Source organism: Sphingomonas sp. IC-56 (assembly GCF_021043375.1).
Taxonomy (GTDB): Bacteria; Pseudomonadota; Alphaproteobacteria; order Sphingomonadales; family Sphingomonadaceae; genus Sphingomonas.
The window spans coordinates 1-55,113 of record NZ_JAJNDV010000003.1 but is presented as its reverse complement, the minus strand read 5'-3'; the positions used below and the strand labels follow the sequence as shown (position 1 = coordinate 55,113).

Sequence of the window (55,113 nt, the reverse complement as noted above, 5' to 3'; positions counted from 1 at the left end):
CGCCTGTGTGCTCCGTCAACAGATGCAGCATCCTGCGACACGTTCTCAGGGTTGGGCGAGAGGTTCGGCACGCCGTCTGTGGCAAGCTCCTGATAACAGGCGCGCCCTTCCGCCGGAGGGCCGCGCCGGGCCGGTAGTTGCTCGATCCGGACCACGCGGATCTTGCCGTAAAGCGGGAAGGCCAGGACCGAACCGATCCGAACCGGCGCGGACGAACGCTCGACACGGCGCCCGTCGAGGCGCAGCGTGCCTTTTTCGGCGATCGCCTGCGCGGCGCTACGCGTCTTTGCCAGGCGCGCGAACCACAGGAAGCGGTCCACCCGCATGGTGCCGGCCTTATCCATTCCGCAGCGATGCCAGCGCCGCAAAGGCATTGTTGCTAGGCGGGGCCTTGGGCTTGGCGACAGGCGTGAGTCCCTGCCAGATCCAGCGCGGGGTTTCGCCTTCCGGCGCCTTGGCCGTGCGGAAGCCGAGCTGGGCCATCAGCCGGGCGAGCGTCTCGGGCTTGACGCCGATCGAGGTGGCGAGTGCCGGATCGGGTGCAAAGGGCTTGCGGCCCTGGCGGCTGTCATGGGCTGCGCGGGCGATACGCTCCACCAGGTCGACCCGAACCGCCTGCGGCCCCAGCGGGCGGAAGCCATGGACCAATTCGGCGCCGGGGGCACCGCGAGCGAGCACCGTGGCGCCGTCTCGGGGCGCTTCGGCCAGACCCATCAACTCGCGGCGCCAGCGTGCGGCCCCGGGTTTGAGCAAGGCCGGGGCGAACAGGTCGAGCGTGCCGATGGCAATGCCGATCTTTCGCAGCCGCTTGCGCGCGTCGCCGTCGAGCGCCTCGACGAGGTGGGCGGCGGCGCGGCGGGGCATCAAGGCGCCGGCCTCAAGCAAGGCATGGGCGAGCGCTCGGAGCGGGGCGCCTGCCTGGGCGTCGCGCAGCATGGCGTCGAGCGCGGCGAACACGGGCAGGTGCCTGGTGAGCTGGGCAGCAAACCATTGTTCGAGGCGCGCCTGCACCGCGATACGGACGGGCGGCTCGAGGACATCGAGTGCACGGTCAAGGACGATCTTGGACCGGGCAATGCTGGCGCCAGGCTTTAGCTCGGCGACCCGAACATTGCCCCAAAACACCGTTCGCCCCGAGCTTGTCGAAGGGCCGTTTTCCCCTTCAGCGCTCTTGGTTGAGGAAGCCGGTGCTTCGACAAGCTCAGCACGAACGGGGGAAAGAGAGAGTTCGGCGTCCGCCGCCTCCGCCAGCGCCGTTCCGCGCTTGCGGAATTCGCCAGCCAGCCGTTTTTCGGCAGCCGCAAGGAGCATGCGCTTGTCGGTGGCTCGGGCGTCGGAGGCTACACTGAACCGGAAGCCGGTGAGCTGGCCGAGCGGATGGTCCTCGACGCTCACTTCGCCTTGCGGGCCGATGGTGACGGGCAGGTCGCTGGCGTCGGCGCCGATCTGGCGGAGCAGCACGGTGGTGCGGCGGTCGACGAAACGCTGCGTCAGGCTGGCGTGCAGCGCGTCGGACAGCTTCTCCTCGACCGCGCGGGTGCGCTCGGCCCAATGGATCGGATCCTGCAGCCAGTCGGGCCGATGGGCGATATAGGCCCAGCTGCGCGCTGCGGCGATACGGCCGGCGAGCACTTCGACATCGCCGCCCATATGGTCGAGCCGCTGGAGCTCATCGGCGAACCATTGGTGCGGCAAATGGCCGTTGCCTTCCGAGATATGACCGAAGACGCGGCCGACGAAGCGGGCATGCGGATCGACCCCCAGCTTGCGGAAGTCCGGCAGGCCGCAGGCGGCCCAGAGGCGAGCGACCATGCGTGGCGAGCGGACGCGGGCACGGACCCAGTCTTCCTCGGCCAGGCGCTTGAGCACGGCCAGATCTACGGCCTGTGGGGCCGCGCGTAGCACCTCGGCCTCGGGCCTGGCCTCCAGGCTGGCGACCAGCGCGTCGATGCTGGAATAGTCGGGCTCGCCCTGACGCCAGAACAGATGTTCGAGCCGGGGCACCTGATGCCCCTCGATCGCGAGCACTTCCTCGGGCGTGAAGGCGCTGGGCCCTTCCTCGCTGAGGGCCCCAAAGGTGCCGTCGCGCTGGTGACGGCCCGCGCGGCCAGCAATCTGCGCCATCTCGGCGACCGTCAGGCGGCGCTGACGGCGACCGTCGAACTTGTTGAGCGAGGCGAAGGCGACATGCGCCACGTCCATGTTGAGGCCCATGCCGATGGCGTCGGTGGCGACAAGATAGTCGACTTCGCCGGCCTGGAACATCGCCACCTGGGCATTGCGGGTCCGCGGGGACAGCGCACCCATGACCACCGCCGCGCCCCCACGCAGGCGGCGGAGCGCTTCGGCGACAGCATAGACTTCCTCGGCACTGAACGCGACAATGGCCGAGCGGCGGGGCAGGCGGGAAAGCTTCTTGGCGCCGGCATAGCTGAGCGTCGAAAAGCGAGGGCGGCCGATCACTTCAGCGTCGGGGACCAGCGCCTTGAGCATCGGCTTCAGGCTTTCGGAACCCAGGATCATCGTTTCAGCAAAGCCGCGCGCGCGCAGCAGGCGATCGGTAAAGACATGCCCGCGCTCGGGATCGGCGCCGAGTTGCGCTTCGTCCAGGGCAACGAACGCCACTTCGCGTTCCAGCGGCATCGACTCAGCGGTGCACAGGAACCAACGCGCCTTGGGCGGCAGGATCTTCTCTTCGCCGGTGATCAGGCCGACATTCTCGACGCCCTTCATCTTGACCACGCGGTCATACACCTCACGCGCGAGCAGCCGCAGCGGGAAGCCGATCATGCCGCTGGCATGGCCACACATCCGCTCCACCGCGAGATGGGTCTTGCCGGTGTTGGTCGGGCCCAGCACCGCCGTGATGGGAGAACGCGCGAACTGGCTCATGTCCTGCACAAGATCGTTCCGAGTCAGCCCTTAAGCAACACCCCCTGATTGTTCATTTTTCTTAACCATCTAGCTTTTACGCAGAATTGTTGTGGTGATTGCCTTTCGTCGCGGGTCCGAAACGGGTCACCGCAGCGGAGAATCGGAGCCCGGCTGCTTAATTTGACTTTAAGCCCGTTGCTCCACAGTGATTCGCCTTGGGCCGGGGGTTGCGGCTACAGCGTAACGAGTGGGGGCGTGACGCCTTGTTCCTACGGAACGACCATGGAATGGATCTGGGTGGCGGCGGCACGTCTGTGCTGGCGCGCCGAAGCGTGCCGGCAAGCCCGAGCACGGCAATCGCGCTGCGGCCGCGGGCCTTCGACTTCGATCTGGCTCCGGACTTGGGCGCGCGCATCGGTTCGCTGACCTGGTTTCGTGGCGCCGCGACGTGCCTGGGGCTATGCACGCTGACCTGGCTGCTGGCGCCGGGACTAGAGAACCCGATCTATGGTACCGTGCCCGCGCCGTTGAAGGGTGCGGAATGGGATGCCGCCCGCGCGCAGGCGATCCGGCCGCTGGGGCAGGGCGCCACCACCGGCTACCGCGTCGCCGCGACCCGGCTGGTTGCGCCGCTGGCCGACACGCCCGAGCGGCCGATTCTGGAATCCACCGCCAAGCTTGCGTCGGGTGACGCGCTGCTCGGCGTGCTGCAGCGCTCGGGCGTCGGCCAGGCCGATGCCGCGCGCGTGGGTGCGCTGGTGACGCAAGCAGTGGCGCTGGGCGAAATTCAGCCGGGTACCTTGCTCGATATGACGCTGGGCCGTCGGCCCGACAAGGCGCAGCCGCGACCGCTGGAGAAGCTCGCTTTTCGTGCCAAGTTCGACCTGAAGCTGGAGGTTGCGCGCAACGGCGGCGGGCTAGCGCTCAAGCAGATCCCGATCGCGATCGATCACACGCCGCTGCGCATCCAGGGTGCAATCGGCTCCAGCCTGTACCGCTCAGCGCGTGCCGCCGGTGCGCCGGCCAAGGCAGTGGAAGCCTATATCAAGACGCTGGCCAGCCGCGTGCCGGTTTCCGGACTCGACTCGGGCTGCAAGTTCGACATGGTCGTCGGCCAGGCGCGCGCCGAAACCGGCGAAGTGCAGCTGGGCAGCCTGATGTTTGCCGGCTTGTCGGGTTGTTCGAAGAAGGTGCAGCTGCTGCCCTGGCAGAGCGGCGGCAAGACCGAGTGGCTAGATGGGCTGGGCCGCGGCACCAGCACCGGCACCATGGCGATGCCGGCGCCCGGCCGCTTCTCCTCGGCCTTCGGGATGCGGCGGCACCCGATCCTGGGCTATGTCCGCATGCACCGCGGCGTCGACATCGCCGCACCCTGGGGCGCCCCGGTGTTCGCCGCGAGCGACGGCACGGTGCAGATCGCCGGGCGCAGCTCGGGCTACGGCAATTTCATCAAGCTCAACCACGGCAACGGCTTCGGCACCGGCTATGGCCATTTGAGCCGCATCCTGGTGCGCAGCGGCCAGCATGTACGCAAGGGGCAGCAGATCGGCGCGGTGGGCAACACCGGATTGTCGACGGGACCGCACCTCCACTACGAGATGTACAAGAATGGCGCGGCGGTGAACCCGCGCTCGGTGTCGTTCAACTCGATGCGCCAATTGAGCGGCGAGGATCTGGGCGCGTTCAAGGCAAAGCTGAACCAGTTGCTCGCGGTGCCGATCGGGCATGGCGCGCAGAGGGACGAGGACTGAGGATCGTTCAGGTTGCTGGCCAGAGGGGCCAGTTGCTGGTGCTTACCAGTCGCTGATTGAGAGTTCGTGGCGCCGAACTTTCGCTCCGCCAGCATCGGGTAAACAGCGCCCCGCGCTGTTTAGAACATGCTGGGAGCATGCTCGACCCGATGCTCCCGTAAACGGGAGAGGGAGTCTCGGCTTACTTTCCTTGCGAGCGCCAGCGGCGGATGGTGCGTTCGAGCATCTGGTCCTCGCCGCCGGTTTCGTGCCATAGCTGCGAGAAGAGCGGGTCTTCGGACGCCGGTCGCTTGGTTTCCTCGAGGGAATCGAACAGCAGGCGGATCGGCGTCGCCACGCCTTCGCCCACCGCGATGCACTCGCGGTTGCGCAGGGCGGGGATGGAGTCGAGGAAACCGCGTGCGCCTTCAGGCATCGCCGCGCGGACAAAGGCCTGGTCACGCTCGTTATTCAGGCGCATCGACAGGATGGTGCCACATTGGGAGAGCACGCCTTCGGCCAGATCGGACGGACGCTGGGTGATCAGGCCGAGCGACACGCCATACTTACGGCCTTCCTTGGCGATGCGGCTTAGAATGCGACCGACCGAGGAGCCATCGGCATTGCGCTCGTTGGGCACATAGCGGTGCGCTTCCTCGCAAACCAGCAGCACCGGCCGCTTGCTTTCGCCGCGCGACCAGATCGCGAAGTCGAACACCATGCGGCTGAGCACCGCGACCACCACCGAGGTGATCTCGCTTGGAACGCCCGAGACGTCGATGATCGAGATCGGCTTGCCGCCTCCAGGCAGGCGGAAGATGCGCGCCAGGAAGGCGGCCATCGAATCCGCCACCAGCATGCCGGAGAACATGAACGCGTATCGCGGATCCGCCTTGATCTCGTCGATCTTGCTGCGCAGGCGCAGATAAGGCGCGGTGTCGGTGGCCTTGTCCATCTTACCCATCTCCAGCTGGAGGATCTGGGTCAGGTCGGACAGGAGATAGGGGATCGGTGCGTCGACGGTCAGCTTGCCGATCTCGCCGGCGAGCCGGTTCTTGCCCTTGGCCAGCAACAGGCACTTGGCAAGGATGTCTGCGTCGACCTGGCGGTCGGCGCCCTGCGTGGTCAGGAAGACCTCGCAATGCTCCTCGAAGTTCATCAGCCAATACGGCATTTGGAGGTTCGACACGTCGAACAGCGCGCCGGTCGTCCTGAATGCGTTGCCATATTCGCCGTGCGGATCGATCATCAGGACGTGGCCCTGGGGCGCAAGTTCGCAGATGCGGTGGAGGATCAGCGCCGCGGCGGTGGACTTGCCAGTGCCGGTCGAGCCGAGAAGCGCGAAATGCTTGCCCAGCATCGAATCGACATACAGGGCCGCGCGAATGTCCTTGGTGGGATAAACATTGCCGACTTCGATATGGGCACGGTCTTCGGCGGCGTAGATCTGCTTCAGATCAAGCGTGGACACCGGGAAGATCGGGCAGCCGGGCGTCGGATAGCGCGTGACGCCGCGGCGAAACTTGTACAGCCTGCCTGTCAGCCGCTCTTCATCGCCCTCGCCAAGGAAATCGATGTCGGCGACGATGCGATCGCCACCGTCCAGCCGCATGGAGCGGATATTGGCGACCAGCCATGCCGAGCCGACCCGCATCTTGACCTGGCTGCCCATCTGGCCGGCATGCGCGACTGCGACGTCGCTGCTGTCGGCAAGCAGGTCCAGCTCGGCAGGGTCGAGTAGGACCCGGCTGGAGGATCCACCCACTTCCAGCACCGCACCGATCGGCTTCAGCGACGTACGCGGAGCCGACGCGTCGCCTGCCGGATGTGCGTTCGCCGGATCAAAGATACGTCCGCCGAATTGGGCGTCCATTGGATACTCCTACACGATTCGAGAGGAATATGCCGCGGCGGAGGTAAATATTGCGTGTGGTCCAGGCGTTAGAAGCGTCGCCACAAGGCGCCGGCACCCCATCCAAGCAGGACCGACAGCAGCACCGCGGCCATGCCGTAAACCAGCGAGTGACGTTCCGCCGAGTAAGCGACGAAACGCTCGAATCCCGATTTGCGTATCTCGATCGGCCGCACCGCCGCGGCCAGCACGCGTCCGTTGCGGATCAGGAAGGTTTCGGCGGTGAACTTGCCGACGGGGACGCGCGCCGGAATCTGGAGCCTGGCTCTGTACAGGACGCCGCCGGTGATCTCCACGGCGCCGGGCGCCTCATAATATAGCCCGCTGCCGCTGCGCAGGTCCACCAGCCCCGCGTCGAAGCGCGCCTGCACGTCGGGAGACGCGCCAGAGGCCGGGGAAAGCTGAAGGCTGTCGACGCCGAGTTCGTAAATGGCGCGGGTGCGGTCGTCGACCAGCTGCTGGATGGGACGCGAGGACGCGACGGCGTAGAAGCTGGGCGCGGAGCGATAGCGCATGCTGCCCGCGTTGACCCAGATGCCGGCCAGCTTCTCCTTTTCGCGGACGAGTACCGACTGTGTGGGGCCTTTCACGACCACGACAATGTCGGCTTTCTGGCCCGCGGCATCGGCGGCGGGGGTGTCGGGATACAGGATTGCGCCGAACAGCAGGAGCTCGGCCCCGGTGAAGCTGTAGGCGATCTCGATGGAGCGCTCGGACACGTCGGGCACGAGGACCGGTTGGGATTGCGCCATCAGCAAAGGCGCCGCGAGCACGAGCCAGGCATGCCTCATGACAGTGCGACCGAGTAGATCTCGTCGGGGCGCCAAACGAGGCCCAGGAACATGCGCAGCGCGATGAGCAGCACCATGACAGCGAGCGCCAGGCGAAGATATTCGGGCCGCATCTTCTGCGCGAAACGCGCGCCGAGTTGGGCGCCGGTAACCGATCCGAGCAGCAGCAAGGCGGCGAGGACGATGTCCACTGCCTTTGTCGTGGTAGCATGCACCAAGGTGGCAGCGGCAGTGACGAACAGGATCTGAAAGAGCGAAGTCCCCACCACCACCTTCGTGCTCATACCCAGCAGGTACAGCATGGCAGGCACAAGGATGAACCCGCCGCCCACGCCGAGCAGCACGGTGAGAATGCCGGTAAAGACGCCGAGGAGCAGCGGCGCGAGGGGCGAGATGTACAGGCCAGAGCGATAGAAGCGCCAGCGCAGCGGCAGCATGGCGACCAGCGGGTGGTGCCGGCGCTTGCGCGGCTTTGCCGGCCGGGCGCCGCGCGCGACGCGCACCGCGCCGACCGACTCATGGAACATCAACCCGCCGATCGATCCCAGCATCAGGACATAAAGGATGCCGATGACGGTATCGATCTGTCCGGTTTCCTGAAGCAGCGCGAACAGCCAGGCGCCGGCGATGCTGCCCAAGACCCCGCCAACGACCAGCACCGCGCCCATGTGCACGTCCACGCCCTCGCGCCGGAAATGGGCGAACACGCCCGACACACTGGCGCCGGTGACCTGACTCGCCGCCGATGCGGCCGCGACCGTGGGGGGAATGCCGTAGAAGATGAGCAGCGGCGTGGTGAGAAAGCCGCCGCCAACGCCGAACATGCCCGACAGCAGCCCCACGCCTAAGCCGAGCGCGACGATGACAAGGGCATTCACCGACAAGTTGGCGATTGGCAGGTAAAGATCCATCGCGGACGGGATACCGCGTTTGCGCCTGCTTGCCAAAGCCGAGCGCGTGAAGTGCCCGTGCTAAAAGTCGGTTCCCAGCGTCAAGGCCACGCCGGAGCCCGGTCTCGCATCGCCGGCCACGCGCTGCCGCCAATCGAGCGCTAGGCGAAGCGGCTGGCGGGCGACCGGCAAGGTGAGCGTGACGGACGGGCCGATATCCAGGCGGCTGGCGTCTCGCTGGATCGCGCCCCAGGCGCCGGCACCGATGGAGAGCCGGATGTCGGTCGCGGAACCCGCAACCTGTCGGGTGATGCGTGCGGCCCCGTCGGCATAGGGTTCAAGCCGTTCGCGGTGGATCGCACCTGCCTGGCCGTAGCTTTCCAGCCGGAAGCCGGGGGCAACCGGTCCGTCGGTGCCACCGACCACGCCTGCGCCAAAGCCGCCGCGCACGCCGTCGATGCCGACGCGGCGCTCCACCAGCAGGCGCACCGGTGCCTTGCCCAGCTGCCACTCGACGCCGGCAGCCGCCTCGGCGCCGCGTCCGCGCAACGGTGTGGTGAGGCGTCCGAACAGTGCGACGCTTGAAGAAGGCGCGAGCAGCCAGGCCAATCGGGCGCCAGCCTGACTTCCGCCGAGCTGGCTGCCGCCCGGCGCCGCGCCGAGACCGGTGCCCGGACGAACGACCAGCCACGCACCGGCTGACCAGCGATCGGGTAAAGGCTGAAAGTTGACCGGCTGTGCCATGCGTATATGGGCTGGAGGGGCTACCGATGGGGAAGTGTATTCGGCGGCGCCTAGCAGCGGCGCGGAATTCATCATCGGCCTGGCTGAAGGAGGCGGGAGGCGGAGCAACGGCACCGACGGCGCATCGGGTGGGTGGTTGATGTTCGCGAAGGCGGTGCGCACGCCGATCAGCAGCCGAGGGGAAGGCGTCCGAGTCGGCGTAGCGGAAGTGGGTTGCTGACTGCTTGCCGCTTGTGCAGCAGCGGGGAGCGGCAACAGCGCCTTCATGGGACCCGGCAGGAGCGTTGCTTCGGGCCAAAGCTGTGCCGTGCGGATCCCGATCCAGCAACTCAGCACCATAGCCAGGAAGCGGAGGGGCCGGCCGCGACCGATCACGAACGCGTCAGCTTTTCATCGTCCGGAAAGTGGTGCGCTGTCTTTTCCCAGCGCGGGGCGCCCCCTGCCAATATGCCGAGGTAAAGAAAGAGGGCGTCTCGCGCTGCGAAGAGCGAGATGTAGTTCGCGACGAATGTGCGTGGCACTGAGAGCGCCGCTTCCTGCCAGCCATGGGCGCGCTGAACGAAGAGGGCGCGAACGGCAGTTCGCCAGACAAGCATGCCTGCGTTCAGGAGCAGGATCCACTCCAAGGCGGGCGGTATGCCGCTCGGGGTGCCGCCGAAGAGCGTGTACCAGGTCCAGGCGGAACCCCAGAACAAAAGCGCGCAATAGGCGACAAATAGGACGGGGATTGCCAGCGTGGCGCGTCGATCGCGTATGCGCATCCAGTGGTCACCGATGCGCAGCGCCGGCGCCCATCCGGTGCGGTCCCACCCAGCCAGGGCGATGCCGGTCATCCACCGTGCCTTTTGCCGCACGGCGGCACGTACCTGGTGCGGGAAATAGGCGCGCACGGCCACCGGTTCGCCCGATACGGGATCCACCGTGCGTGCCAGGATCGTGCGCCCGCCCATCGCACCGATGGTGAGGCCCAGCTCATAATCCTCAGTCAGGCTGGAGGCGTCGAAGGGCACGCCGCCGCGCGATTGAGCGATGGCATCGATGAAGTCGCGCCGGATCGCACAGCCAACGCCCGCAAGCGGCAGCCCGGCGCCGATCGCTTGTCGGACAAGCAGCTGTTTGCCGTGCGATTCTGCGAACTCATCGAGGTAGTGGCCGGACACGAACAGTGAGCCGGGATGCCGCAAGGGGAGCACCGGGATCTGGACCGCGGCATAGCGGTCGAGAAGGCCTGCGACGACCGAGAGTTCGCGCGGATGGACGACGTCCTCGGCATCGTGCAGCATCACCGCGGCGAAGCTTTGCCCTTCGCGAGTTTCGTCCTCCCGCATGGCGTACCAGATCGCGTTCAGGCAATCGGCCTTGGTGGTAGGGCCTGGCGCAGGCCCGATGACCATCCGGACGCGGGAGTCGGTCAGCATGACTCCCTGCACTGCCGCGATGGTGGCAGGGTCATTGGGATAACATCCGACGTACAAGCGGTAGTTGGGATAGTCGAAACGGGCCAGGGTAGCGCGCAGCATACGCTCAATGACTGCGGACTCGTCCCAAGCTGCCACGAAAACGGCGATGCGCGCGCTGCCTGGCTGGTCTTGCCCACACGTCGAAGGCGGGGAGCCTGCCGGCTTGAATACCCTTAACACCAGGATCCTGCTAACGAAGATCAGGTCTACCAGAAGGTCATCAAGACCTCCAATAATGAACCAGATAGCTGCAAACAACGTGGTTTCACGCGCTACCGCGTCGATTACAGAAAGGATCATGACCAGCCCCCTAGTCCATTCATCCGATTCGGAGGCTATTTATCCCGTTATTGCAACGTAATGATCAAGTTGATTCTCAAAGGGCGACCAAGTTGGTCCGTTATGGCGAGGATCGGTGCAGGATTGGGTGCGCAGTACCCGGTTCAGTCAGAGGTGGTAAAAAATTGCGCAGCCGGGACCAAAAGCGTGGCCGCGCGTTAAAAGTCCCGGTCCTTACCCTTTTGGACTGTGTCACACAGGGGCACCGGCCGCGCCGTCCGCATCGGCGCGGCCGAACCTGAGGGTGGCAAGTGCCACCCTCATCACCGAGCGCTTACCAGTAGAAGCCGGGCAACACGTTCACGACGACTCCGCGGCGCGTGTCGACGAGCAGCACGTCGTTATAGTGCCGTACCCAGTTCTGGTAACGGCCAGCGGGCGGCAGACGATAGCGGCCCGGATTGGCGATGACGTAGCGCGTTCCGTAATAAGGCGCTCCGATGCGGAGGCCGGGGCGGAAGCGCGTGTAGCGGAACGGCGCGTTCCACGATCCGCGCGCGAACACCGCGCGGTTGCTGTTGCGGTAGCTACGCCAGTCGTCGCGCCCCCAGGCACGATTGCGGTCGCGCAGATCTTCGCGATACTCGCGGCGAGCTTCCCGTACGTCGCGGCGCTGTTCGCGGATCTCGCGGCGATCGCCTGTGCGATAGGCTTGGCGAAGGTCGCGCTGTTCTTCGCGGATGTCCTGGCGATCGCGACGTAGCTCGCGGCTCGACTGCGCGCTGGCGATTTCAGGCATCGCGATCGCCGGCACCGCAATGGCGGCGAACAGCGCGGCAGTGATCAATTTCCTCATGTCATCCTCCTTGCATGACACCGGCTTGTCGCCGGTACCGCGCCTTTCTGGAGGATTGCCGCTGAACGGCTTGGGAACGGGCCTGTCAGCGGGGAGACAGGAAGCTTACTGGCCGCCGCCGCCACCACCCTGGCCGCCGCCCATGCCGGCGGCGCCAACCGTGCCGATGTTGCCGAACAGGTCCTCGAAGAAGCCGCGCTCGCGGCCGAGCGTCGGCGTCGTCTTGCCATAGGGGCTTACATTGGCGATCAGCTTTTCGTCCATGCGGTCCACGCCCAAGACATTGCCCGCATCATCGAACCGCACGCGCAGCGTCATCTGTGTGCGTGCCTTGGGATCCTGAAAGCCGAAATTGCTGCTGTCGCGCGAGACGTAGTACCATTCGCCCTTATTGAACTGGCTGGTCAGCGTCGGCTGGCCAAGCGTCTGCAGCACCGACTGGCGGTTATCGATGCCGGGCTGGATCGCATCCACCAGTTCCTTGTCGACGACATAACCCTGATGCGAGCGCGTGGGCGTGCAGGCGGAAGCACCCAGGGCGGCAGCGAGCAGCGCGGCGCTGACGGCCAGGCGGGTGGGGTTTGGCATCGAAGTCTCCAGACGATCTACGCGAAGGCACGCGCGTGCGGATTGCATCGCACGCCTTTCCCCTCAATATGCGCCAAAATGCGGCCAAACAAGGTCGCTTCCCGTCTTCAAGTGGACAGACACGACGATGCGTATGTTCCAGCGCCTGTTCGGCAAGCCCGACCGCGGCACCGCTCCGCTGCTCTACAACGAGGTGGTGGCACTCGGCCGGGCGCCGCACTGGTATCGCGAGGGCAAGGTGCCCGACACGATCGATGGGCGATTCGACATGATCGCCGCGGTGCTTGTGCTGGTGCTGCTCCGCCTGGAGGCAGAGCCGGAAGGGGAGTTGCCAAGTACCACGCTGGCGGAATGCTTTATCGACGACATGGACGGCCAGTTGCGGGAAATCGGCATTGGCGACGTCGTTGTCGGCAAGCACATGGGCAAGATGATGGGCATGCTCGGCGGCCGCCTGGGCGCGTTCCGCACCGGACTGGCGGACGGGTCGTTCCGAAATGTGATCGAACGTAACTTGTATCGCGGGCAAGTGCCGGACAGTGCGAGCCTCGACCATGTCGAGGCGCAGTTGCTGGCGCTCCGCGCACGGCTGGATGCCGCCCCTTTAAGTGAACTGCTGGCTGGAGCGTTGCCGCAATGAACCCTGAATTGTCGCGTCCGCTCCGCCTCGACCAGATTGGTGCAGGCGAAAGCAAGGTGGAAGTCCGTGCCGAGCCCGAGGAGCGCGCCGCACTTGCGCGCCGGTTCGGGATCGTGGCGGTCGATCGCCTGGAGGCCGCGTTCACGCTGCATAAGGACGCGTCGGGCGTGATCGCCCGCGGGCATGTGTCGGGAAGCGTGGTGCAGGCCTGCGTCGTTACCGACGAGCCGCTGCCGGTGCGGGTGGAAGAGGATGTTGCCATCCGCTTCGTGCCCGAGCCCGCGGATGGGGCCGCAGGCGAGGATGAACACGAACTCAGCGGCGACGAACTCGACACCATATTCTATACCGGCGGCACCGTAGACCTGGGCGAAGCGGCAGCCGAAACCCTGGCGCTTGGTCTTGATCCCTATCCGCGTAGCCCGAACGCAGCGGCGGTGCTCCGTGAGGCCGGGGTGATCAGCGAGGAGGAGGCCCGCAAGAAGGCAGAGGCAAGCGGCCCCTTTGGCCGCCTCGCCGCGCTGAAGGACAAGCTGGGCAAAAACTGACGCTTAGCGGTACTGTTCCGAAGCGTAATTCCCCCGGGTCGCGTTCACAGCCGCCCTGGTGCATTGGTGTCGGCGTTCCGAGGGCAACGCTCTTCGGGTCGCATCGGAGCCGGGCAGCCGCAAGGATGCCCGGCTTTTTACGCTCACCGCTCGCGCGTCGCGGCGAACTTCACCTTGGAATAGCGGTCCGCGATATAGCCGACCTCCCAGGCCGACTTGGCTAGGAACACCGGATTACCGTCGCGGTCCTTTGCCATCGCCCCGCGGTTGAGATCGGTGAACTCCTTGAGTGCCGCCGGGTCGTCGCTGGAGACCCAGCGTGCGGTCTCGAACGGCGCCATCTCCAGCCCCGCTGCGACCTTGTACTCGGCATCCAGCCGGCTCAGCAGCACGTCGAGCTGAAGCTGCCCCACCACGCCGATCACCCAGTTGGAACCGATCTCGGGGTAGAAGACCTGAGTCACGCCCTCCTCGGCCATGTCGTCCAGTGCCTTGCGGAGCTGCTTGGTCTTGGTCGGGTCCTTGAGCACGACGCGGCGCAGGATTTCCGGCGCGAAATTGGGCAGCCCGGTGAAGCGGACATCGGCCTTTTCGCTCAGCGTGTCGCCGACGCGCAGCACGCCGTGGTTGGGGATGCCGATGATGTCGCCCGGAAAGGCTTCGTCGGCCAGTTCGCGCTCGCGGGCGAAGAACAGGATCGGCGAATGGATGGCGATCGGCTTGCCATGGCCGGTCGGCGTCAGCTTCATGCCGCGCTTGAAGGTGCCTGATACCAGCCGCATGAAGGCGATACGGTCGCGGTGATTAGGGTCCATGTTCGCCTGGACCTTGAACACGAAGCCCGTGACCTGGGGCGCGTCGGGCGGGACCGGCGCAGGTTCGGCTGGCAAGGCATGGGGCGGCGGCGCGAACTGGGCGAGTGCTTCGATGAGCGAGTCCACGCCGAATTCCTTCAACGCCGAGCCAAAATAGACTGGGGTCAGGTCGCCGTTGCGATAGCTGTCGGCGTCAAACTCGGGATAGCCCACCTGCGCCAGCTCGACTTCCTCGCGCAGCTTGGCGAGGTTCTCGGGGCTGACGATCGCGTCCAACTGCGGGTCGTCGAGGCCGCTGGTCTGGATGACCTTGCCCTGGAACTCGCGGCTGTCGCCCTCCGGCAGGAGCAGGCGGTTGGTGGCGAGGTCGAAGATGCCTTCGAAGGTGCCACCCATGCCCACCGGCCAGGTCATCGGCGTGACGTCGAGCTGGAGCAGGTTGGCGACTTCGTCGAGGATGTCGAACACCTCGCGCCCCTCGCGGTCGACCTTGTTGACGAAAGTGATGATCGGCACGTTGCGCAGGCGGCAGACTTCGAACAGCTTTCGCGTCTGACTCTCGATGCCCTTTGCGACGTCGATCACCATCACTGCCGAATCGACGGCGGTGAGCGTGCGGTACGTGTCTTCCGAAAAGTCCTCGTGACCCGGCGTGTCGAGCAGGTTGAAGGTGATGCCGTTGCGCTCGAAGGTCATCACCGACGACGTGACCGAGATGCCGCGCTGCTGTTCGATCTTCATCCAGTCGGAGCGGGCGCGCCGCGCGGCGCCGCGCGCCTTGACCTCGCCGGCCAAGTGGATCGCGCCGCCGAACAGCAGCAGCTTTTCGGTCAGCGTGGTCTTGCCCGCGTCGGGGTGGGAGATGATTGCAAAGGTACGGCGGTCTTGGGAAGGCATGGTGCGCTCTAATCCTCGGCCGCGTTCAGTGCTAGCGCAGAGTATGGCGCAAGCGCCCGGTTCGACAAGCGCTTGGCTGGCGGAGTAGGAGTGCCGGCATGGATCTTCCCGCCTCCGCCAAGCTCTATCTGCGCCCCATCCGCTTCGTCGATTCGCCGGTTGGGCGCGATGGAGACGTTGCCCGGCTGGCGGGTGGGCTGACCTGGTTTGCGGGATATGAGCTGATCGCAGTCGAAGGGGGCAGGCGTGTGCTCCAGCGCGACATCTCGGTTGGCGACATGGACGGGGACGAACGGCTCGCCCGGATCGCCACGCGGATCACGGCGCCGCGTGCGCCGTTGCAGCTTGGCGAGCGGGTGCTGCGGCTGGATCAGCCGCAGGTGATGGGGATCCTCAACGTGACGCCGGACAGCTTTTCTGACGGGGTCCACCATGTCGACGATCCGGCGGGTGCGGCGCAGGTCGGGATCGACATGAGCGTTGCGGGGGCGGCGATCATCGATGTGGGCGGCGAATCAACCCGACCGGGGTCGGACACGGTGTGGGAGGGGGATGAGATTGCCCGCGTGGTGCCTGCCATCGAGCGGCTGGCGCGAAGCGGGACGGCGGTGTCGGTGGACACGCGCAAGGCCGCGGTGATGGAGGCTGCGCTGAGTGCAGGGGCGCATGTCGTTAATGATGTCGCCGCGCTGCTGTATGATGAGCGGGCGCTGGAGGTGGTGGTGCGTGCGGGGTGCCCGGTGGTGCTGATGCATTCGCCCGATCCGGCCAAGGGGCCGCATGGCGGGAATGGCTATGTCGACGTTCTTGTCGACGTCTATAACTGGTTGGAAGCGCGGGTTGAGGCAGTCGCTGCGGCGGGAGTGGACCGGGGCAAGATCCTGATCGATCCGGGCATCGGGTTTGGCAAGGGGTTGCAGGAAAACCTGGCGCTTCTCAATGGCTTGGCCATGTTCCACGGGATCGGTTGCCCCATCGTGCTGGGGGCCAGCCGCAAGCGGATGATCGGCGCCTTGTCCAACGAAGCGAGCGCCGACGCGCGTCTCGGCGGATCGATCGCACTGGCGCTCAAAGGCGCGGAGGCCGGGGCGCAGCTGATCCGCGTCCACGACGTGTTCGAAACCGCCCAGGCACTGCGCGTGTGGCGCGGATGCAAGGACGCCGCGCTGATCGCGCGTTAGGCCGCGCTCTGGTCGATGCCCAGTTCGCCCAGCTTTCGGTAGAGCGTCGAGCGGCCGATCCCCAGGCGGCGGGCAACCTCGGTCATGCGTCCGCGATAATGGCCGATGGCGAGGCGGATCACGTCGGCCTCGATCTCCTCGAGCGCGCGCAGGTTCCCGTCGGACCGGAACAGCGTGACGCCGGCATTGCCCGAGAGCTGCGCGGAAGGCGCAGCGTCGGGACGCCCGGCGGCAAGCTGCGCGATCTGGGGGAAATCGGCGCGGGTGAGGCCGTCGCCGTCGCAGAGCACCGCGGCGCGGAACAGCGCGTTCTGGAGCTGGCGGACATTGCCCGGCCATTCATAGGATTGCAGCAGCTGGAGCGCGTCGTCGGTGATGCCGAGCGGGCGGAGACCGGGCTGCTCGGCGATGCGCGCGAGCAAGTGGCGGGCGAGCGCAGGCACGTCGCCCGCGCGTTCGCGCAAAGGGGGAATCGTCACCTGGACGACGTTGAGGCGGTAATAGAGGTCCTCGCGGAAACGCCCTGCCTCGACCTCGGCGGTCAGGCTCTTGTTGGTGGCGGCCAGCACGCGGACATCGACTTCGCGGGCATGGCGGGCACCGATCGGCTGGATCTCGCCGCCTTGCAGCGCGCGCAGCAGCTTGACCTGGGCGTCGAGCGGCATCTCGCCGACCTCGTCGAGGAACAGCGTGCCGCCATCGGCATCGGCGAAGCGGCCGATTTTGCGCTCGAACGCGCCGGGAAACGCGCCTTTTTCGTGCCCGAACAGCTCCGATTCGACCAGATTGGCCGGAATCGCGCGGCAATTGAGCGTCACCATCGGCTTTTTGTTGCGCGGGGACGCGGCGTGGATCGCCTCTGCCACCACTTCCTTGCCGACGCCGCTTTCGCCCTCGATCAGCACCGGCACGCGCGAGCGGGCGGACTTGGCGGCGATGGCAAGCGCGGCGCGGAACTGCGGCGCGGAGCCGACGATCTCGTCAAAGCCGAGCGTGGCGGTGAGTTTTTCGGTCAACGGGCGCAGCTCGCCATTGCCCAGGCCGCCGACCGCGGCATCGAGCGCAGCGAGCAGGCGTTCGGAGGCGAGCGGCTTGACCAGAAAGTCGGTGGCGCCGGCGCGCATCGCGCTGACTGCGGCGGAAACCGAGCTGTTGGCGGTGAGCACCAGGATCGGCAATTGCGGCCGGCGGGCGCGCAATTCGCCCAGCAGCGCGGCGGCATCGGCGTCGGACGCCGCCGAATCGAGCAGAATGGCGTCGAGCGCCATGCCGTCGGGCGTTCCGAGCGTGGCGATCGCCGTCTCGTCATCCCCCACGCAGATCGTGCGCCAGCCGCGGCGGGCGGCAATGGCGGCGACGAGGCGGCGCTGGGCCGGTTCGTCGTCGATCAGCATCAGGAGGCGCTGGCCGTTGCGCGTCATCGCATGCGTTCCCGTGTCCCGAATGTATCAAATCAGGTCACCTTTGTTATCCACGATGCGTAAAGGGCGGCTTAAGCTCGGAATAGACCAGCGGGGTTGAGGGTGGCCGATGCCCCGGTTAAGCTCCGCTGCAATTGGAGAAGGAGCCTGACATGGCGGATACCGGCGAGATCACCGACATCAACGAACACCAGTCGACCTATGGCGGGTTCACCGCGATGATGAAGTGGGGAACGGTAGCAGCGGTGATCGTGGCCGCGTTCGTCGTTTTCATGATCGCCTGAAGTGAAAATCGCGGTCCTGAAGGAGCTGGCGGCCGGCGAGCGGCGGGTCGCCGCGTCGGCAGAGACCGTGAAGAAGTTCAAGGCGCTGGGCGCCGCGGTCGCGGTGGAAGGCGGGGCGGGCGAAGGGGCGGCGGTGGCCGACCAGGCCTTTGCCGATGCCGGCGCTGCGATCGGAAGCCGGGGCGAGGTTCTGGCCGACGCCGACATCGTGCTGGCGGTGCAGGGGCCGGAGCCCGATTCGCTGAACGGCTTGAAGCAGGGGGCGTGGATCGTCGCGCAGGCCAACCCCTTTGGCGCGCGGGATCGGATCGATCGCTATGCCGCGATGGGCGCCGAGGTGCTGGCGATGGAGTGGATGCCGCGCATCACCCGCGCGCAATCGATGGACATCCTGTCGTCGCAGTCGAACCTGGCAGGGTACAAGGCGGTGCTGGACGCGGCGGCCGAATATGGCCGCGCGTTTCCGATGATGATGACCGCGGCGGGTACGGTCAGTGCCGCGCGGGTGTTCGTGATGGGCGTGGGCGTAGCCGGGCTACAGGCCATTGCGACGGCGCGGCGGCTGGGGGCGCAGGTGTCGGCAACCGACGTTCGCGCCGCGACCAAGGAGCAGATCCTGTCGCTGGGCGCCAAGCCGATCTTTGTCGAAAATGTCGCGGGGATCGAGGGCGAGGGCAGCGGCGGCTATGCCAGCGAGATGTCGGACGAATACAAGGCGGCGCAGGCGGCTTTGGTGTCGAGCCACATCGCCAAGCAGGACATCGTCATCACCACCGCGCTGATCCCCGGGCGCCCAGCGCCGCGGCTGATCAGCGACGCGCAGGTGGCGAGCATGCGTCCGGGCAGCGTCATCGTCGACCTGGCGGTGGAGCAGGGCGGCAATGTTGAGGGTGCCGTAGAGGGTGAGATCGTCGAGCGGCATGGGGTGCGGATCGTCGGGCATCGCAACGTGCCCAGCCGGCTGGCGGCGGACGCTTCGGCGTTGTTCGCGCGGAACTTGTATAATTTTCTCAATGCGTTCTGGGACAAGGATGCCGGGCGGCCGGTGCTTGATGCGGAGATCGGCGATGCCATTCGCGTGACCCAGGGCGGGCGGATGGTGCACCCGCGGTTGCTAGAGGGGGCATGAGCGCCGCTGCGGTTCCCAATCCTCCCCGGCACGGGGAGGGGAACCGCGCGGAGCGGGGTGGAGGGGGCTCGCCGCGGGCGATGCGGCCTGAGACCGTGCTCGCCCGCCAGCAACGGCGCGCCATGGCGTTGCCCGAGATCATCCTGTGGGAACAGCTTCGTGGCAGGAAGCTGAGCGCCAAGTTTCGGCGCCAGCAGGCGATCGGACCTTATGTGGTCGACTTCTACTGTGCTGCGCTGAGGCTGGTCATTGAAGTCGATGGCGAGGTGCATGGCCGTGGGGACCAGCCGGCGCAGGACCTGCGTCGGGACGAGTTTCTTGAACAGAACGGGTATCGGGTGCTGCGGATTGCGGCGGCGGACATCTTGCAGGATCTGGGGGCGGTACTCGCTTCCATCGTCTCGCTTGTGGCGAGCCCCCTCCACCATGCTTCGCATGGTCCCCCTCCCCGTTCCGGGGAGGATTAGGACATGAGCACGCATCTGATTCCGCCTGAGGCTCTTCGGGAGAGCGCGAAGGAAGTTGCGCTGCGGGAGGCGGGGCGGCGGCAGTTGGTTGCTGAGGAGCATGTCGAGTGCGAACTGGCGCTCGACGGCGAGCATTTGGCGGTCACCGATCGGCGGCTGATCATCACCAGGGTCGGCGCGATCCTGGGCGAGCGGTCCGAATCGGTGGCGCTGCACGCGATTACGAGCCTTGCGGTGACGATGAAGAACCAGCGCGTCGCGATGCTGCAATTGTCGGTGCCGGGGCGGAGCTGGGGCGAGTTGACGCTGTCCGGCGACGATCTTGGCCCGATCCATGACGCGCTTATTCGCCGCATGCCCATGACCCGGAGTGACCGCTGATGGACTTTGTTTCGATCCTGTCGATCTTCGTGCTGGCGTGCTTCGTCGGCTATTACGTGGTGTGGTCGGTCACGCCGGCGCTGCACACGCCGTTGATGGCGGTCACCAATGCCATTTCCTCGGTCATCATCGTCGGCGCGCTGATCGCGGCGGCGGCGGTCGGGCTGGGGAGTGGGGGCGCGGTGTCCAAGTGGCTGGGGCTGCTGGCGGTGGTGCTGGCGAGCATCAACATCTTTGGCGGGTTCGCGGTCACCGCGCGGATGCTGGCGATGTACAAGAAGAAGGCGCGCTGATGCGCCGCCGGGGGGAATGCTGAACATGGAACATGTCGCCGCCAATCCATGGGCGTCCTTTGCCTATCTGGTCGCCGGGGTGTGTTTCATCCTGGCGCTGCGCGGGCTGTCGAGCCCGGCGTCGAGCCAGCGGGGCAACCGGTTCGGCATGATCGGGATGACGATCGCAGTGGTCACGACGCTGGCGACGCATGTGCCGATGGTGCCGCCGGCCTGTCCGACCGGCGCGATCTGCGAGAATTTCGGGCGGCCGCAGCTGGATATCGCGACCATTCTCGAACTGCTGGCGGCGATCGGGATCGGCGCGGCGATCGGCATCGTCACGGCGCGCCGCATCGCGATGACGGCGATGCCGCAGCTTGTCGCCGCGTTCCACTCGCTGGTCGGGCTGGCGGCGGTGCTGGTGGCAGCGGCGGCGTTCCTCAATCCCGGCGCATTCGGCATTGCGCAGGACGGCGTGATCTTCCTGCAAAGCCGCGTCGAAATGGGGCTGGGCATCGCCATTGGCGCGATCACCTTTTCCGGCAGCGTCATCGCCTTCCTCAAGCTCAACGGCAATATGGGGGGCAAGCCGATCCTGTTGCCGGGGCGCCACGTCATCAACCTGGGGCTGCTGGCGGGCATATTGGGGCTGATCGCCTATTTCACGCAGGACCAGAGCCCGTGGATCTTCTGGACGATTACGGTGCTGAGCTTCGTGATCGGCTTCCTGCTGATCGTGCCGATCGGCGGGGCGGATATGCCCGTGGTGGTGTCGATGCTCAACAGCTATTCGGGCTGGGCGGCGGCGGCGATGGGGTTCACGCTGCACAATACCGCGATGATCGTCACCGGGGCGCTGGTCGGATCGTCGGGCGCGATCCTCTCCTACATCATGTGCCGGGCGATGAACCGCAGCTTCATCAGCGTGATCGCGGGCGGCTTTGGAGGCGACAGCGGCCCCCCGGCGGGCGCGGTGGCGACCGACCGGCCGTGGAAGCGGGGATCGGCCGAAGACGCCGCTTTCCTGATGAGCCAGGCCGAGCAGGTGGTGATCGTGCCGGGGTACGGCATGGCGGTGGCGCAGGCGCAGCACGCCCTGCGCGAGATGGGCGACAAGCTGAAGGCGCATGGCGTGCGGGTGAAATACGCCATCCACCCGGTTGCCGGGCGCATGCCGGGGCATATGAACGTGCTGCTGGCCGAGGCCAATGTGCCCTATGACGATGTGTTCGAGCTGGAGGACATCAACTCCGAATTCGCGCAGACGGACGTCGCCTTCGTGATCGGCGCCAATGACGTGACCAATCCGGCGGCCAAAACCGACAAGTCTTCGCCCATTTACGGCATGCCGGTGCTCGACGTGGAAAAGGCCAAGACCGTGCTGTTCATCAAGCGATCGATGGGCGGGGTGGGCTATGCCGGCGTCGACAACGAGCTGTTCTATCGCGACAACACCATGATGCTGCTGGCCGACGCGAAGAAGATGGTGGAAGAGATCGTCAAGTCGCTCGACTGATCCGGCTGGGGGCAGCCGGGGCGTGCGCGAAAAGGGGGCGGAATGGCGAATATCGGGGCGATCGTCGGGGGCGGCTTCGGGCTGATCCGGCACAGGCCGGGCGCGGTGCTGGCCTGGGGCGCGATCTACACGGGTGCCAGCGCGGCGCTTGGTTATGGCCAGTTGCGGCTGATCGGGCCGCTGGATCCGACGATCGGCGGAGAGGCGGCGCTGGACGGGCTTTCGCGCGGTGTCGGCGTGCAGTTGCTGTTCGGCTTGGCGTCGCTGGTGGTTTCCAGTGTGCTGTCGGCGGCGGTGTTTCGCGCGGTGCTGTGGCCGCAGGACCGTGGCTTCGCGTCGATCCGGCTGGGCATGGATGAAGTGCGGCTGATCGGGCTGACGCTGATCGTGTATGTGCTGGGCATGATCGCCGGGATTGTCGGCGCGCTGGGCTTTGCCTTTCTCACGACGCTGATCGGCTTGCTGTTCGGCGGCAGTCCGGGGGTGGCGGCCACGTTCGCGACGCTGGTGATGGCCGGCCTGATGGGGCTGATCGTGTTCCTGCTGGTGCGGTTGTCGGTGGTGTATCCGCTGGTGCTGGTGCGCAAGCGGATCAGCCTGGATGCGGGATGGGAGCTGACGCGCGGGCATTTCTGGTCGCTGCTGGGGGCGTATATGCTGGCCGCGCTGGCGATGATGGTGCCGGTGGCGATCGCGCTGTTCGCGTTTGCGGTGATCATCGGCGGTTCGAGCTTCAGCAGCGCGACGTTCTGGCCGTTGCTCTTTCAACGCATGGCGGGCGGGGATGCGCAGATGCTGCTGCAGTTCGTGGCGGTCATGGCGATTGCGTCGCTGCTGACCGGGATGGTGCTGGCTGTGTCGGGCGGAACCGCCGCGGCCGCGGTCAAGGACCTGCTCGCGCGTGGCGAGGCGGCGCCTGCCCCGGATGCAGCGGCGCTCGACTGATCCGGAACGGAGGGATCGTTAACCAGACCAGCGTGGCCAGCCACGGCGAACCTCCGAAACGGAGGTAATCGGACTCAGCCGTTTCGGAGCAATGCGGCATCTGGGAACAGAAGATGAACTTCGACCATGCGATGGGGATTAGCTGGCGATGCGATACGAGGCCGAACCGCAAGACTATGACCTGAGTGCGCCCAGTGCGCTGGTGATTGCCGAAGACGGAGACGCGCACGCGGCGCTGGACGCGCTGGCGCTGGCCGGGTGCCGGGCGCGGGCGCCGATCGGCTTTGGCGAGGCCGCGCAGGCGCTGAGCGGCTATGGCGCGGTGGACTTGATCCTGATCGAGGCGGCGGGGGTGCCCGAGACGCTGCTCGATGTGGTGCTGGCGCGCGCCGACACGGTGGCGCGGGAGCGGTCGCTGGGGATCGTCGCGACTGTCGCGCCTGAGCAGATCGACGCGGCGGCCGCGCTGTTGCTGGCGCCTCGCACGCAGTTGCTCTGTGCCCCGAGCAATAGCGAGCGTGTATCGGCAGTCGCCGCGGCCAAGTGGCTGGCGCGGGGTGAGGTCAACGACGTGTCACGCGAGGGGGAGATCCTGCCGTTGCAGCGGCTGCACGAAGAGGTGGCGCGGCTGGCCGATACGCTGGCGCGGCTGACGCGGGAGGAGGCCAAGCAGCAGCCGGCAGGCGTGCGCGGGCCGGTGCATGGCTATCGCGGGCCGGAAGATGGCGAGACGGCAGCGATCGACGCGCCGCAGGTGCGTGCGGTGATTCGGGCGCGGCGGATGCGGGCGCAGTTCTTTGGGCCCGAGCTGTTCGCCGATCCGGCCTGGGACATGCTGCTGGACCTGTTCGCGGCGGGGATCGAGCGGCGGCGCGTGTCGGTGTCGAGCCTGTGCATCGCGGCGGCGGTGCCGCCCACCACGGCGCTGCGCTGGATCGGGACGCTGAACGAAGCCGGGCTGTTCGAGCGGCAGGCGGACCCGAGCGACCGGCGGCGCGCCTATATCGGGCTGAGCGCGAAGGCGGTGGAAGGCATGAAGAGCTATGCCGGGGCGGTGCAGCGCGCAGGGCTGCCATTGGTGTGATGGGGCTTGCCCCCGGCGCGGTCTTTTGGCATCGGCGGGGCGAGGGCGCTTAGCTCAGTTGGTAGAGCATCTCGTTTACACCGAGAGGGTCGGCGGTTCGAGCCCGTCAGCGCCCACCATTCCTTCCTCGCGAACATGCCTTACAGGGTGCGGACCAGCTTCATCGCGGGTGCGATCCAGGCTGGGTCGGTGACGACCTGTTGCCGGGCGCCGGCGCCCAAGGGGAGCAAGTGGAGCTTGCCCCCGTCGCGGCCGATCAGCCGGGCGAAGAGGAAGCGGCCCGCCGGGCGCGGGACGAGCACGTCGCGATTCATCGCGCGGCCGAACTGGGCGGGATCTAGCGGCTGGCACCAGATCTCGTCGCCCGCGCGATAGTCGCCGACCGCTCCTGTTACGGTGAGCGCGACCATGCCCGGCTCGCCCTGGGGCGGGACCACCGCGGCGGGGCGGCGGGGCGCGTGGGCGCCCGAGGCATCGAGAATGGCGGCGACGGGGATCTCCGGGCGATCGGGCAGGCGGACGAGATCGGCGGCGGCGACGTTCAGCGCGGCGGCGATGCGGTTCAGCCAGGCGACTGAGACGGTGCGGGTGCCGGTTTCGAGCCGGCCGATCGTCTGCGCAGTGGTGGGCGGATCGCAGCGGGCGGCGACATCCTCCAGCGTCAGCCCCTTGGCCCGGCGCACTTCGCGGATGGCGGTGATCATCGCGGTTTCCTTCAACTAACCTATCTGGTTTTTCAACTTTCCTACAAACGATCCGCTGTGGCAAGAGAAAGCGACTCGGAACATATGGAGAACTCAGATGCGGGAGCTGGTCGAACGCGCGTGGCAGGATGGGCGGGTGCAGAGTGGGCCGCCGCGGCCGGGCGGGCGGCGCGTCAGCGTGAACCTGAGCGAGTCGCCGCTTAGCTGGCTGCGGTCGCGCGGGCATGTGGATGCGCGCCAGTTTGAGGCGGGCGAGCGGCTGCGCGCCGATTACGAGATGGCGTCGCTCGGCGCGCGGGTGACGATGCGCTGGGACACCAGCCCGCGCAGCCCGGGGCGGGGACAGGCGCCCGAGGCACTGGACCCTACGCTGGCGCAGATCGCGGCCAAGCGGCGCTTCGATGCGGGCGTGGCGGCGGTGGGTGCCGGGCTGAGTGATGTGCTGTGGCGCGTGGTGTGTGCGGGCGAAGGGCTGGCAGTGGCGGAAAAGGGGCTGGGGTGGCCGGCGCGCGCGGGCAAGCTGGTGCTCGGCCTGGCGCTTGACCGGCTGGCCGATCACTATCGGCTGCCGCAGTGAGGCGCAGCTTAATCGCCAACTAAATTGCTGAATTAAAACAAGGTTAAAGGCCGATTAACCCTCATTTCGAGGAACCGGCACCATGCGTCATGCGATCTTGGCCCACGAGTTTTTGGGGGATGTATGTCTTCGGGTAACGATGAGCGCCGGCGGGCGCCGCGCGCGAAGTTGTTTCAGCCAGCGGAGATGGGTGCGCGTGGCGGCGATGTGCGCGTGCATGTGCTGAACCTGTCGACCTCGGGCGCGCTGGTCTATGGCGACCGCACGCCGAGCGAGGGTGAGCAGGTGCGGCTGACCTGCGGGATTGCGTTGGGCGTGGGCCGGGTGGCGTGGGTGAGCGGGCGGCGCTTTGGCGTCCAGTTCCTGCGGCCGCTGCCGCAGGTGGTGGTGGAGCAGGTGCTGCGTACCCAGGACGCGCTGATCGTCAGCGCCAGCGAGCGGCTGGGCGTGCCGTGCATGAAGATGGTGGTGCCCGCTTAAGCGGAGCGGCGGCCCGAGTGTCGCGGTCCGAACCGTTCTTCACATCCCCCAAGCAAGCTGTATTTCCCCGTTGCGTGGTAGCTTGCTAACACACTTTTGCTGTGCAAGGTTGCTCGTCAGCGGCACCGCCTGGTGCCCTGGGGGGAGATCAAGGTGGCCGGCACCGGAACCAATGGCGCGCCTGCGCTAGAGCTGCGTGGCCTGGGTAAGACCTATGGCCGGCGCAGCGGTGGGAAGCGCGCCGTCGATGACGTGTCGCTGCGCGTCGAGAGCGGCGAGGTCTATGGCTTTCTCGGCGCGAACGGGGCGGGCAAAAGCACCACCATCCGCATGGCGCTGGGCCTGATCCGCCCGAGCGAGGGCGAGGTGTTGCTGTTCGGGAGGCCAGTGTCCGACAAGCAGGCGTTGCGCCGGGTCGGGTCCCTGGTGGACGGTGGCACCTTTTACCCGTTCCTGTCGGGCCGCGACAATCTGAGGGTGCTGGCGCGGACGCAGGGGAGCGATGGCGCGCGGATCGAAGCGGTGCTCGAGCGCGTGGACCTGGCGCGCGACGCCAAGCGCAAGGTTAAAAGCTATTCGATGGGCATGAAGCAGCGCCTCGGCGTGGCCGCTGCGCTGCTCGACGATCCCGATCTGGTGATCCTGGACGAGCCCGCCAATGGGCTGGACGCTGCCGGTATCCAGGACATGCGCACGCTGATCCGCGGATTGGCGGCCGATGGGAAGGCGGTGTTCCTGTCCAGCCACCTGCTGCACGAAGTGGAGCAGATCTGTGACCGGCTGGGCATCGTCCACAAGGGGCAGCTGATCCGCGAGGCCACCGTGCGCGACATGCTGGGGCATGGCGCGGCGCTGCGTATCGAAGCCGAGCCGCTGGAGCGGGCCGCTGCCGCGCTGGAGGGGCGCTGGCGCTGGGAGCGGAGTGGAGACAGCCTGACGATACAGGCGCCGCGTGCGGAAGCGCCGGCCATCGTGCGGCACCTGACGCAGGCGCAAGTCGACATCTTTCGCATCGCGCCCGCCGACCAGAGCCTGGAAGCGATATTCCTGACCATGACGAGGGACGCCGATGCTTGATGCCGTGCGCGCCGAGGCGCTGAAGCTGCGGGGGCACCGGGCCACCTGGATGATGGTGTGGGTCTGTCCGGTGGTCATCGCGGTGGTCGCGATCGGTATCCTGGTCTATCACATGGTAAGCGGGCCCGGCGCCGCGGTGCCGATGAAGCCGGCCGGCGAATGGGTACGCGACAGTGCCGTCTTCTGGCGGTTTCCCGCATCGCCTCCCGGGCGTGTGCTGATCGCCGGTTTCGCCACGCTGGTTTTCGCCGGGGAATATGGCTGGAACACCTGGAAGCTGATCATCCCGGCACGGTCGCGCTGGCAGCTGATTGCCGCCAAGTGGATCGTCGCCTTTGGCTTCGTGCTTGCGGCCTACATCGCCGCCGATCTGATCGGCCTGCTGGCCACTTGGCTGCAATCGTTCCAGGGCGATAAGATCCCGGAAGGCGTGACGCTGGCCGCCGTCGCCCAAGCGCATGTGCGGGCGGCGGGCCACACGCTGGTGCCGATCGCGTTCACCATCGCGCTTGCCGGCATGTTCGCGATCCTTACTCAGTCGATGCTGGCAACCGCGATCCTGTCGATCGTGATCATCATCCTGGAGGGCATGCTGCCGCTGCTCGCGATCCTGGCCTATGCGCGGGCGCCGGGGCTGACGGAGGCGGTGGTCGAGGTGCTGCCATTGTACCACCTGATCAACCTGGGCGCCGGGGCCAAAGGCATCTTGTTCATGCTTCCGCTTGCGCCTCCCCACATGCTGACCTTCTCCTGGGCGGCGTCGATGGCGGTGGTGCTGGGGTGGACCGCCGCGGCTGGGGCGGTGACGCTGCTCCAGTTTCGGCGGCAGGATTTGAACTAGGTTCCGGAATCCCGGGTATGGCGAAGGGGCTTAGTTCCCCACGTGGATGCGGCGGAAGCGGGCTTCCACGAAGCTGAAGATGCCGAACAGGATCAGCCCGGCGGCCACAAGGCTCAGCAGCCAGGGGCCATAGGGCTGGTCGCGTAGCGTGCGCAGCGCCTGGCCGGTGCCGCCGGCTTCGGCAGCGCGGGCGTGCCAGGCGGCGGCGAGCAGGAACCAGCCGGTGATGAGGAAGACGAGTGCGCGGGCGGCATAGCCGACCTGCCCGGCCATGCAGGCATAGCGCGGCAGCGGCACGTCGCCGCTCAGTTCGTCGGCGAAGCGGTTCTGCCATGCCTTCCATGCCTGAGCACCGGCGGCGGCGATCAGGAGCAGGCCGACGGCGCCGAGCAGCCACTGCCCCGCGGGCTGATCGAGCAGCCAGCCCGACCAGCTGCGCGCGCTGGCGTCGCTGCTGGGGTTGCCGGCGCTTGCCTGGTCGAAGGCGAGGCGGCCGGCGTAGACGGCGAGACCGAGATGGACGAGCGCGCTCCAGCCAAAGCCGATGCGCTCGGCCAGTGCTTTGGCCTCGGTGCCGCGGCGCTCGGGATCGAAGATCGCCTCGCTGGCGCGCCACAGCGCGTAGCCGAGCAGGCCGACCGCGACGAGCGCGAGCAGGACGTGACCGAAAGGCTGGTCGGCAAGCGAGCCCATCGCCTGCTGGTTGTCCTTGGGCGCGCTGCCCCGGCGCGCGGCGTCGAGCGCGAACCAGCCGACCAGCAGATACACCAGCCCGCGCGAGGCGAAGCCGAGACGGGCGGCGAGCGTTGCGGCGCGCCTGGAATGGTCGGGCATGGTTCCTCCGCGAAGGCCGCCGGGGTGTCGCGGCGTGCGGATGCGTAACTCGGGAGGCGGGCGCGGGTTGCCTGGCGCCGGGGTTCCTGGCGCCAGGCAGTGCCTTGCGGTCAGCTAGTCGGGACTTGGGTCACTGCGCGATACGCCGTTTGTGCAAGCTCTGCGCGTAGAAAGGGTGCCAGGCTGCTGAAGCGCACGCGGCGGCCCGCCTCTATGCAGCCGGGCGCGTAACCGGCGAGGCGGGACAGGGCGGCGCGCTCCTCTTGCGACCCCAGTTCCGCGCGCAACAGCCCGTCAACGGCCGCAGGCGACTGACGGTACAGACAGGTCGACACCGACTCGACAGTCGCAGGCTGAAGGAGCGGCGCTCCACCGGCACCGGTGGCGGTGGTGGGAGTTGCAGCCGGCGCGCTGCGGTAAAGCGTTTCGGCGAGTGCGCCGCGCAACATAAAGGCTGGCAGCGTACCGGCGTAGGGACGGCACGCCCGATTGGCACTGCGCACCTGGCGCAGCAGCGCGGCGGCTTCAGGCGATTCCGCGTCCAACGCGAGCAGGCGCTGAGATAGCGAAGGCGACACGCTTGTCACGCAATCGGCGAACTGGCTGCTCCAGGCATATTGCTGGCGGGCGGAAGCTGGCCGGGCGGTAGACGCCAGAAAGGTAATTGGCGGGCGGGTCCTCGCCTGCCGACCCAAACCCGGATCGTTCGGGCGGTAGTTGGTGTTGGACGGGGGAGGCGTGGGGCGGGTTTGCGCCGCCGCGCCGCCCGCCGGGAGGGCGAGCGCGACCAGAATAAGGGCAAGCGGGACACGAGCAGGCATTGGGATCCTCCTGTGGATGACGATGCGTCACTCAGCGGATGCTGTGGCGTGATAGGCGACTTCCTCCAGATCGGCGCGAAGGAACGGCGCGACCGCGGTCATGCTTACCCGCCGGCCGGCTTCCATGCAGCGCGGGCCAACTGGGAAAGGCGACCGTTCGCCCCGTGAGCCGGGTACGCAGCAGCGTGTCTATCGCTGTCAGCGACTGGGTGTTTTGTAGCGTCCCCATGCCAGCACCGCGCAAAGTAAGTCGTGCCGAAGCGCCTGGAGTCGGAGCGGGCGTAGTCGACTGTGCCGCTGGGTCGATGGTACCAAACAGCGCGGCGAGATCAGTGATGTCGATAGACAGCGTGGAAGCAAGTCTTTGCACCGATCATCCCCTGATTACCGTGCTGCGAATCCAGTTAGCTAGTGTCAAGCTGAACGGTTGCTGTACGTGACAGATTCCGACACTTGCTGGCAAGTCATTCACTTCGTTTTATTGGCGTAGCGGAAGATGTGTGCCAGGGACGATCCGGTTGCTGCGGAAGCGTTCGGCCACCGCCCATCGTGCGCCATCTTGCAGGTGGGACGGTTCAGGAGGGCGAACGCTGCGTATTGGTGGGGCACGTGGCTCTACCGGTACTTGAGAAAGCCTTCCGTTCACCGGGGCAATCGTTGATTGCATGCGCAAGGCCGCCCACCCGTGCTGCATGAAGTGGAACGGTGGCGACGCAATATATGGAAAAGCTTTGGCTGGAACAGTGGGCCCGACTGGGCGGCTTGCCCGTTGAAGGGGCAGACGCGGGCGGCGGCGGAAGCGGCGCTGCTTGGCACCAGCAAGACGAACAGGAGCAGGCAAGCATGACCGACAGACACACCGGAATGCCGACCGACCATGTCGGCAACAACGACAAGCAGGGCCAGGGCGTGCAGGGCATGGCCGGCGAGCGCACCGAGGATCGCGGCGTGGACCGGCCCGAGATGCAGCGCGACGTGGATACCGGCGAGCGGGTGATCCGAGTCGAGGAAAGCTCCGGCAATGCCTTTGCCGAAGCGCATGGCGCGGCCGAGCAGACGCCGCCCGACCCGGAGGCCGACGGCGGCCAGTCGGACGTCGCGACCCCTGAGAACACGAAGGCCTGATCGCAATGAAAGCAATGGTGTTGCAGGCGCCCATGGGGCTGGACCGGCTGATGCTGGAGGATCGACCCGATCCGGGTACGCCGGGAGCGGGCGAGATTCGCGTGCGGCTGCACGGCAGTACGCTGAACTTCCATGATCTGGGCGTGGCGACCGGGCAGATGCCGGCGCAGGCGCCGCGCGTGCCGCTGGCCGATGGCGGCGGCGTGGTGGAAGCAGTGGGCGAGGGCGTGACCGAGTTCGCGGCTGGCGATGCGGTGGTTTCGTGCTTCTTCCCCGATTGGGAAGACGGCACGGCGCAGATCGGCGATTTCAGCCGGACGCCGGGCGACGGCATCGACGGCTATGCCCGCGAAGTCGCGGTGGTGCCGGCGCGGTTCTTCACGCATGCGCCCAAGGGGTTCAGCGCAGTCGAGGCTGCGGCGATCACCACCGCCGGGCTGACCGCGTGGCGTGCGCTGATCGGTGACGGGCAGCTGAAGGCGGGCGACACGGTGTTGTTGCTGGGCACCGGCGGCGTGTCGATCTGGGCGTTGCAGATCGCCAAGGCGATGGGCGCCACCGTGGCGATCACGTCGTCATCGGGCGAGAAGCTGGAGCGCGCGCGTGACCTGGGCGCGGACTTCACGCTCAACTATCGCGAGACGCAGGACTGGGGCGCCAAGGTGCGCGAGTGGACCGGCGGGCTGGGCGTCGACCATGTGGTCGAGGTTGGCGGGCCGGGCACGCTGGCGCAGTCGATTGAGGCGGTGCGGGTCGGCGGGCATATCTCGCTGATCGGGGTGCTGACGGGCGCGGCGGGCGAAGTGCCGACCGCGGCGCTGATGGGCAAGCAGGCGCGGCTCCAGGGGCTGATCGTCGGCAGCAGGCGCCAGCAGCAGGATTTCGTGCGCGCGCTGGACAGCGGGACGATCCGGCCGGTGATCGACTGCACCTTTGCGCTGGAGGAACTGGGCGACGCGTTCCGGTACGAGATGAGCGCGGCGCATTTCGGCAAGATCGGCGTGGCCTGGTGAGCGCGCGCAAGCAGGGAAGCAGAACATGACGCATTATGCACCCCCGGGGCCGCTGGGGTTTGGCGGCGCGCCGCTGGGCAACATGTTCGAGGCGGTGGACGATGCGAGTGCCGAAGCGGCGCTGGCGGCGGCTTGGGATTGCGGCGTGCGGTATTTCGACACCGCGCCGCATTATGGCAGCGGATTGTCCGAGCATCGCTTCGGCAATGTGCTGCGCGCTTATCCCCGCGAGGACTTCGTGCTCTCGACCAAGGTCGGGCGGTTGCTGGCGCCCGATGCGAGCCGGCCGGAGAACCCGCCCTTCAAGGACGGGCTGCCGTTCCGCGTCGAGGTCGATTACTCCTATGACCGAGTGATGCGCTCCGTGGAGGACAGCCTGCAGCGGCTGGGGCTGGCGAGCATCGACGTGGCGTTCGTGCATGACCTGGCCGAGGATCATCTGGGCGCGGCGTGGGTGGAGGCGTTCGAAGTGGCGCGCGAGGGTGCCTTCCGCGCGCTGAGCGAATTGCGCGAACAGGGCGTGATCAAGGGCTGGGGGCTGGGCGTGAACCGGACCGAGCCGTGCGTGCGGGCGCTGGAGGAAGCCGATCCGGACGTGTTCCTGCTGGCTGGGCGCTACAGCCTGCTGAACCAACCGGCGCTGGAGCAACTGTTCCCGATGTGTGCGGAGCGCGGCGTGCATGTGGTGGTGGGCGGACCGTATAATTCGGGGCTGCTCGCGGGCGGGCGGACGTTCGAATATGCCGATGCACCGTCGGAAATGGTCGAGAAGCGTAACGCAATCGCGGCGGTGTGTGAGCGGCACGGCGCCGACATTCGCGCGGCGGCGCTGCAATTCTGCGCGGCACACCCGGTGGTGGCGGCGATCATCCCGGGCGCAAAGCGGGCCGAAAAAGTGCGCGAGAATGCGCGGTTGATGGCGGAAACGGTGCCGGCGGCGGTGTGGGACGAATTGCACGCCGAAGGGCTGATCCCGGAGGATGCGCCGACGCCGAGTTGAGCGGGGTCGACGCGGCGTGCGGAAGGAGTGGGCGCGCTGTTGGTGGTGACCTTGGCCCTGCCCGAGCACGCCAATCGTATCGCTACCTCTTTTCGTCACCCCGGCCTTGAGCCGGGGTCCCGCTGCCTTGGACCGGTAGAAGAAGAAGCGGGATCCCGGCTCAAGGCCAGGATGACGAGGGTGGTATGTGCGGGTTCTTCCCGCATTACCCACTTGGCTGTTCCCCGGCGGAGGCCGGGGCCCAGCTTCGGCGTCCCCCGAGTCGGGATCGCGCCCTCTCGGCAGCGTGGCAGCTGGGCCCCGGCCTTCGCCGGGGAACTGGATGCTCGACGAAGCGGGCTCAGGCCTCGGCGAACAGCTTGGTGCCGACCACGCCGATGATGATCAGCGCGATGAAGCCGATCTGGAAGCCGTTCAGCTTTTCGCCAAACAGCATCGTGCCAAAGATCGTCACGCCGACCGCGCCCAGACCCGTCCATACCGCATAGGCGGTGCCGGCGGGCAGGCCCTTCATGGCGAGCGCGAGCAGGCCCATGTTCACGAAGCTCAAGGCGATGGGCACGGCCGATGCCGCCCAGCTGCTGTGCATGGCGGCCCATTTCAGGCTGAGCGCCCAGATGATTTCGGTAACGACGGCGACGCCGAGGATGAGCCACGCCATGGGATTGCTCCTGATGCGGGCTCGAAAGGAAGCGCGCCGGCCGGAAACCCGTAAGAGGCCGATGCGAAACCGCGGCGCGAAGCGCGCGGGAAAGCGCGGGCTGATAAGGGGCGAAAACCGGATCGTCCAGCCAAGATCAACGACTTGCCAAGCTGCCTCGGCGGAACGGCCGCTTTCCTTAGGTAGAAGTACGGAGCGCCTGCTTACGAAAGGATTCCGCCCGCGCGCTTAGCGGTCCTTCTTCTTTCTACAATGGAAGATGTTCTGCGCGGATCGGAAGGGTTCGAGCGGGAAAAGGTGGACGGGGCGGAGCCCCGCTCGGGCAAGGAGTGCGTGGGTTTGCTGAACAATATGTCGATATCCCGTAAGCTGGCGGGATCGTTCGCCGCGATCATCGTGGTCTTCGCTGTCGTGGGGTCGCTGGTGTTCCTGAACCTGTCGAGCCTGACCGGCGCGGGGCAGGACAAGGAACGCTCGCTACGCGCGTTGCGATTGAGCGAGACGATGATGAGCCAGGTGCTGGAGCAGCAGAACGCCGCGCGCGGTTATGCCATCCTGGGCAAGGAAGAGTTCCTGAAGACCTATCGCGAGAGCGGCGACAAGTTCTTCGACACGGTGCGCGCGTTCAAGACGGTCTCGACGTCGGGTGAGCAGCAGGCACGGGCCGACGAGCTGGCGGCGCATGTCCGCACGCTGCGCGGTAAGCTGGACGAGATCGTCGGGCTGGCGGCGAACCCGGCAACGCGCATGCAGGCGCAGCAGAAGTCCGGCGTGAAGATGCTGGGCGACATCCGCTCGACCCTGAAGGAGCTGGCAGACGTCCAGGAGCAGCGCGCCATGGACAAGGTGACGGCCGAGGCCGCGGCAGCGGCTTCGGCGCGGCTGGCGATCTGGATCGGCGGCGTGCTGGCGGTCGGATTGGCACTTGCCTTTGCCTGGCTGCTCTCGCGCACCGTGGCGGCACCCATCTCCAAGCTGACCGACGTGATGAAGGCGCTGGCGAGCGGCGACAACAGCGTGCGCGTGAACGGCACCGAGCGTGGCGATGAGCTGGGCGGCATGGCCAAGGCGGTGCTGGTGTTCCGGGACGCGGCGATCGAAAAGCAGAAGGCCGATGTCGCAAAGGCACAGGCCGATGCGGAGCAGCAGCTGGTCGTAACCGCGCTAGAAACCAATCTGGGCAAGCTGGCGAGCGGTGACCTGCGCGCGAACATCACCGAGAGCTTCTCGCCGAGCTATGAATCGGTGAAGACGAATTTCAACGCGGCGCTGGAGAGCCTGCGCGAGCTGATCGGGTCGGTGAGCGAGAGTGCGGCGGCGATCCGGACGGGCTCGGGCGAGATCGCCCAGGCTTCGGAAGACCTGGCGCGGCGTACCGAGGCCAATGCCGCCAGCCTGGAGGAAACCTCCGCCGCGGTGACGCAGATGGACGGGCGCCTGCGCGCCACCGCCGAAGCGGCAAATCGCACGGTGACGCGCGCCGATGGCGCCATCTCGACGGTGGCCGGCGGCCGCACCGTTACCGACGAAGCGGTGCAGGCAATGGCGCGGGTGGCTGAGGGCGCCAAGGGCATCGACAGCGTGATCGAGGGTCTGGACAAGATTGCGTTCCAGACGCGCGTGCTGGCGATGAACGCGGCAGTGGAAGCAGGGCGTGCCGGCGAGGCGGGGCGCGGCTTTGCCGTGGTGGCCGATCTGGTGTCGGCGCTGGCGATGCGTTCCGAAGAGGAAGCGGCACGCGCGCGCGACCAGCTGACCGCGACGCAGACCGACATCGTGTCGGCCGTGGAGATGGTCCAGAAGGTGGACGGCGCGCTCGCCAACATCTCGGGCGATGTGGCCGAGGTGCATAGCCTGCTGGGGCAGATGGCCGCGGACAACCAGGCGCAGTCGACCGCCATCACGCAGATCAGCGTGGCGATCGGCACCATGGACCAGTCGACGCAGCAGAATGCAGCGATGGTGGAGCAGACTTCGGCGGCCGCGCGCAACCTGTCGAGCGAAGTGTCGCAGCTGGCCGAACAGGCGGCGAAGTTCGAAACCGGTGGCGCCGCGAGCGGGCCCAGGTCTTTCAAGCCGATCGCACCCAAGGCGAGCGCCGGCTATGTGTCGCCGGTAAAGCCGCTGCCGGTATCGATCACGCCATCGGGCGCCGATGATTGGACGAGCTTCTAAGCGATCCTCAAGCCGATTGCGAAACGGCGGTGTCGGATTCCGGCGCCGCCGTTTTCGTATGCGTGCCAAGGAACCGGTTATACGCCCAGCCGATGCCGATCAGCGCAATGCCGAGCGCCAGGAACGACAGGATGCGTAGCACGCCGTCCAACGCGGCGGCGTCGACCAGGAAGACCTTGAAGGTGACGGCAGTCAGCAAGGCAAGGCCGGCGATGCGAAGGTCGCGCGCGCCGGTGGTGATGCCGCGCCACAGCCAGAATAGAGCCGTGCCGAGCAGCACGGCCGAATAGCCGCCATTCTCCGCGGTCGAGACCGGGCCGGTCATCAGGCTGCCATGCGCGACCTGGCGCACTGCGGCGAGCAGCGCGACCAGGGTTGCGAGCGCGGCACCGATGCGGATCGGGCGGGTTGGCGCGAGCGTCCACAGCCAGGCGGCGACCGCCGCGGCGTGGAGCACGGCGGCGTTGAGCAGCGGGATGCCGCCCACTTGCTGCGGCACGAACACCGGTGACAGCAGCAACAGGTCGAACCACACGAACCGGGCGAGGCCGAGCGTAAGCAGCACGCCGCCCAAGCTGGGGAACTGGTTCTTGCGCAGCAGCAGCCAGCCAGCGGCTAGGCATGCTTGCGTCAGCAGCGCGCGTTCGAGGAAGCCGGCGGCGGTGAATTGCTCGAGCGTGGCGATGGCGAGCGGCTGTTTGGCGAGCGCGTAGAGGAGCAGCACGGCGACTACGATCGCGATGCTGCCGACCGGGCGGCGGGCTTTGCCCAGCATGCGCGGGTCGAGCAGGCTGCCGACCAGCGCGGCGGTGGGCAGCGCGAGGGTGCGCAGCAACAGGTCAGCTTGCGGCAGCCGCAGATAGGGCAGGCGATCGCCCATCACTGAGGCTGCGACGAGTTCGGTGAGCGCGAGCAGCGGCAGCCCGGCGGCGATTAGCGCTGCGACGAAGGGCAGGGCGGGGAGTTTGAACAGGCTGGGCGCTTCGGCTTTGCGGGCCCAGGCGGCGAGGCCGAGGATCGCCAGCGCGAGCGGGAGGGACAGCCACGCGTCAGGCAGGAACTGGGCGAGGCCGAGCACGCCGAGCAGCGCAGTGGTGAGGCTGGCGAGCGCCAGCACCGGGTCGTTTGCTGCCGTGCGGCGGCGCCAGGCGAGCGAGGCGCAGGCAGCGGCGGCGAGGAGTTCGAGCACGCCCCAGGCGGGGGCTGCAAGCAGCGAGGGCGCGGCGGCGTGGGCGATGAGCAGCGGGCCGGCGGTGCCGCCCAGCGCAAGCCCGGCCCAGCGCGCGTCGCGGGTGGCGAGGTAATGGCCGGGCAGTGCGAAGAGCAGCGTGGCGACGATGGCCGCGACCGGGGTCGCGCTGCGTTCGGGCTGGACCAGCGCGAGGGCTTCGAGGACGAGCAGGAAGCCGAGCGCGGCGAGTGCGCCGGGCAGGTAGAGCGGTTCGCGCCAGGAGAGGAAAATTGCAGCGGCGGCGAGGACGAGATAGAAGCTCCAGGCAAGCGCGCCGAATTCGAGCGAGGGGGCGAGCGCCACCAGCTGGATGAAGCCGGCGACCAGCGGGGCGAGGCGCAGCCACGGGTTGCGGGTGCCGGTGGCGGGCAGCGCGACGCTGGCGCAGGCGGCGAGCAGCATGGTGAAGGCGCCGACCGCCGAGAGTTCCTCAGGCCGGTCCACGAGCGCGGCGATGAGGAAGTTGATCCAGCCAAAGCCGGCAACGGCGGCGGCGAGCGCCAGCCAGCCCCAGCCGCGGCGGATGGCGAGGCCGAACAGCGCGGCGATGAACAAGGCGAGATAGACGAGCAGCGGGCCGATGCCGGCGGCGTCGAACCCGGCGAGGAGCGGCGCGACGAAGCCGCCGACCAGCGCCATCGCGGCGGTGGGTGGACCGTGGCGGAGTGCGAGCGCCATGGCGCCGCCGGTGACGACCACCACCAGCACGAAGGCGGTTAGCGGGCTGAGCAGTTGGTAGAGCGCGGCGGCCATGTAGAGCGTGCCGTAGAGGCTGGCGATGCCGGCGCCGGCCAGCGCCTGGGCAACGCGGGGGTCATCTCTAGTTGCCGAAAAGCCGCGCACGGCTTCGCTGGCGGCGATCAGGATCAGGCCGAACAGCGCCGCCAGCACGGTGCGGGTGCCGGGGCCGAGCAGGCCGCTTTCGATCGAATAGCGCACCAGGAAGAAGCCAGCGAGCACCAGCGCGGCGCCGCCGATCCAGATTGGCAAGCGGCCGCCGATCAGCGATTCGAGGCTGGGGCGTGGCTCTGCGGCGGGTAGAGGTGCGGGCTTGGGCGAGGGGTCCGGGGCGGGCGGCGGGGGCGTTTGCGACGCCAGCGCGCGCGCATCATCCTCAGCGATGCGGGCGGCCAGCGCGGCGCGGGCGGCGGCCGGCTCTGGCGCGGCGATGGGCGCGAGGCCGCGGCTTTCGATCTCGGCAAGGCGGGACTCGACGCGGGCCAAGTCCTGTTCCACATTCCGAAGCCTTCGCAGGATCGAAATAACGGCCGCGAGGGCCCCAAGGGCGATGAGGAGCGTGAGCGCGTTCACTTAACGGCTTGTGGCACAGCGGAATGCCCCTGTCGCGGGGCATGGCGTAGAGGCCGGCTCGATGGGGGCGTCGCGTCGGTCATGCTTGCGAGAGGAATGCCTGATGATCGTATTTGGTTCGACGCTGTCGCCCTATGTGCGCAAGGTAATGGTGTTCGGCGCGGAAAAGGGGCTGACGCTGGAGTTAAAACCGGCGGGGATGGGCCGCGGCGGGGAGGATTTCGCAGCGGCCAGTCCGTTCGGGAAGATGCCGGGGTTTCAGGACGGCGACTTTCGGATTTCGGACTCCACCGCGATCGTCACCTATCTGGAAGCCAAGTTCCCGCAACCGGCGCTGATCCCGGCATCGCCCGAGGATCGGGCGCGCACGATCTGGTTTGACGAGTTTGCCGACACGCTGATGATGACCGCGGGCAGCGCGATCTTTGGCGAGCGCTTCGTGCGGCCGCGGGTGCTGAAGCAGCCGGGGGATGCGCAGGCGGCGGATCGGGCGGAGCAGGAATTGCTGCCGCCCTTGTTCGACTATCTGGAGGGGGTGGTGCCAGAGGACGGGTATCTGGTGGGCGGCGGGCTGACACTGGCCGACATTGCGGTGGCCAGTCCGCTGGCGACGCTGGGGTGCATCGGGGTGGCGGCGTGCGAGGACCGGTATCCGCGCACGGCGGCGTGGCTGAAGCGGATACTGGCGCGGCCGAGCTTTGCGGAGATCGTCGCCAGGGATGCGGCGCTGGTGGCGGCGCTGGGTGGGCCGAGATTGGCGGCCTAGTCTCGCGTCCGCTTTTTCCCCGGTAGAAGAAGAAGCGGGATCCCGGCTCAAGGCCGGGATGACGGGGTGGTAATCAGCAAGGGAATTGGTGGCCAATTGCGGAGGGGCCGCTTACATCGCTCGCATGCAGTTCTCCTTCATCAAGTGCCATGGATCGGGCAACGACTTCCCGCTGATCGACGCGCGCGCGCTGTCGCTAAGTGATGCCGGATGGGCGGGCGTGGCGCGGGCGTTGGCGGATCGCGACGGGCCGGTCGGGGGCGACGGGTTGCTGCTGCTCACGACCGGCGATGAAGACTGTGCGTTCGGGATGCGGATGTTCAATTCCGATGGCTCGGAGGCCGAGACGTGCCTTAACGGGCTGCGCTGCACCGCTCGGCTGGGGTTCGAGGTGCTGGGGCTGGAGCAGGCCACGGTGCGGCTGAAGACCAGCGTGGCGCAGGTCGCGCGCGATGCCGAGCTGGCGCCCGGCGTGGCAACGGTGCGAACGGTGGTGGGACCCAATTCGGTCGCCGCTGCCGATGTGGGGCTGCGCATCGAGGCGGAACAGGTCATCGAGGCGGTGGTGCCCGGACTGCCGAGCGCGCGGGCGTTCACGGCCGTGGCGATGCCCAACCCGCATCTGGTGACCTTTGTCGACGCAGTGGACGAGGAAGAACTGGTGTCGCTGGGTAGCTGGTGCGAGGGCGCGCCGGCGCTGATCCCGGCGCGGGCGAACGTGTCGTTCGTGGAAGTGCGCAGAGACGCGGACCTGTTCGTGCGGACGTTCGAGCGGGGCGTGGGGCTCACCAACAGCTGCGGCAGCGCGATGGCGGCGTCGGTGCTGGCGGCCGGGCTGACCGGGCGCGTGCCGTTCGATGCGCAAGTGCGGGTGTTCAACAAGGGTGGGCTGGTGCGCGGACGGGCAAGCGCTGACCGGGTCGTGACGATCTCGGGCAATGCCACCTTCCTGTACGACGCCAGCGTCCAGGTGGATGTCGCGGCGGGGCGTGCCGAGGTGCCGGTGATGCATGCGCGGCGCGAGGATGAGGCGGCGGCATGGCGTGCAGCGGTGGCGGGGCTGGCTTCCGCCTCCTAGGCGCGAGCATCTGGACGCGCTGTTGCCATCCCGGCCTTGAGCCGGGTTCCCGCTTCTTCCGGCGTTTCGAAGGCAGCGGATTCTGGCTCAAGGCCGGGGACGAAGAATGGAGCCCCGGTGGTCGGCACCAGGCGGTGAGCACGCCGATCTGAGACGATCGCTGCGCCTGATGCCGGGTGCACAACGCAATCGCGGCGGGATCAGTGCTTCGCGGCTTGTTCGACCTGACGCGCGACTTCGCGGCTCATGTCGTCGCGCTGTGCACCAGCCCATTGGGCGTCGTTCTTTTCGCGGTAGAGCCCGCGCAGGATGCCGAGATCCCAGCGGGACAGAGTCGCGCTGGTCGAGGCCGGATCGAGCAAGGTGAGGATCGTCGGCACAGTGGCCGCGGCGATGAGGCGCGACGGATCGGTCGCGGCGAAGGCGCGCATCGCCGCATAATCCGCCAGCTGTGTTGTGGTGCGTCCGTCGATGGCGTCGCCTTCGACCACCACGATCGAGGCGAGAAATTCGCTGCGCGTGGCGGGCTTTATCCGCGAGGCGTAAGTCGTGGTCCGGGTCGCAATGCCGGTGGAGCCATACGTCACAGAGGGGTTGCCATCCAGTGGGATCAGCGAACCGTCCGCACTCATGGTGATGCCTGGAACCTGCCAGGCGGCGACTGGACCTGGCGTCTCGATGAGCTTTCGCGCCTGCAGCTTGGTCATGCCCCAGAAGAAGCTTGGATATTCCTCAAGAACCGCCCGCATGAAGGCGACCTTGTCCGTCGTAACGATCACCATGACATTGGGACGGCAATCGGCGTCGGCCACCAGCATGTCCGCCGCCTTGGCCACGCGACGAAGGCGGGCGACGACCTTTTCCTGCGCTCCTTGCGGAAGCCCCACCACCGCCGGGCACACGCCCTGTTCGAAGCGGCTGAGCTGTCGCGTGTGAGGTTGGGCGGTAACCGCCCCGACAAAGTCTCGGATGTCCTTCTTCAGGTTCTTGCGGCCCTCCACCAGGACCTGCTGCGTGTCGGCATTGCCCGACCGCTCCTGCGCCGCCGCAGGCAAGGCGAGCGCAAGTCCTGCAAAGTAGATAAAAGCACGAAGTTTCTCGACTCGCATGGTCATTACTCCCGCATCATCCTGCTTTTGTTATCAAGCAGAGAGACGAATCGCCAGAGGGTGTAGAACCGAGCTCTGACGTGGAGATCATTCGGCCTTGCGGAAGCTGTTCTGGCGCAGGACGCCGGCTACTCGGTCGACCAGTTCTTCGGGGGTGAAGGGTTTCACCAGGTAATCGTTGGCGCCTGCGCCCATGGCTTCGTCGATCGCGTCCTCGCCGCCGGTGGCGCTGAGCATCAGCACGGGGGTGAGGTAGAGCTGGGGGAGTTGGCGCAGGGCGCGGAGGATCTCCAGGCCCTGCATGCCCGGGAGCTTGCGGTCGAGGATCACCAGGTCGGGTTTCTTGAAGGCGATGGTGTCGTAGCCGAGCGTGCCGTGGGCGATCACGCCGACGAGGTGGCCGGCTTGGGTCAGGATTTTCTGGACGGCGTCGCCCACGATGGTGTCGTCTTCGACATAGATGATGCGGGCCATGTCAGTTTTTGGCCAGCATCTGGTCGACGCGGAAAACGAGTTCGTCGGGATCGAAGGGCTTTTTCATATATTCATTGGCGCCGGCGAAGCGGGCGAGTTCTTCGTCGCGGGGGGAGCGGCGGGCGGTGAGCATCATCACCGGCAGATCGGCCAACTCGTTGATTTTACGTAATTCCTGCACCAGCAGCACGCCAGAGAGCCCGGGCATGTTGCAATCCAGGATTACCAGATCGGGCCGGCGCGCCTTGATCACGGCAAGCGCCTGCGCGCCATCGGTGACGAGGCCCGCCCCGTGGCCGGCGGCAATTAGCGCGTCGCGCGCGACTTCCCCCACGATTTCGTCGTCATCGGCGATGATGATGCGTGCCATTCGTTCTGCAGACCCGTTTTTGTTCTTGTTACGCGTTACCCGCGCTTTGCCGCATTATACGCGGTTTGCGCAGGGACGACGACGCTTCATCCGTGGATTTAGATGCATCGGCCCGGCGCAAACCCGCAGCGCGGCAGGGTTAACCCGCTATAAGGCCTAAAGGTAGAGTGACGGCGAGGGGCCGGGTGAAAGAATTGTCCAAGCGGCGCACGCTGATCCTGTTGATCAACGGGTTGCTGATGCTGTTGTTCTGCGCAGGCTCGGGCCTGTGGCTGGCGGTGCAGAAATATCAGGCCGACACCTGGGTGCGGCACACATCCGAAGTGCGGCACGAGCTGTCACGCGTGCGTATTCTGGCGCTGCGGGTCGAAGTGCTGCGGCGCGGCTATCTGTTGACCGGTGACCCGCAAAGCCGGGTCCAGGCGGAAGCGGTCGCAGGAAGGATGCTGCGCGAGCTTCAGGCGCTGGAAGCGATGGTTGCCGACAATCCGGCGCAGCAGGCGCGTCTGGTCAAGGTCGAGAAGCTGCTGCGCGAGCGGTTGGACGAGACCCGCCAGACGATTGCGCTGAAGGCGGCAGGGCGCGACGCCGAGGCCGTGGCGCTGATCCGATCCGACCTGAGCCGCAAGCGGCTGGAGCAGTGGGTGGCGCTGATCGAGGCTGCGGAGGGGAGCGAGCAGGCGCTGCTGGCCAAGCGGCAGAAGCGGTCCACCGATTACCAGGAACCGGTGCAGGTCGCGTTCGCCCTGAGCGGGCTGCTGGTGCTGGTGCTGGCGCTGGTAATCGCGCGGGAACGGCGCGAGCGGGTGGACGCGCTGGCCGCGGCCAATGCGCGGCTGCAAAACGACATTGCGCGGCGCGAAGTGGTGGAAGCGCAGCTGGCGATGCTGGCGGAGAACGCGACCGACGCGGTGCTGCGCGTCGACCTGGCGGGACTGTGCACCTATGCCTCGCCGTCCAGCGCGCAGGTGCTGGGCGCGCCGTGCGAGGCGCTGATCGGGCTGCCGATGGGCGTGGGCACCGGTGCGCATGTCGAGGATCGCGCCGAGCTGATCGAGTTCCACCATCTGCTGGCGTCGGGCGAGATCGAGCGCGGGGTCCTCACTTATCGCGCGCAGAAGCTGAACGGCGAAGGCGGCGAGATCTGGATCGAGGCGCATAGCGGGCTGGTGCGCGACGAGGCCGGGCAGCCGATGGAGATACTGGCGTCGCTGCGCGACGTGACCGAGCGCAAGCGGATGGAGCTGGAGCTGGAGGCCGCGCGGGTGCGGGCCGAAGCGGCGGCGAGTGCCAAGTCGAGCTTCCTGGCCAATATGAGCCACGAGATCCGCACGCCGATGAACGGGGTGCTGGGCTTTGCCGACCTGCTGCTCCACGACGATCTGCGCCCCGAACAGCAGCGCCACGTCCAGCTGATCGTGGATTCGGGCAAGGCGATGATGCGGCTGCTGAACGACATCCTGGACCTGTCCAAGATCGAGGCGGGGCAGATGCAGATCGCCCCCGAGCGCGTGGATGTGCGCCACGCGCTGCACAATTGCTTCAAGCTGATCCGCCCGGCGGCCGAGCAGAAGAAGCTGGAACTGTGCTTCGACATCGCGCCCGAGCTGCCCCCCTTTGTGCAGATCGACGGATTGCGGCTGCGCCAGATCGTGCTGAACCTGTTGGGCAACGCCGTGAAGTTCACCCAGACCGGCGGCGTGACGCTGCGCGCGCGCCATGCCGCGGGCGTGGAGGGTGTCGATCACGACACGCTGGAGATCCGGGTGACGGACACCGGGGTCGGCATCGCGCCCGAGCGGCTGGCGGCGATCTTCGAACAGTTCGTGCAGGCGGAGAACTCCACGGCCCAGCGCTTTGGCGGCACCGGGCTGGGCCTGGCGATCAGCCGGCAGCTGTCCGAGCTGATGGGCGGCACACTGCGCGTCGAGAGCGAGCTGGGGCGTGGCACAAGCTTTACGCTGCACCTGCCGCTGGTGGCGGCCGCAGGGCCGGGCGATGCGGCGCAGCCGGTAGCGGCGGAGGGTGCGGCGGCGCGGCCGCTGCACGTGCTGCTGGCCGAGGATCATGACGTCAACCAGGCGCTGATGCAGGCGATGCTGGCGCAGCTGGGCCACAAGGTGACGACGGTGGAGGACGGGGCGCAGGCGGTGCGCGCGGTGTGCGGCGCGGCGAATGCCGGTGACGCGTTCGACCTGGTGCTGATGGACATGCAGATGCCGGTGATGGACGGCGTGGAGGCGACGCGGGCGCTGCGCCGCGCGGGCGAGACGCTGCCGATCCTGGCGCTGACCGCCAACGCCTATGCCGACGACATTGCCGCGTGCCTGGACGCGGGGATGCAGGCGCATCTGGCCAAGCCGGTGCAGCTGTCGCAACTGGCGCAGGCGATCGCGCAGTGGACGCCGGTGGCGGCGGGAGCGACCCCGGCAGTGCCGGTGGCGGCCAAGCTGGCGATCGATCCCAAGCTTCAGGCGCGGTACGAGGCGCGCAAGGCCGAGCTGCTGGCATGCGCCGAGCGGATCAGCGCGGCGAGCAGCTTTGGCGATGTGGAGATCGAGGAGCTGCGCGCGCTGCTCCACAAGCTGGCCGGATCGGCGGGGATGTTCCGCCAGATGCAATTGGGCGAGCGCGCCGCCGAGCTGGAGGACGCGCTGGAAGCGGCGCCGGTGGAGGCCCGGCGGGCGCTGGTGCACCAGGTGGAAGAGGCGCTGCGGCGGGCGGCCTAGGCCCATGCCGGTTCAGATGCTGGTGCGAGCGCAGCGAGCCGGCACCGCTTTGAAGAAGGGAAAAGGCCGGGCATCGAGCCCGCCCTTTTCCACACCCGCCCCTAACCCCTCCCTTTCAGGGAGGGGAACGCTGATGTCGATACATCCTAGCCCTTGGGGGCTCAGCGGGTGCGGTAGTCCACCAGGGCGGCGAGTTGCTCGGGATCGGCGAGGCGCACGGTGCCGCTGCGCAGGTCCAGCACGCCGTCGCGGCGCATCGATTGCAGGGTGCGGTTGATGTGGACGCTGGTGAGGCCGAGCGTGTCGGCGAGCACTTCCTGCGTGAGCGGCATGGGGAAGCTGTTGCCGCTGGCGAGACCGGCGGCGGCGAGGCGTTCGCGCATTTCGAGCAGCCAGTCGGCGAGGCGTTCATAGGCGCTCAGCCGGCCGAGGCGGGCGATCTGGCGGTATAGCTGCGCGGACTCCAGCGCGGCGGCGGCGGCATAGGCGCGGGCAAGGCCGGTGCCGGGTGCTGCGGCGGGGGCAGGCACCAATGTGACTTCGCTGACCGCCATCACCGAGGTAGGGGCGGGCGCGTCACCATGGTGCCAGCTGCCGATCAGGTCGCCGGGAAGCACCAGGCCAAGGAGCTGGCGGCGGCCGTCGGAGAAGGTGCGCACGCGCGCGGCCCAGCCCGAAAGGACCAGCAAGGGCGTGCCGGCCGGCTTGCCTTCGCCCTGGATCTCACGATGGGCAGCGAAACGGCGGCGCTCAAGCTCGGCATCGCGCAGCGCGGCGTGATCGGCGTCGGACAGCGGCGCGAGGTTCGACAACCGCGTGATCGCCGCGGCGAACAAGGAAGAGTGCGGCTTGAGAGCGATATTCATAACCCGTGCAACGCCTTACCTGCCAACTTGGTTCTCCGAGTCGGGGGCATCAGTATCCCAGAGCGGGACGTGGATGTCGCATGAAACCGTGCCGGGCAGGATCCGGAACGCGGTTTCGGCGCCGATCTGATAGGGAAGCGCCTGTTCGATGAACTCGCGGCCAAACCCCTGGCGCAGCGGTGCGGCGCCGAGCACGGCCATGCCGCGTTCTTCCCACGAAAAGCAGAAGTTGCCGTCCTTCACGCCCCAACGGATCGCCAGCGTTCCGCGGTCGGGCGGAAGCGAGAGGGTGCCGAACTTGATCGAATTGGTGGCGAGTTCGTGGATCGCGAGGCCGAGCAGCTGGGCGATGTCGCCGGGGACGCGGATCTCGGCGCCCTCGCACGTCACGCGCGGATCGTGCGACGCCTGCACGCTTTGCAGTTCGTCATGCACCATGTTTTCGAAGTCGAGCAGTCCGCGCGGATCCGACCCGCGTGGGACCTGATAGCGGGAGAGGACGTCGAGACGGCCGTTGAAATGATTGGCGGCCTCCTCAAGATCGTCGCTCACCGCGACCGTGCGCGCGAAGATCGAGCGGATGATGGCGAGCATGTTGCGCACCCGGTGCTGCAATTCGGCGCGCAAAAGCTGTTCGCGGGTGTGGTCCGCCTGTGCCCGGTCGGCGGCAGCCGCCAGGGCGCGCTTCGCCGTGGCGAGCTCCGCCTGGAGCTGTGCATCCGCCGAAAGCGGGGCGGAGGCGGAAGCGTCGCCAATGTCCTGGGTCATGCAGACGGCCGTTCTGGGTAGGAGCGCAGCAGTCACAACGTTCCGGAGCCGGGAGCGTGCCGAAGAAAAGCGACGAAGTTAACCCATCTATTTCTACGCACGCGCAATTTCGGTAGGAGTCCCCCTGGCCTAGCGCGCCGCAATCCCAGGCAATCCGCCCCGTTTTCCCCGAGACTGTTCCCCCATGGCCGAGAAAACCGCCCCCGATCCGCAGTTTGAATCGCTGCTGTCCTACATCCAGGAAAGCCGCGGGGTGGATTTCCGGGGCTATAAGCGCACCAGCCTGCGCCGGCGGATCACGCTGCGCATGGAAGCTACGGGCGCTGAGGATTTCGCAGCGTACCGCGCGCAGCTGGAAGTGCAGCCGAGCGAATTCGAGGAACTGCTCAACACGGTGCTGATCAACGTCACATCGTTTTTCCGCGATTCCGACGCATGGGACGTGCTGCGCGAACAGGTGATCCCGGGCATCCTGGAAAAGGCCGACGAGCGCGGCATCCGGGTGTGGAGCGTGGGCTGCGCATCGGGCGAGGAGCCGTTCTCGATCGCCATGCTGCTGGCCGAGGCACTGGGCGCCGCGGAATTCTGCAACCGGGTGAAGATCTATGCGACCGATCTGGACGAAGAAGCGCTCAAGACCGCGCGCCAGGCGATCTATGGCCCGCGCGAGGTGGAGAACGTGCCGCCCGAATTGCTCGAAAAGTATTTCGAGCGGACCAAGAACCATTATGTGTTTTCGCGCGAGCTGCGCAAATGCGTGATCTTTGGCCGGCACAATGTGGTGCATGACGCGCCGATCTCGCGCATCGACCTGCTCACCTGCCGCAACCTGTTGATCTATCTGGAGTCAGAGACCCAGAATGTGGTGCTGCCGCGGCTGCACTACGCGATGAAGCCCGATGGCTATCTGTTCCTGGGCAAGGCCGAGACGCAGCTGGCGCGATCGGCGCTGTTCCGGTCGATCGAGACCAAGCACCGCATCTTTGCCAAGGTGCCGCAGGAATGGCGGCGGCCGATGAGCGGGAGCTTCACCAGCAGCCGGCCGCGCATGGAGCCTTCGGGCGCCGATCCGCGGCTGCTGGAAGCGGTGATCAACGACAGCGGCACTGCGCTGCTGGCGGTCGACGAGAGTGGGGCGGTGGTGTTGGCCAATACGCCGGCACGTCACCTGCTGGGCGTGGGCGAGGCCGATATCGGGCGGCCGTTCCAGGACCTGCCGATCTCGTACCGCCCGATCGAGCTGCGCGGGCCGATCGAGGAAGCGTTCCGCCAGCGCAATCGGGTGCGGCTGGAGGACCAGGAATACCGCTTCAGCCAGAGCGAGGTGCTGCGGCTGAGCGTGGACATCCGCCCGCTCCAGCGGATGGATGGCAGCGTGCACGCGGTGCTGCTGGCGTTCCACGACCAGACCCGGCTGTTCAACCTGCAGCGCGAACTGGAATCGGCGCATCAGAGCCTGGAAACCTCCATCGAGGAACTGCAGTCGGCGAACGAGGAACTGGAGACCACCAACGAGGAGTTGCAGTCGACCAACGAGGAGTTGGAAACCACCAACGAGGAACTCCAGTCGACCAACGAGGAACTGGAAACGCTGAACGAAGAGGCGCGATCGTCCTACGAGGAGATGGAGTCAGTCAACGAGGAGCTGCGCATCCAGGCGGAGCAGGCGTCGAACTATCGGCTGTACCTGGAATCAGTGCTGCGCGCGATGAACGGCGGCGTGGTGGTGATGGACGAGAAGCGGCGCATCCTGAGCTGGAACCGGTGGAGCGAGAATGCCTGGGGGCTGCGCGCCGAGGAAGTGGCGGGCACCAGCTTCGAGGCGCTGGATATCGGCCTGCCGGTGCAGGCGCTGCGCGATACGCTGACCAGCGTGCAATATGGCGGCGAGGAACAGGCCGAGACGGTGGTGGAAGGGCTGGACCGGCGCGGGCGGCGGATCGTGTGCCGGGTGCGGGCGTCCAGCCTGCTGGACGATGCGGGCGGCGCGCAAGGGTTGGTGCTGGTGTTCCAGGACGTGACCGACGAACAGGTGCGCGAGGAATATGCCCAGCATCTGGGCGAAGTGATCAGCAGCGATCGCAACGAGATCTACCTGATCGACCGCAACACGCTGCGCTTCGTGATGACCAACGAGAGCGGCCAGGGGCGGCTGGGCTTTGCGCTGGACCATCTGAGCCGCATGACGCTGCCCGACATGATCGAGGACATGGACGCGGCGCAGGTGCACGACGCGCTGGCGCCGCTGCTGAGCGGGGCCGAGCGGCACGTGGCGTTCGAATGCGCGTTGCGCACCGCCGAAGCGCGCACGTTCCGCGGCATGGTGCGCGTCCAGACACTCGCGGACGGATTGCAGCCGATGCTGGTCCTGAGCGTGCGCGACCTGGATGACCCCGATGCACCCGCCGAGCTGGATGGCTGAACGGCAGGCGAACGGGGTCCTAACGCGCCGTTAACCGAGACCTATCTATTTGAGCGCAATCGGAAAATGCGACTCGAAGGCCGGCGCGTATGACGGACAGCAAGAAGATACTGGAGTCCGTCGCGCAGCGTACGGCGCGACTGAAGGTGCGGCTGGCGGAGACGCAGGCGGCGATCCGGCGCGGGCGCGAGGATGCCGGCGGGAGCGCTGAAGCAGTCCCGACGGAGGATGGCGAGGACGAGCGCGGCGAGGATCGCCCAAGCAATGTGCTGCCGTTCGTGCGGCGGTAGGCCTCCGTTCTTTTGTCACCCCGGCCTTGAGCCGGGGTCCCGCTGCCTTGGCCCGGTAGAAGAAGCGCGGAGCCGTCATGGCTTGGTCGGGCGTCCCGATGCCGCTGGGCTCAATCGGTAGAAGAAGAAGCGGGACCCCGGCTCGAGGCCGGGGTGACGGGGATTTCTGGCAGGCCGAGGGGGGATTCTTTCCGCGGGCATGAAGCGGGATTTCCGCCGGGGGACGGCCGGGGGCTTAGCCTTCGGCCTCGGCTTCGGGGCCGGTCTTGCGCAGGCTGGCCATTGCTTCTTCCAGCACGGCGATCAGATGTTCTGATTCCTCCGACGCATTTTCCCAGCGCTTTTCTGCGTGGCCGAGGCCGCGCAGATGGGCGTTTTCGCTCATTTGCGCGAACAAGCGGATGCGGTCGCGGTGGGTGCGCACGGCGATCCCCAGCGCGCGTTCCAGCTCGTCATTCTGCGCCGCCGCCAGCCCCAGGGGGGTGTAGGCGTGGCCGACCTGACAGCGGAAGCGCAGCTCGTCCTGCACCTTGATCTCGTTCAACACGCCGCCGCAATCGGGGCAGGAGATGCGGCTTGCCTGGCCAGGGGTGATGATATCGGGTTCTGCCACGGCGAACTCCTGTGCGGCGATGCTGTCTTCGGTAGCAAATTCCTTGGGCAGCGGGATGGAAGGCCCGGCCTCTTGCGTGACCAGGCGGGCGAGCAGCGGCGGCAAATCCCCCAGCGGCAGGGCATGGTCGACATGATCGCGCTTCAGGGCGTTGCGCGGCATGGAGGGCCATTCGGCGTCTTCGGGATGCTGAACGACCGACATGCCGCCCGCGGCCTTGATCGCGATCAGCCCCTCGGTCCCGTCGTCGAGCAGGCCGGTCAGCACCACCCCAATTACCCGCGAGCCGTAATGGACGGCGGCCGAGCGGAACAGCGCGTTCACCGCCGGGCGGGTGCGGTTCTCATACGGGCCGCGCCGCATCAGCACGCGGCCGGGGCGGATCAGGATGTGGTGATCGGGCGCGCCGACATAGATGTGCCCGGGTTCGATCTCCTGTTCGTCCACGGGCGAGAGCACCTTGAGCGGGCTGACCTTGTTCAAAAGCTGGGGGAGGACGCTGCGCGCCGAGGGCGAGATGTGCTGCGCGATGAATATGGCGGCGGGGAGATCGGCAGGTAGCGCGGCGCAAAGCCGTTGCAGCGCGTCGACGCCGCCAGCGGATGATCCAACAACAATGATGTCTTTTGTCGCCATTCGGTGCACCTTCCCTGAGCAGCAACGAATGCCCACGGCTTAGGTGCAGACCTATTGAAATAAATCGGCGACGATTCCTTTCAACGTGCGTTACATTCCTCGAAACAATCGAGAAACCTATGGCTCAGTCCGCAGACAACCACGCATCGCACCGGTTGCTCGATGAGAACGAGCAGCTTCGCACCGCGTTGGAATCCGCGCTGGAAGAGAATGCGCGGTTGGCGCAGGAGCGCGAGCGGTTGCTGCACCGCGCCGCGATGTTGTCCAGCGAGTTGCGCACTGCCCATGCCCTGACCGATACAGCCCAGCCACAGGCCGATGAAGGAGAGGCCAGTGCGGCGGTGCTGCGCCCCCAGGCGAAACAGAGTGAGGTCGAGGAAGAGTTGCGCGTGGCGCTGGAGGAATTGCAGGTCCTTACCGAGGAACTGGAAGCCGCCAATGCCAGCCTGCACGAAACCAACCGCCTGCTCGACGCGCGGGTGGAGGAGCGGACTCGACGGCTGAACCAGACCAACGAAGTGCTGCGCACCACCGAGGCTTCGTTCCGCACCATCGCCGACTTGGTCCCGGACCTGTTGTGGCGTACCGACGCGCATGGGCGGGCGACCTGGTTCAACGAACGCTGGAGCCGCTATTCGGGGCAGCTGGACGAGGAGCCGCTGGGTTGGGGCTGGCTGGACGCGGTGCATCCCGACGACCGCGACGTCGCGCGTGCCGAATGGGTGCGCGCGGTAGCCGATTGCAGCACGTTTCAGCAGGAATTCCGCCTCCGCGGTGCCGCAGGCAATTACCACTGGTTCCTGGTGCGGGCCGAACCCACGCGCAACATCGATGGGCGCATCGTCAACTGGTACGTGGCGGGGACCGATATCCATGCCCAGCGCGAGGCGTTGGAGGCGTTGCAGCAGAGCGAACTGCGCTTCCGCACGCTGGTGGAGGGGATGTCGCCGCTGGCATGGCGGTCCCGCAGCGGCGGGCACTGGACCTGGTGCAGCCGGCGATGGACCGCCTATACCGGCCAAAGCGAGCGCGACAGCCTGGACCTGGGCTGGGTGGAGATGTTCCACCCCGATGATCGCGGGGACGCGCTGGCGGCATGGGCGCGCGCCACGCTGACCGGCAGGTTCGAGCTGGAAGCGCGGCTGTTTCACCAGGAGGACGGGCGCTATCGCCATTTCCGCACGCGCGCGCTGCCCGTGCGCGGGGCCGATGGTCGGGCGCAGGAATGGCTGGGCACCTCCATCGATGTCGACGACATGGTCCAGCTGAGCGAGCAGCAGGACGTGCTGGTCACCGAATTGCAGCACCGCACCCGCAACCTGATGGCAGTGGTGCAGGCCGTGACGATGCGCACGCTCAAGGGCAGCGAGACGCTGGACGATTTCCGCCGCTGCATCGACGATCGGCTGCAGGCGCTGGCCCGCGTGCAGGGGCTGTTGTCGCGCCGCGACCTGGGGACGCGGGTGGCGTTCGACGCGCTGCTGCGCGAGGAATTGTCGGCGCATGTCGACCTGGACGGCGACGGCAAGGCCGAACAGGTCACCATCATCGGACCGCCGGGCGTGCCGCTGCGCTCCACCATCGTCCAGACGCTGGCGCTGGCGCTGCACGAGCTGGCGACCAACGCGGTTAAATATGGCGCGCTGTCATGCCCAGACGGGCGATTGCTGGTGCAATGGGACGTGCGCGAGGAAGCCGATGGACGCCGGCTGTGGGTGGATTGGCGCGAGAGCGGCGTGGCGGACATGCCGGCGCCGGGATCGCGCCCGCGCGGCGGCGGCTATGGCCGCGAGCTGATCGAACGCGCGCTACCCTATCAATTGGGCGCGCGGACCAGCTATGCCTTCGAAGCCGATGGCGTGCATTGCACGATCGAAGTAACCGTTCCCGACGAGAGCGAGTGGAGAATGACGCATGGTTGAACGAGCGCTCGACGGAATGCGGATTTTGGTGGTGGAGGACGAGTATCTGCTGGCCGACGACCTGCGCGACGCGTTGACCGAGGCGGGTGCGCAGGTGCTGGGGCCGGTGCCAAGCGTGGACGATGCGCAGGCGCTGATCGCGCGCGAGGCGGAGATCGACGCGGCGGTGCTGGACATCAACCTGCGCGGGGAGATGGTGTTTCCGGTGGCGGACGTGCTGGCGAAGCGGGGCGTGCCGTTCGCCTTTGCCACAGGCTATGACGAATGGGCGCTGCCGGAGCGGTTCGCGGGGGCGCCGCGGGTGGAAAAGCCGCTCAAGGGCGCGCGGGTGATGGCGTTGCTGGGGCCTATGCTGGAAGCTTCCGAGCAGGCTTGAGCGTTTTGGTTTGCTGCTTGCGGAGGTGAGCAGGGTTGGTTCACGCGAAGGCGCGAAGCTCGCGAAGATTTTTAGAAGAAGAGAGTGGTTCGCGCAGAGGCGCGGAGGCGCAGAGGGGGTGGTTGCCGCGTTAGCGGCAGGGATCATCTTGCGCGTGCTGCTTGCTGATCGGTTTTGGGTCTCCCGAACGATGCCGCGGGCCTAGTCGCTCTGCGCCTCTGCGCCTCTGCGCGAACCCCTTCTTCTTTGCGCCTTCGCGCCTTCGCGTGAACGATTCTCTCACCCCGCGCCTAACCAGATCGGTTAAAAGTTCTTGACATCGTCACGCTCGACTGGTACATAACAGGAACGCTGAAGAATTGCGAGTCGGGCCGAGTGGCTCGATCGAGGGTCGGAGCACCGGGGGTGCTGCGGCCCTTTTGCTTTGGGGAGAGGGTGATGGGGGAGCAGGTCGCCGGTCCGCGTAGTGGCGGGGGTGCGCAGTTGCGGGCGGATGCACGTGGGTGGACGCAGGCCAAGCGTGCGGCGTTCCTCGCGGAGCTGGCGCAGACTGCGAATGTCAGCGCGTCCGCGGCGGTGGTGGGGTTGTGTTTTCAGGGCGCCTATCAGCTGCGCAAGCGCGATCCCGGCTTCGCCGATGCTTGGGAGCAGGCGATCTGCGATGCGTATGAGACAGTGGAGATGCTGCTCTTGGAGCGCTCGATTGTCGGGCTGGGCAGTGAGGCGCCCGAGGGCGTGGACACCAGCCGGCTGGAGAAGCTGAGCGAGCGCGGCATGCTGGCGCTGCTGGGGCAGCATCGCCAGACGGTGCGCAACCGGCGCGCCAAGGCGGAGGCCGACGGGATCGGGATCCTGCGCGAGGAGCAGAGCGCGCGCGAGCGGCTGGAAAAGAAGCTGTTGGAAATGGAGCGGCGGCTGAAGGCGGACGACGATGCAGCCCGAGAAGATTGACCCGCGCTGGTCCAGGATCGAGCGGCTGTTCGACAAGCCCGAACAGCGTGAGAAGATCCTCAAGCTGCCCGAGGGGGCGACCGAGCGGCTGGAGCATCTTTGGCCCTATTGGCGACGGCCCGACCAGGCCGAGCCGGAGGGGGATTGGCGAACCTGGCTGGTGATGGCGGGGCGCGGCTTCGGCAAGACGCGGATGGGGGCGGAATGGGTGCGCGCGGCGGCCGAGCGGCATCCCGGCATCCAGATCGCGCTGGTGGGGGCGACCGACAGCGACGTGCGCCGGGTGATGGTGGAGGGGCCAAGCGGGCTGCTGGCGATCGCGCATTGGCGGCTGCGGCCGAAATGGGAGCCTTCGCTGGGGGTGCTGACCTGGCCGGGCGGGGCGCAGGCCTATGTCTATGCCGCCAGCGAACCGGAGCGGTTGCGCGGGCCCCAGCATCACATCGCCTGGGCCGACGAGATCGGGAAATGGGCGCATGCCGACGAGGCGTGGGACAATCTGATGATGACGCTGCGCATGGGGGACGCGAAGGTGATCGCGACCACCACGCCGCGGCCGATCAAGCTGGTGCGGCGGCTGGTGGCGCAGGACAAGGTTCGGAAAACCTATGGGCGCACGCGGGGCAACCGCGCGCATCTGGCCGACGCGTTCCTGGCGGGCGTGGAGGCGGATTATGCCGGCACGCGGCTAGGGCGGCAGGAGCTGGACGGCGAGCTGATCGAGGATGTCGAGGGTGCGCTGTGGACGCGCGACCTGATCGAGCGGTGCCGCGCCAGGCGGGCGCCCGAGCTGGTGCGGGTGGTGGTGGGCGTCGACCCGCCGGCGAGCGCGACCGGCGACGCGTGCGGGATCGTGGCGATGGGGCTGGGGCGCGATGGCTGCGGCTATGTGCTGGAGGATGCGAGCGTTTCGGGGCTGCGGCCCGAGGGCTGGGCGCGGGCGGTGGCGGCGTGCGTGGCGCGGCACGGGGCGGACTGCGTGGTGGCCGAGGCCAACCAAGGCGGCGACATGGTGTTGAGCGTGCTGCACAGTGCCGACGCGGGGCTGGCGGTGCGCAAGGCCCATGCCCAGGACGGGAAGGCGGCGCGGGCCGAGCCGGTGCAGCTGAAATACGAGGCGGGGCGGATCTTTCATGTCGGGGCGTTTCCCGAGCTGGAGGACGAATTGTGCGGGATGCAGATGGGCGGCGGCTATGAAGGGCCGGGGCGCTCGCCGGATCGTGCCGATGCGCTGGTCTGGGCCGCGACCGAGCTGATGCTGGGGAAAGCGCGTGGCGCGCGGATCAGCTTCCTGTAGGGGGATTTGGTCCCCAGGTTATGAGGTTTTCGGATGGTACCGCGCGAATTGCTAGACACTGCCGAGGTGCCCGGGGGCGAACCGCTGCGGCTGTTCCGGCGGGGCGGCGACTTCATGATCGTGCTGGAACGCAACGAGCTGATGAACAGCCGGATGAGCGGATCGGAAGAAGCGCTGGCCGAGATGACGATCGCGCGGCTGGGGGTGAAGGACCCGCATATCCTGATCGGCGGATATGGGATGGGCTTCACGCTCCGGAAAGCGTTGTCGCTGCTGGGACCGGACGCCGTTGTGAGCGTGGCCGAGCTGGTGCCCAAGATCATCGACTGGGCGCGCGGGCCCATGGCGGAACTGACCGCGGGCGGGCTGGACGATCCGCGCACCAATGTCGAGCTGATCGACGTGGCGCGGGCGATCGGGCGCGCGCAGGGGGTGTATGACGCGATCCTGCTCGACGTGGACAATGGCCCGGACGGGCTGACGCGTCCGGGCAATGACGGGCTGTATTCGATGACTGGGCTGAAGGTGGCCAAGGCGGCGCTGAAGCCCGGCGGCGTGCTGGCGGTGTGGTCGGCGGCGCCGGATGCGCGCTTTGCCAAGCGGATGCGCGACGCAGGGTTCGATGTCGATGAGGTTGCGGTGAAGGCGCGGCAGAACGGCAAGGGCCCGCGGCATGTGATCTGGTTTGGGGTGCGGGGGTAGGTTGCCGCTTCCTTTCGGGAAGTGACGCGCAAGGCTGCTTAGCGCCTTCCCGGAGGGGGAGGGGTAGGTGCCGCATGCCATGTCGCCCGTGGAGATTACCCCTCCACCATGCTGCGCATGGTCCCCCTCCCCCTCCGGGGGAGGATCTTTAGCGGGAGACTTGTATGAAATGGTGGGGGCGTAAGTC

52 protein-coding genes and 1 tRNA gene (1 of these 53 only partly in view) are annotated in these 55,113 nt (G+C 67.2%); 31 read left to right on the top strand and 22 right to left on the bottom strand.

What is annotated here, in order from left to right; translation table 11 throughout:
• Nucleotides 1-326 carry the 5' portion of an RNA-binding S4 domain-containing protein gene (locus LQ953_RS05130; RefSeq protein ID WP_231029608.1) on the bottom strand. 7 nt of this gene lie to the left of the window's left edge, so only the first 326 of its 333 coding nucleotides appear in the window; the start codon lies at nt 324-326; its stop codon lies beyond the left edge, outside the window.
• Nucleotides 327-336: 10 nt separating this feature from the next.
• On the bottom strand, nt 337-2,892 hold the full coding sequence (locus tag LQ953_RS05125) for a helicase-related protein (protein WP_231029607.1): 2,556 nt from the start codon (nt 2,890-2,892) through the stop codon (nt 337-339).
• Between the two features lie 269 nt (nt 2,893-3,161).
• Here LQ953_RS05125 and LQ953_RS05120 point away from each other — a divergent pair, with 269 nt between their 5' ends.
• Nucleotides 3,162-4,625, top strand: a complete 1,464-nt coding sequence (locus LQ953_RS05120) for a M23 family metallopeptidase (protein WP_231029606.1) — start codon at nt 3,162-3,164, stop codon at nt 4,623-4,625.
• Nucleotides 4,626-4,806: 181 nt separating this feature from the next.
• Here the strand turns inward: LQ953_RS05120 and LQ953_RS05115 are convergent, their stop codons facing one another.
• From LQ953_RS05115 to LQ953_RS05085, 7 genes are all read right to left on the bottom strand, one after another.
• Nucleotides 4,807-6,477 (bottom strand): ATP-binding protein, encoded by a 1,671-nt coding sequence (locus LQ953_RS05115; protein WP_231029605.1) that lies wholly within the window; start codon nt 6,475-6,477, stop codon nt 4,807-4,809.
• Nucleotides 6,478-6,545: 68 nt separating this feature from the next.
• Nucleotides 6,546-7,307: a TIGR02186 family protein gene (locus LQ953_RS05110; protein ID WP_231029604.1), complete on the bottom strand. Its 762-nt coding sequence runs from the start codon at nt 7,305-7,307 to the stop codon at nt 6,546-6,548.
• A complete protein-coding gene (locus LQ953_RS05105) occupies nt 7,304-8,218 on the bottom strand; it encodes a sulfite exporter TauE/SafE family protein (protein ID WP_231029603.1) in 915 nt (304 codons plus the stop codon). Before LQ953_RS05105 ends, LQ953_RS05110 begins: the two co-directional genes overlap by 4 nt.
• A gap of 60 nt (nt 8,219-8,278) precedes the next feature.
• Nucleotides 8,279-8,941, bottom strand: a complete 663-nt coding sequence (locus LQ953_RS05100; RefSeq protein ID WP_231029602.1) for a hypothetical protein — start codon at nt 8,939-8,941, stop codon at nt 8,279-8,281.
• Between the two features lie 371 nt (nt 8,942-9,312).
• Nucleotides 9,313-10,701, bottom strand: coding sequence for a glycosyl transferase family protein (locus LQ953_RS05095; protein ID WP_231029601.1), 1,389 nt, complete (start codon nt 10,699-10,701; stop codon nt 9,313-9,315).
• A 313-nt stretch (nt 10,702-11,014) separates the two neighbouring features.
• Nucleotides 11,015-11,536 (bottom strand): RcnB family protein, encoded by a 522-nt coding sequence (locus LQ953_RS05090; RefSeq protein ID WP_231029600.1) that lies wholly within the window; start codon nt 11,534-11,536, stop codon nt 11,015-11,017.
• A gap of 105 nt (nt 11,537-11,641) precedes the next feature.
• Entirely contained in the window at nt 11,642-12,124 is a 483-nt protein-coding gene (locus tag LQ953_RS05085; RefSeq protein ID WP_231029599.1) for an outer membrane protein assembly factor BamE, read from the bottom strand.
• A gap of 127 nt (nt 12,125-12,251) precedes the next feature.
• Here LQ953_RS05085 and LQ953_RS05080 point away from each other — a divergent pair, with 127 nt between their 5' ends.
• Together LQ953_RS05080 and LQ953_RS05075 are read left to right on the top strand one after the other, a co-directional pair.
• Entirely contained in the window at nt 12,252-12,764 is a 513-nt protein-coding gene (locus tag LQ953_RS05080; protein ID WP_231029598.1) for a ubiquinol-cytochrome C chaperone family protein, read from the top strand.
• Nucleotides 12,761-13,312 (top strand): YceD family protein, encoded by a 552-nt coding sequence (locus LQ953_RS05075; protein WP_231029597.1) that lies wholly within the window; start codon nt 12,761-12,763, stop codon nt 13,310-13,312. The genes LQ953_RS05080 and LQ953_RS05075 overlap by 4 nt, the downstream gene beginning before the upstream one ends.
• 143 nt (nt 13,313-13,455) lie before the next feature.
• On the opposite strand, the gene LQ953_RS05070 is transcribed toward LQ953_RS05075, so the two are convergent.
• Nucleotides 13,456-15,024, bottom strand: a complete 1,569-nt coding sequence (locus LQ953_RS05070; protein WP_231029596.1) for a peptide chain release factor 3 — start codon at nt 15,022-15,024, stop codon at nt 13,456-13,458.
• A gap of 98 nt (nt 15,025-15,122) precedes the next feature.
• Here LQ953_RS05070 and folP point away from each other — a divergent pair, with 98 nt between their 5' ends.
• On the top strand, nt 15,123-16,205 hold the full coding sequence (gene folP / locus LQ953_RS05065) for a dihydropteroate synthase (protein WP_231029595.1): 1,083 nt from the start codon (nt 15,123-15,125) through the stop codon (nt 16,203-16,205).
• Here the strand turns inward: folP and LQ953_RS05060 are convergent.
• Nucleotides 16,202-17,626, bottom strand: a complete 1,425-nt coding sequence (locus LQ953_RS05060; RefSeq protein ID WP_231029594.1) for a sigma-54-dependent transcriptional regulator — start codon at nt 17,624-17,626, stop codon at nt 16,202-16,204. The two genes, folP and LQ953_RS05060, sit on opposite strands and share 4 nt — an antisense overlap.
• Before the next feature lie 152 nt (nt 17,627-17,778).
• Here LQ953_RS05060 and LQ953_RS05055 point away from each other — a divergent pair, with 152 nt between their 5' ends.
• The 9 genes from LQ953_RS05055 to LQ953_RS05015 all read left to right on the top strand — a co-directional run bounded on the left by LQ953_RS05055 (nt 17,779) and on the right by LQ953_RS05015 (nt 23,826).
• A complete protein-coding gene (locus LQ953_RS05055; RefSeq protein ID WP_231029593.1) occupies nt 17,779-17,910 on the top strand; it encodes an aa3-type cytochrome c oxidase subunit IV in 132 nt (43 codons plus the stop codon).
• Between the two features lies 1 nt (nt 17,911).
• The gene (locus LQ953_RS05050) at nt 17,912-19,039 is read left to right on the top strand and encodes an NAD(P) transhydrogenase subunit alpha (protein WP_231029592.1); all 1,128 of its coding nucleotides are present in this window, start codon (nt 17,912-17,914) and stop codon (nt 19,037-19,039) included.
• Entirely contained in the window at nt 19,036-19,506 is a 471-nt protein-coding gene (locus LQ953_RS05045; RefSeq protein ID WP_330999379.1) for an endonuclease domain-containing protein, read from the top strand. Before LQ953_RS05050 ends, LQ953_RS05045 begins: the two co-directional genes overlap by 4 nt.
• A 3-nt stretch (nt 19,507-19,509) precedes the next feature.
• On the top strand, nt 19,510-19,887 hold the full coding sequence (locus tag LQ953_RS05040) for a hypothetical protein (protein WP_231029591.1): 378 nt from the start codon (nt 19,510-19,512) through the stop codon (nt 19,885-19,887).
• Nucleotides 19,887-20,180, top strand: coding sequence for a proton-translocating transhydrogenase family protein (locus LQ953_RS05035; RefSeq protein WP_231029590.1), 294 nt, complete (start codon nt 19,887-19,889; stop codon nt 20,178-20,180). Before LQ953_RS05040 ends, LQ953_RS05035 begins: the two co-directional genes overlap by 1 nt.
• Before the next feature lie 25 nt (nt 20,181-20,205).
• Nucleotides 20,206-21,678 (top strand): NAD(P)(+) transhydrogenase (Re/Si-specific) subunit beta, encoded by a 1,473-nt coding sequence (locus LQ953_RS05030; protein ID WP_231029934.1) that lies wholly within the window; start codon nt 20,206-20,208, stop codon nt 21,676-21,678.
• A gap of 42 nt (nt 21,679-21,720) precedes the next feature.
• Nucleotides 21,721-22,623, top strand: a complete 903-nt coding sequence (locus LQ953_RS05025) for a hypothetical protein (protein WP_231029589.1) — start codon at nt 21,721-21,723, stop codon at nt 22,621-22,623.
• A gap of 148 nt (nt 22,624-22,771) precedes the next feature.
• The gene (locus LQ953_RS05020) at nt 22,772-23,707 is read left to right on the top strand and encodes a winged helix DNA-binding protein (protein WP_231029588.1); all 936 of its coding nucleotides are present in this window, start codon (nt 22,772-22,774) and stop codon (nt 23,705-23,707) included.
• 43 nt (nt 23,708-23,750) lie between these two features.
• Nucleotides 23,751-23,826, top strand: a tRNA-Val gene (locus LQ953_RS05015).
• A gap of 21 nt (nt 23,827-23,847) precedes the next feature.
• Here the strand turns inward: LQ953_RS05015 and LQ953_RS05010 are convergent.
• Nucleotides 23,848-24,411 (bottom strand): helix-turn-helix domain-containing protein, encoded by a 564-nt coding sequence (locus LQ953_RS05010; RefSeq protein WP_231029587.1) that lies wholly within the window; start codon nt 24,409-24,411, stop codon nt 23,848-23,850.
• 97 nt (nt 24,412-24,508) lie between these two features.
• Between LQ953_RS05010 and LQ953_RS05005 the strand changes: the two genes are divergently transcribed.
• The 4 genes from LQ953_RS05005 to LQ953_RS04990 all read left to right on the top strand — a co-directional run bounded on the left by LQ953_RS05005 (nt 24,509) and on the right by LQ953_RS04990 (nt 27,386).
• Complete coding sequence (locus tag LQ953_RS05005) at nt 24,509-24,988, top strand: DUF6456 domain-containing protein (protein ID WP_231029586.1); 480 nt, start codon at nt 24,509-24,511, stop codon at nt 24,986-24,988.
• 123 nt (nt 24,989-25,111) lie between these two features.
• The gene (locus LQ953_RS05000; RefSeq protein WP_231029585.1) at nt 25,112-25,468 is read left to right on the top strand and encodes a PilZ domain-containing protein; all 357 of its coding nucleotides are present in this window, start codon (nt 25,112-25,114) and stop codon (nt 25,466-25,468) included.
• A gap of 153 nt (nt 25,469-25,621) precedes the next feature.
• Nucleotides 25,622-26,545, top strand: coding sequence for an ABC transporter ATP-binding protein (locus tag LQ953_RS04995; protein ID WP_231029584.1), 924 nt, complete (start codon nt 25,622-25,624; stop codon nt 26,543-26,545).
• On the top strand, nt 26,538-27,386 hold the full coding sequence (locus LQ953_RS04990; protein WP_231029583.1) for an ABC transporter permease: 849 nt from the start codon (nt 26,538-26,540) through the stop codon (nt 27,384-27,386). Before LQ953_RS04995 ends, LQ953_RS04990 begins: the two co-directional genes overlap by 8 nt.
• Nucleotides 27,387-27,416: 30 nt before the next feature.
• Here LQ953_RS04990 and LQ953_RS04985 read toward each other — a convergent pair whose 3' ends face one another.
• Complete coding sequence (locus LQ953_RS04985; RefSeq protein WP_231029582.1) at nt 27,417-28,220, bottom strand: DUF1206 domain-containing protein; 804 nt, start codon at nt 28,218-28,220, stop codon at nt 27,417-27,419.
• A gap of 110 nt (nt 28,221-28,330) precedes the next feature.
• Nucleotides 28,331-29,041, bottom strand: a complete 711-nt coding sequence (locus LQ953_RS04980) for a hypothetical protein (protein ID WP_231029581.1) — start codon at nt 29,039-29,041, stop codon at nt 28,331-28,333.
• 843 nt (nt 29,042-29,884) lie between these two features.
• Between LQ953_RS04980 and LQ953_RS04975 the strand changes: the two genes are divergently transcribed.
• The 3 genes from LQ953_RS04975 to LQ953_RS04965 are packed head-to-tail and all read left to right on the top strand — an operon-like array spanning nt 29,885 to nt 32,179.
• Nucleotides 29,885-30,166 (top strand): hypothetical protein, encoded by a 282-nt coding sequence (locus LQ953_RS04975; protein WP_231029580.1) that lies wholly within the window; start codon nt 29,885-29,887, stop codon nt 30,164-30,166.
• A gap of 5 nt (nt 30,167-30,171) precedes the next feature.
• Nucleotides 30,172-31,179 (top strand): zinc-dependent alcohol dehydrogenase family protein, encoded by a 1,008-nt coding sequence (locus LQ953_RS04970; RefSeq protein ID WP_231029579.1) that lies wholly within the window; start codon nt 30,172-30,174, stop codon nt 31,177-31,179.
• A 25-nt stretch (nt 31,180-31,204) separates the two neighbouring features.
• The gene (locus LQ953_RS04965) at nt 31,205-32,179 is read left to right on the top strand and encodes an aldo/keto reductase (protein WP_231029578.1); all 975 of its coding nucleotides are present in this window, start codon (nt 31,205-31,207) and stop codon (nt 32,177-32,179) included.
• A gap of 340 nt (nt 32,180-32,519) precedes the next feature.
• Here the strand turns inward: LQ953_RS04965 and LQ953_RS04960 are convergent, their stop codons facing one another.
• Nucleotides 32,520-32,840, bottom strand: a complete 321-nt coding sequence (locus LQ953_RS04960) for a DMT family transporter (protein ID WP_231029577.1) — start codon at nt 32,838-32,840, stop codon at nt 32,520-32,522.
• Between the two features lie 333 nt (nt 32,841-33,173).
• Between LQ953_RS04960 and LQ953_RS04955 the strand changes: the two genes are divergently transcribed.
• Nucleotides 33,174-35,015, top strand: coding sequence for a methyl-accepting chemotaxis protein (locus LQ953_RS04955; RefSeq protein WP_231029576.1), 1,842 nt, complete (start codon nt 33,174-33,176; stop codon nt 35,013-35,015).
• Between the two features lie 7 nt (nt 35,016-35,022).
• On the opposite strand, the gene LQ953_RS04950 is transcribed toward LQ953_RS04955, so the two are convergent.
• Nucleotides 35,023-37,482, bottom strand: a complete 2,460-nt coding sequence (locus LQ953_RS04950; protein ID WP_231029575.1) for a DUF2339 domain-containing protein — start codon at nt 37,480-37,482, stop codon at nt 35,023-35,025.
• 178 nt (nt 37,483-37,660) lie between these two features.
• Here LQ953_RS04950 and LQ953_RS04945 point away from each other — a divergent pair, with 178 nt between their 5' ends.
• The gene (locus tag LQ953_RS04945; protein WP_231029574.1) at nt 37,661-38,323 is read left to right on the top strand and encodes a glutathione S-transferase family protein; all 663 of its coding nucleotides are present in this window, start codon (nt 37,661-37,663) and stop codon (nt 38,321-38,323) included.
• A gap of 124 nt (nt 38,324-38,447) precedes the next feature.
• Entirely contained in the window at nt 38,448-39,401 is a 954-nt protein-coding gene (gene dapF / locus LQ953_RS04940) for a diaminopimelate epimerase (protein ID WP_231029573.1), read from the top strand.
• A gap of 200 nt (nt 39,402-39,601) precedes the next feature.
• On the opposite strand, the gene LQ953_RS04935 is transcribed toward dapF, so the two are convergent.
• The 3 genes from LQ953_RS04935 to LQ953_RS04925 all read right to left on the bottom strand — a co-directional run bounded on the left by LQ953_RS04935 (nt 39,602) and on the right by LQ953_RS04925 (nt 41,354).
• Nucleotides 39,602-40,516, bottom strand: a complete 915-nt coding sequence (locus tag LQ953_RS04935; RefSeq protein ID WP_231029572.1) for a hypothetical protein — start codon at nt 40,514-40,516, stop codon at nt 39,602-39,604.
• An 81-nt stretch (nt 40,517-40,597) separates the two neighbouring features.
• The gene (locus LQ953_RS04930; protein ID WP_231029571.1) at nt 40,598-40,984 is read right to left on the bottom strand and encodes a response regulator transcription factor; all 387 of its coding nucleotides are present in this window, start codon (nt 40,982-40,984) and stop codon (nt 40,598-40,600) included.
• Nucleotide 40,985: 1 nt separating this feature from the next.
• Nucleotides 40,986-41,354 carry a response regulator gene (locus LQ953_RS04925; RefSeq protein ID WP_231029570.1) on the bottom strand — a complete coding sequence of 123 codons (369 nt, stop codon included), beginning with the start codon at nt 41,352-41,354 and terminating at the stop codon, nt 40,986-40,988.
• 185 nt (nt 41,355-41,539) lie between these two features.
• On the opposite strand from LQ953_RS04925, the gene LQ953_RS04920 reads away from it, so the two are divergent.
• Nucleotides 41,540-44,083, top strand: coding sequence for an ATP-binding protein (locus LQ953_RS04920; RefSeq protein ID WP_330999378.1), 2,544 nt, complete (start codon nt 41,540-41,542; stop codon nt 44,081-44,083).
• A 161-nt stretch (nt 44,084-44,244) separates the two neighbouring features.
• Here LQ953_RS04920 and LQ953_RS04910 read toward each other — a convergent pair whose 3' ends face one another.
• Nucleotides 44,245-44,949, bottom strand: coding sequence for a Crp/Fnr family transcriptional regulator (locus LQ953_RS04910; protein WP_231029569.1), 705 nt, complete (start codon nt 44,947-44,949; stop codon nt 44,245-44,247).
• A gap of 15 nt (nt 44,950-44,964) precedes the next feature.
• Nucleotides 44,965-45,717, bottom strand: coding sequence for a sensor histidine kinase (locus LQ953_RS04905; RefSeq protein ID WP_231029568.1), 753 nt, complete (start codon nt 45,715-45,717; stop codon nt 44,965-44,967).
• A 184-nt stretch (nt 45,718-45,901) separates the two neighbouring features.
• Here LQ953_RS04905 and LQ953_RS04900 point away from each other — a divergent pair, with 184 nt between their 5' ends.
• Entirely contained in the window at nt 45,902-48,139 is a 2,238-nt protein-coding gene (locus LQ953_RS04900) for a CheR family methyltransferase (RefSeq protein WP_231029567.1), read from the top strand.
• A gap of 89 nt (nt 48,140-48,228) precedes the next feature.
• Complete coding sequence (locus LQ953_RS04895) at nt 48,229-48,429, top strand: hypothetical protein (protein ID WP_231029566.1); 201 nt, start codon at nt 48,229-48,231, stop codon at nt 48,427-48,429.
• Between the two features lie 235 nt (nt 48,430-48,664).
• Here the strand turns inward: LQ953_RS04895 and LQ953_RS04890 are convergent, their stop codons facing one another.
• Complete coding sequence (locus LQ953_RS04890; protein ID WP_231029565.1) at nt 48,665-49,678, bottom strand: chemotaxis protein CheB; 1,014 nt, start codon at nt 49,676-49,678, stop codon at nt 48,665-48,667.
• Nucleotides 49,679-49,797: 119 nt separating this feature from the next.
• On the opposite strand from LQ953_RS04890, the gene LQ953_RS04885 reads away from it, so the two are divergent.
• The 5 genes from LQ953_RS04885 to LQ953_RS04865 all read left to right on the top strand — a co-directional run bounded on the left by LQ953_RS04885 (nt 49,798) and on the right by LQ953_RS04865 (nt 54,926).
• Nucleotides 49,798-51,600 (top strand): sensor histidine kinase, encoded by a 1,803-nt coding sequence (locus tag LQ953_RS04885; RefSeq protein ID WP_231029564.1) that lies wholly within the window; start codon nt 49,798-49,800, stop codon nt 51,598-51,600.
• Nucleotides 51,593-51,976 carry a response regulator gene (locus LQ953_RS04880; protein WP_231029563.1) on the top strand — a complete coding sequence of 128 codons (384 nt, stop codon included), beginning with the start codon at nt 51,593-51,595 and terminating at the stop codon, nt 51,974-51,976. The genes LQ953_RS04885 and LQ953_RS04880 overlap by 8 nt, the downstream gene beginning before the upstream one ends.
• A gap of 438 nt (nt 51,977-52,414) precedes the next feature.
• Nucleotides 52,415-52,927, top strand: a complete 513-nt coding sequence (locus LQ953_RS04875; protein WP_231029562.1) for a hypothetical protein — start codon at nt 52,415-52,417, stop codon at nt 52,925-52,927.
• Entirely contained in the window at nt 52,908-54,224 is a 1,317-nt protein-coding gene (locus LQ953_RS04870; RefSeq protein ID WP_231029561.1) for a DNA-packaging protein, read from the top strand. Before LQ953_RS04875 ends, LQ953_RS04870 begins: the two co-directional genes overlap by 20 nt.
• Nucleotides 54,225-54,257: 33 nt before the next feature.
• Nucleotides 54,258-54,926 (top strand): spermidine synthase, encoded by a 669-nt coding sequence (locus LQ953_RS04865; protein WP_231029560.1) that lies wholly within the window; start codon nt 54,258-54,260, stop codon nt 54,924-54,926.
• Nucleotides 54,927-55,113: the final 187 nt, after the last annotated feature.

What these genes read in the sequence shown, in the direction of transcription:
- LQ953_RS05070 (WP_231029596.1), bottom strand. Translation starts at nt 15,024, where the DNA reads ATGCCTTCCCAAGACCGCCGTACCTTTGCAATCATCTCCCACCCCGAC.
- LQ953_RS05115 (WP_231029605.1), bottom strand. Translation starts at nt 6,477, where the DNA reads ATGGACGCCCAATTCGGCGGACGTATCTTTGATCCGGCGAACGCACAT.
- LQ953_RS04880 (WP_231029563.1), top strand. Translation starts at nt 51,593, where the DNA reads ATGGTTGAACGAGCGCTCGACGGAATGCGGATTTTGGTGGTGGAGGAC.
- LQ953_RS04975 (WP_231029580.1), top strand. Translation starts at nt 29,885, where the DNA reads ATGACCGACAGACACACCGGAATGCCGACCGACCATGTCGGCAACAAC.
- LQ953_RS04985 (WP_231029582.1), bottom strand. Translation starts at nt 28,220, where the DNA reads ATGCCCGACCATTCCAGGCGCGCCGCAACGCTCGCCGCCCGTCTCGGC.
- LQ953_RS05080 (WP_231029598.1), top strand. Translation starts at nt 12,252, where the DNA reads ATGCGTATGTTCCAGCGCCTGTTCGGCAAGCCCGACCGCGGCACCGCT.
- LQ953_RS04925 (WP_231029570.1), bottom strand. Translation starts at nt 41,354, where the DNA reads ATGGCACGCATCATCATCGCCGATGACGACGAAATCGTGGGGGAAGTC.
- LQ953_RS05060 (WP_231029594.1), bottom strand. Translation starts at nt 17,626, where the DNA reads ATGACGCGCAACGGCCAGCGCCTCCTGATGCTGATCGACGACGAACCG.
- LQ953_RS04945 (WP_231029574.1), top strand. Translation starts at nt 37,661, where the DNA reads ATGATCGTATTTGGTTCGACGCTGTCGCCCTATGTGCGCAAGGTAATG.
- LQ953_RS04965 (WP_231029578.1), top strand. Translation starts at nt 31,205, where the DNA reads ATGACGCATTATGCACCCCCGGGGCCGCTGGGGTTTGGCGGCGCGCCG.
- LQ953_RS05075 (WP_231029597.1), top strand. Translation starts at nt 12,761, where the DNA reads ATGAACCCTGAATTGTCGCGTCCGCTCCGCCTCGACCAGATTGGTGCA.
- LQ953_RS04910 (WP_231029569.1), bottom strand. Translation starts at nt 44,949, where the DNA reads ATGAATATCGCTCTCAAGCCGCACTCTTCCTTGTTCGCCGCGGCGATC.
- LQ953_RS05095 (WP_231029601.1), bottom strand. Translation starts at nt 10,701, where the DNA reads ATGATCCTTTCTGTAATCGACGCGGTAGCGCGTGAAACCACGTTGTTT.
- LQ953_RS05085 (WP_231029599.1), bottom strand. Translation starts at nt 12,124, where the DNA reads ATGCCAAACCCCACCCGCCTGGCCGTCAGCGCCGCGCTGCTCGCTGCC.
- LQ953_RS05090 (WP_231029600.1), bottom strand. Translation starts at nt 11,536, where the DNA reads ATGAGGAAATTGATCACTGCCGCGCTGTTCGCCGCCATTGCGGTGCCG.
- LQ953_RS04980 (WP_231029581.1), bottom strand. Translation starts at nt 29,041, where the DNA reads ATGCCTGCTCGTGTCCCGCTTGCCCTTATTCTGGTCGCGCTCGCCCTC.
- LQ953_RS04935 (WP_231029572.1), bottom strand. Translation starts at nt 40,516, where the DNA reads ATGACCATGCGAGTCGAGAAACTTCGTGCTTTTATCTACTTTGCAGGA.
- LQ953_RS04930 (WP_231029571.1), bottom strand. Translation starts at nt 40,984, where the DNA reads ATGGCCCGCATCATCTATGTCGAAGACGACACCATCGTGGGCGACGCC.
- LQ953_RS05055 (WP_231029593.1), top strand. Translation starts at nt 17,779, where the DNA reads ATGGCGGATACCGGCGAGATCACCGACATCAACGAACACCAGTCGACC.
- LQ953_RS05110 (WP_231029604.1), bottom strand. Translation starts at nt 7,307, where the DNA reads ATGAGGCATGCCTGGCTCGTGCTCGCGGCGCCTTTGCTGATGGCGCAA.
- LQ953_RS04905 (WP_231029568.1), bottom strand. Translation starts at nt 45,717, where the DNA reads ATGACCCAGGACATTGGCGACGCTTCCGCCTCCGCCCCGCTTTCGGCG.
- LQ953_RS04865 (WP_231029560.1), top strand. Translation starts at nt 54,258, where the DNA reads ATGGTACCGCGCGAATTGCTAGACACTGCCGAGGTGCCCGGGGGCGAA.
- LQ953_RS05035 (WP_231029590.1), top strand. Translation starts at nt 19,887, where the DNA reads ATGGACTTTGTTTCGATCCTGTCGATCTTCGTGCTGGCGTGCTTCGTC.
- LQ953_RS05030 (WP_231029934.1), top strand. Translation starts at nt 20,206, where the DNA reads ATGGAACATGTCGCCGCCAATCCATGGGCGTCCTTTGCCTATCTGGTC.
- LQ953_RS05120 (WP_231029606.1), top strand. Translation starts at nt 3,162, where the DNA reads ATGGATCTGGGTGGCGGCGGCACGTCTGTGCTGGCGCGCCGAAGCGTG.
- LQ953_RS04960 (WP_231029577.1), bottom strand. Translation starts at nt 32,840, where the DNA reads ATGGCGTGGCTCATCCTCGGCGTCGCCGTCGTTACCGAAATCATCTGG.
- LQ953_RS05040 (WP_231029591.1), top strand. Translation starts at nt 19,510, where the DNA reads ATGAGCACGCATCTGATTCCGCCTGAGGCTCTTCGGGAGAGCGCGAAG.
- LQ953_RS05100 (WP_231029602.1), bottom strand. Translation starts at nt 8,941, where the DNA reads ATGGCACAGCCGGTCAACTTTCAGCCTTTACCCGATCGCTGGTCAGCC.
- LQ953_RS04900 (WP_231029567.1), top strand. Translation starts at nt 45,902, where the DNA reads ATGGCCGAGAAAACCGCCCCCGATCCGCAGTTTGAATCGCTGCTGTCC.
- LQ953_RS05045 (WP_330999379.1), top strand. Translation starts at nt 19,036, where the DNA reads ATGAGCGCCGCTGCGGTTCCCAATCCTCCCCGGCACGGGGAGGGGAAC.
- LQ953_RS04870 (WP_231029561.1), top strand. Translation starts at nt 52,908, where the DNA reads ATGCAGCCCGAGAAGATTGACCCGCGCTGGTCCAGGATCGAGCGGCTG.
- folP (WP_231029595.1), top strand. Translation starts at nt 15,123, where the DNA reads ATGGATCTTCCCGCCTCCGCCAAGCTCTATCTGCGCCCCATCCGCTTC.
- LQ953_RS04895 (WP_231029566.1), top strand. Translation starts at nt 48,229, where the DNA reads ATGACGGACAGCAAGAAGATACTGGAGTCCGTCGCGCAGCGTACGGCG.
- LQ953_RS05010 (WP_231029587.1), bottom strand. Translation starts at nt 24,411, where the DNA reads ATGATCACCGCCATCCGCGAAGTGCGCCGGGCCAAGGGGCTGACGCTG.
- LQ953_RS05020 (WP_231029588.1), top strand. Translation starts at nt 22,772, where the DNA reads ATGCGATACGAGGCCGAACCGCAAGACTATGACCTGAGTGCGCCCAGT.
- LQ953_RS05005 (WP_231029586.1), top strand. Translation starts at nt 24,509, where the DNA reads ATGCGGGAGCTGGTCGAACGCGCGTGGCAGGATGGGCGGGTGCAGAGT.
- dapF (WP_231029573.1), top strand. Translation starts at nt 38,448, where the DNA reads ATGCAGTTCTCCTTCATCAAGTGCCATGGATCGGGCAACGACTTCCCG.
- LQ953_RS04990 (WP_231029583.1), top strand. Translation starts at nt 26,538, where the DNA reads ATGCTTGATGCCGTGCGCGCCGAGGCGCTGAAGCTGCGGGGGCACCGG.
- LQ953_RS05105 (WP_231029603.1), bottom strand. Translation starts at nt 8,218, where the DNA reads ATGGATCTTTACCTGCCAATCGCCAACTTGTCGGTGAATGCCCTTGTC.
- LQ953_RS04885 (WP_231029564.1), top strand. Translation starts at nt 49,798, where the DNA reads ATGGCTCAGTCCGCAGACAACCACGCATCGCACCGGTTGCTCGATGAG.
- LQ953_RS04875 (WP_231029562.1), top strand. Translation starts at nt 52,415, where the DNA reads ATGGGGGAGCAGGTCGCCGGTCCGCGTAGTGGCGGGGGTGCGCAGTTG.
- LQ953_RS05125 (WP_231029607.1), bottom strand. Translation starts at nt 2,892, where the DNA reads ATGAGCCAGTTCGCGCGTTCTCCCATCACGGCGGTGCTGGGCCCGACC.
- LQ953_RS04890 (WP_231029565.1), bottom strand. Translation starts at nt 49,678, where the DNA reads ATGGCGACAAAAGACATCATTGTTGTTGGATCATCCGCTGGCGGCGTC.
- LQ953_RS05000 (WP_231029585.1), top strand. Translation starts at nt 25,112, where the DNA reads ATGTCTTCGGGTAACGATGAGCGCCGGCGGGCGCCGCGCGCGAAGTTG.
- LQ953_RS05025 (WP_231029589.1), top strand. Translation starts at nt 21,721, where the DNA reads ATGGCGAATATCGGGGCGATCGTCGGGGGCGGCTTCGGGCTGATCCGG.
- LQ953_RS04970 (WP_231029579.1), top strand. Translation starts at nt 30,172, where the DNA reads ATGAAAGCAATGGTGTTGCAGGCGCCCATGGGGCTGGACCGGCTGATG.